49 protein-coding genes (1 of these 49 running past the window's edge) are annotated in these 57,671 nt (G+C 41.6%); 25 read left to right on the top strand and 24 right to left on the bottom strand.

Annotated elements, in window-relative coordinates; all coding sequences use genetic code 11:
• The 3 genes in view from gshB to ruvX are tightly spaced (at most 36 nt apart) and all read left to right on the top strand, a layout consistent with a single transcriptional unit that may run on beyond the window.
• On the top strand, nt 1-390 hold the end of the coding sequence (gshB, locus tag A7968_RS13970; RefSeq protein ID WP_064667191.1) for a glutathione synthase. 564 nt of this gene lie to the left of the window's left edge; 390 of the gene's 954 nt are visible here — the last part of the coding sequence; the start codon falls outside the window, past its left edge; its stop codon occupies nt 388-390.
• Between the two features lie 27 nt (nt 391-417).
• On the top strand, nt 418-975 hold the full coding sequence (locus tag A7968_RS13965) for a YqgE/AlgH family protein (protein WP_064667190.1): 558 nt from the start codon (nt 418-420) through the stop codon (nt 973-975).
• Nucleotides 976-1,011: 36 nt separating this feature from the next.
• Nucleotides 1,012-1,458: a Holliday junction resolvase RuvX gene (ruvX, locus tag A7968_RS13960; RefSeq protein WP_064667189.1), complete on the top strand. Its 447-nt coding sequence runs from the start codon at nt 1,012-1,014 to the stop codon at nt 1,456-1,458.
• A gap of 143 nt (nt 1,459-1,601) precedes the next feature.
• Here ruvX and A7968_RS13955 read toward each other — a convergent pair whose 3' ends face one another.
• Entirely contained in the window at nt 1,602-2,732 is a 1,131-nt protein-coding gene (locus tag A7968_RS13955; RefSeq protein WP_064667188.1) for a PilT/PilU family type 4a pilus ATPase, read from the bottom strand.
• Between the two features lie 9 nt (nt 2,733-2,741).
• A complete protein-coding gene (locus A7968_RS13950) occupies nt 2,742-3,782 on the bottom strand; it encodes a type IV pilus twitching motility protein PilT (protein WP_064667187.1) in 1,041 nt (346 codons plus the stop codon).
• Nucleotides 3,783-3,784: 2 nt separating this feature from the next.
• On the opposite strand from A7968_RS13950, the gene A7968_RS13945 reads away from it, so the two are divergent.
• The 8 genes from A7968_RS13945 (at nt 3,785) to A7968_RS13910 (ending at nt 10,907) form a co-directional block, all read left to right on the top strand.
• Nucleotides 3,785-4,498 (top strand): YggS family pyridoxal phosphate-dependent enzyme, encoded by a 714-nt coding sequence (locus tag A7968_RS13945; RefSeq protein WP_064667186.1) that lies wholly within the window; start codon nt 3,785-3,787, stop codon nt 4,496-4,498.
• Between the two features lie 15 nt (nt 4,499-4,513).
• Nucleotides 4,514-5,335, top strand: coding sequence for a pyrroline-5-carboxylate reductase (gene proC, locus A7968_RS13940; protein ID WP_064667185.1), 822 nt, complete (start codon nt 4,514-4,516; stop codon nt 5,333-5,335).
• Nucleotides 5,336-5,392: 57 nt separating this feature from the next.
• Nucleotides 5,393-5,926 (top strand): YggT family protein, encoded by a 534-nt coding sequence (locus A7968_RS13935; protein WP_064667184.1) that lies wholly within the window; start codon nt 5,393-5,395, stop codon nt 5,924-5,926.
• A gap of 53 nt (nt 5,927-5,979) precedes the next feature.
• Nucleotides 5,980-6,423, top strand: a complete 444-nt coding sequence (locus A7968_RS13930) for a DUF4426 domain-containing protein (RefSeq protein ID WP_064667183.1) — start codon at nt 5,980-5,982, stop codon at nt 6,421-6,423.
• A 3-nt stretch (nt 6,424-6,426) separates the two neighbouring features.
• Nucleotides 6,427-7,026, top strand: coding sequence for an XTP/dITP diphosphatase (locus A7968_RS13925; RefSeq protein WP_064667182.1), 600 nt, complete (start codon nt 6,427-6,429; stop codon nt 7,024-7,026).
• A complete protein-coding gene (gene hemW / locus A7968_RS13920) occupies nt 7,023-8,159 on the top strand; it encodes a radical SAM family heme chaperone HemW (RefSeq protein ID WP_064667181.1) in 1,137 nt (378 codons plus the stop codon). Before A7968_RS13925 ends, hemW begins: the two co-directional genes overlap by 4 nt.
• A 74-nt stretch (nt 8,160-8,233) precedes the next feature.
• Nucleotides 8,234-10,066 carry a DUF885 domain-containing protein gene (locus A7968_RS13915; RefSeq protein WP_064667180.1) on the top strand — a complete coding sequence of 611 codons (1,833 nt, stop codon included), beginning with the start codon at nt 8,234-8,236 and terminating at the stop codon, nt 10,064-10,066.
• A gap of 142 nt (nt 10,067-10,208) precedes the next feature.
• Nucleotides 10,209-10,907: a hypothetical protein gene (locus tag A7968_RS13910; RefSeq protein WP_064667179.1), complete on the top strand. Its 699-nt coding sequence runs from the start codon at nt 10,209-10,211 to the stop codon at nt 10,905-10,907.
• Nucleotides 10,908-10,909: 2 nt separating this feature from the next.
• Here A7968_RS13910 and A7968_RS13905 read toward each other — a convergent pair whose 3' ends face one another.
• Nucleotides 10,910-11,626, bottom strand: coding sequence for an SIMPL domain-containing protein (locus A7968_RS13905; protein WP_064667178.1), 717 nt, complete (start codon nt 11,624-11,626; stop codon nt 10,910-10,912).
• Between the two features lie 143 nt (nt 11,627-11,769).
• Here A7968_RS13905 and A7968_RS13900 point away from each other — a divergent pair, with 143 nt between their 5' ends.
• Both A7968_RS13900 and A7968_RS13895 read left to right on the top strand, forming a co-directional pair.
• Nucleotides 11,770-14,439 (top strand): bifunctional acetate--CoA ligase family protein/GNAT family N-acetyltransferase, encoded by a 2,670-nt coding sequence (locus A7968_RS13900; protein WP_064667177.1) that lies wholly within the window; start codon nt 11,770-11,772, stop codon nt 14,437-14,439.
• An 18-nt stretch (nt 14,440-14,457) separates the two neighbouring features.
• Nucleotides 14,458-15,405 carry an ion transporter gene (locus A7968_RS13895; protein WP_064667176.1) on the top strand — a complete coding sequence of 316 codons (948 nt, stop codon included), beginning with the start codon at nt 14,458-14,460 and terminating at the stop codon, nt 15,403-15,405.
• Between the two features lie 3 nt (nt 15,406-15,408).
• Here the strand turns inward: A7968_RS13895 and A7968_RS13890 are convergent, their stop codons facing one another.
• Genes A7968_RS13890 through A7968_RS13880 form a run of 3 tightly spaced genes read right to left on the bottom strand, consistent with a single transcriptional unit; the run spans nt 15,409 to nt 20,554 of the window.
• A complete protein-coding gene (locus A7968_RS13890; protein WP_064667175.1) occupies nt 15,409-19,917 on the bottom strand; it encodes an EAL domain-containing protein in 4,509 nt (1,502 codons plus the stop codon).
• 29 nt (nt 19,918-19,946) lie between these two features.
• Nucleotides 19,947-20,351 (bottom strand): GNAT family N-acetyltransferase, encoded by a 405-nt coding sequence (locus tag A7968_RS13885; protein ID WP_064667174.1) that lies wholly within the window; start codon nt 20,349-20,351, stop codon nt 19,947-19,949.
• Nucleotides 20,351-20,554 carry a DUF3283 family protein gene (locus A7968_RS13880; protein ID WP_064667173.1) on the bottom strand — a complete coding sequence of 68 codons (204 nt, stop codon included), beginning with the start codon at nt 20,552-20,554 and terminating at the stop codon, nt 20,351-20,353. Before A7968_RS13880 ends, A7968_RS13885 begins: the two co-directional genes overlap by 1 nt.
• A 120-nt stretch (nt 20,555-20,674) precedes the next feature.
• Here A7968_RS13880 and A7968_RS13875 point away from each other — a divergent pair, with 120 nt between their 5' ends.
• The gene (locus A7968_RS13875; protein WP_227008855.1) at nt 20,675-21,370 is read left to right on the top strand and encodes a transporter substrate-binding domain-containing protein; all 696 of its coding nucleotides are present in this window, start codon (nt 20,675-20,677) and stop codon (nt 21,368-21,370) included.
• Here the strand turns inward: A7968_RS13875 and A7968_RS13870 are convergent.
• From A7968_RS13870 to zntR, 4 genes are all read right to left on the bottom strand, one after another.
• Nucleotides 21,367-21,612 carry a DUF1289 domain-containing protein gene (locus A7968_RS13870; protein WP_064667302.1) on the bottom strand — a complete coding sequence of 82 codons (246 nt, stop codon included), beginning with the start codon at nt 21,610-21,612 and terminating at the stop codon, nt 21,367-21,369. The two genes, A7968_RS13875 and A7968_RS13870, sit on opposite strands and share 4 nt — an antisense overlap.
• Before the next feature lie 97 nt (nt 21,613-21,709).
• The gene (locus tag A7968_RS13865; protein ID WP_064667172.1) at nt 21,710-22,843 is read right to left on the bottom strand and encodes a 1-acyl-sn-glycerol-3-phosphate acyltransferase; all 1,134 of its coding nucleotides are present in this window, start codon (nt 22,841-22,843) and stop codon (nt 21,710-21,712) included.
• 160 nt (nt 22,844-23,003) lie between these two features.
• Nucleotides 23,004-24,179: an SO_0444 family Cu/Zn efflux transporter gene (locus tag A7968_RS13860; protein WP_064667171.1), complete on the bottom strand. Its 1,176-nt coding sequence runs from the start codon at nt 24,177-24,179 to the stop codon at nt 23,004-23,006.
• Complete coding sequence (zntR, locus tag A7968_RS13855) at nt 24,163-24,576, bottom strand: Zn(2+)-responsive transcriptional regulator (RefSeq protein WP_064667170.1); 414 nt, start codon at nt 24,574-24,576, stop codon at nt 24,163-24,165. Before zntR ends, A7968_RS13860 begins: the two co-directional genes overlap by 17 nt.
• Before the next feature lie 102 nt (nt 24,577-24,678).
• Between zntR and A7968_RS13850 the strand changes: the two genes are divergently transcribed.
• Both A7968_RS13850 and A7968_RS13845 read left to right on the top strand, forming a co-directional pair.
• Entirely contained in the window at nt 24,679-25,623 is a 945-nt protein-coding gene (locus A7968_RS13850) for a D-2-hydroxyacid dehydrogenase (RefSeq protein WP_064667169.1), read from the top strand.
• Nucleotides 25,624-25,787: 164 nt separating this feature from the next.
• Nucleotides 25,788-26,168 carry a DUF3192 domain-containing protein gene (locus tag A7968_RS13845; protein WP_064667168.1) on the top strand — a complete coding sequence of 127 codons (381 nt, stop codon included), beginning with the start codon at nt 25,788-25,790 and terminating at the stop codon, nt 26,166-26,168.
• 38 nt (nt 26,169-26,206) lie between these two features.
• On the opposite strand, the gene A7968_RS13840 is transcribed toward A7968_RS13845, so the two are convergent.
• The 3 genes from A7968_RS13840 to A7968_RS13830 form a co-directional block, all read right to left on the bottom strand.
• Nucleotides 26,207-27,124 carry a diguanylate cyclase domain-containing protein gene (locus tag A7968_RS13840; protein ID WP_064667167.1) on the bottom strand — a complete coding sequence of 306 codons (918 nt, stop codon included), beginning with the start codon at nt 27,122-27,124 and terminating at the stop codon, nt 26,207-26,209.
• Nucleotides 27,093-30,548, bottom strand: a complete 3,456-nt coding sequence (locus tag A7968_RS13835; RefSeq protein ID WP_064667166.1) for a PAS domain-containing sensor histidine kinase — start codon at nt 30,546-30,548, stop codon at nt 27,093-27,095. Before A7968_RS13835 ends, A7968_RS13840 begins: the two co-directional genes overlap by 32 nt.
• 66 nt (nt 30,549-30,614) lie before the next feature.
• A complete protein-coding gene (locus A7968_RS13830; protein WP_064667165.1) occupies nt 30,615-32,012 on the bottom strand; it encodes a PhoH family protein in 1,398 nt (465 codons plus the stop codon).
• Between the two features lie 298 nt (nt 32,013-32,310).
• Between A7968_RS13830 and rapA the strand changes: the two genes are divergently transcribed.
• Complete coding sequence (gene rapA, locus A7968_RS13825) at nt 32,311-35,205, top strand: RNA polymerase-associated protein RapA (RefSeq protein WP_064667164.1); 2,895 nt, start codon at nt 32,311-32,313, stop codon at nt 35,203-35,205.
• 322 nt (nt 35,206-35,527) lie between these two features.
• Here rapA and A7968_RS13820 read toward each other — a convergent pair whose 3' ends face one another.
• The 7 genes from A7968_RS13820 to ampD all read right to left on the bottom strand — a co-directional run bounded on the left by A7968_RS13820 (nt 35,528) and on the right by ampD (nt 45,782).
• Nucleotides 35,528-36,217 carry a tRNA-uridine aminocarboxypropyltransferase gene (locus tag A7968_RS13820; RefSeq protein ID WP_064667163.1) on the bottom strand — a complete coding sequence of 230 codons (690 nt, stop codon included), beginning with the start codon at nt 36,215-36,217 and terminating at the stop codon, nt 35,528-35,530.
• A gap of 533 nt (nt 36,218-36,750) precedes the next feature.
• Complete coding sequence (gene lpdA, locus A7968_RS13815; protein ID WP_064667162.1) at nt 36,751-38,178, bottom strand: dihydrolipoyl dehydrogenase; 1,428 nt, start codon at nt 38,176-38,178, stop codon at nt 36,751-36,753.
• Nucleotides 38,179-38,332: 154 nt separating this feature from the next.
• Nucleotides 38,333-40,243: a pyruvate dehydrogenase complex dihydrolipoyllysine-residue acetyltransferase gene (gene aceF / locus A7968_RS13810; protein WP_064667161.1), complete on the bottom strand. Its 1,911-nt coding sequence runs from the start codon at nt 40,241-40,243 to the stop codon at nt 38,333-38,335.
• Between the two features lie 11 nt (nt 40,244-40,254).
• Nucleotides 40,255-42,921: a pyruvate dehydrogenase (acetyl-transferring), homodimeric type gene (gene aceE, locus A7968_RS13805; protein ID WP_064667160.1), complete on the bottom strand. Its 2,667-nt coding sequence runs from the start codon at nt 42,919-42,921 to the stop codon at nt 40,255-40,257.
• 108 nt (nt 42,922-43,029) lie between these two features.
• The gene (pdhR, locus tag A7968_RS13800) at nt 43,030-43,779 is read right to left on the bottom strand and encodes a pyruvate dehydrogenase complex transcriptional repressor PdhR (protein ID WP_064667159.1); all 750 of its coding nucleotides are present in this window, start codon (nt 43,777-43,779) and stop codon (nt 43,030-43,032) included.
• A 561-nt stretch (nt 43,780-44,340) separates the two neighbouring features.
• The gene (ampE, locus tag A7968_RS13795) at nt 44,341-45,192 is read right to left on the bottom strand and encodes a beta-lactamase regulator AmpE (protein WP_064667158.1); all 852 of its coding nucleotides are present in this window, start codon (nt 45,190-45,192) and stop codon (nt 44,341-44,343) included.
• A 47-nt stretch (nt 45,193-45,239) separates the two neighbouring features.
• On the bottom strand, nt 45,240-45,782 hold the full coding sequence (gene ampD / locus A7968_RS13790) for a 1,6-anhydro-N-acetylmuramyl-L-alanine amidase AmpD (protein ID WP_064667301.1): 543 nt from the start codon (nt 45,780-45,782) through the stop codon (nt 45,240-45,242).
• A gap of 569 nt (nt 45,783-46,351) precedes the next feature.
• On the opposite strand from ampD, the gene nadC reads away from it, so the two are divergent.
• The 3 genes from nadC to A7968_RS13775 all read left to right on the top strand — a co-directional run bounded on the left by nadC (nt 46,352) and on the right by A7968_RS13775 (nt 48,551).
• The gene (gene nadC / locus A7968_RS13785) at nt 46,352-47,197 is read left to right on the top strand and encodes a carboxylating nicotinate-nucleotide diphosphorylase (RefSeq protein WP_064667157.1); all 846 of its coding nucleotides are present in this window, start codon (nt 46,352-46,354) and stop codon (nt 47,195-47,197) included.
• Between the two features lie 463 nt (nt 47,198-47,660).
• Nucleotides 47,661-48,107: a pilin gene (locus A7968_RS13780; RefSeq protein ID WP_064667156.1), complete on the top strand. Its 447-nt coding sequence runs from the start codon at nt 47,661-47,663 to the stop codon at nt 48,105-48,107.
• 12 nt (nt 48,108-48,119) lie between these two features.
• Nucleotides 48,120-48,551 carry a pilin gene (locus tag A7968_RS13775; protein WP_064667155.1) on the top strand — a complete coding sequence of 144 codons (432 nt, stop codon included), beginning with the start codon at nt 48,120-48,122 and terminating at the stop codon, nt 48,549-48,551.
• Here the strand turns inward: A7968_RS13775 and A7968_RS13770 are convergent.
• Nucleotides 48,532-49,140 (bottom strand): hypothetical protein, encoded by a 609-nt coding sequence (locus A7968_RS13770; RefSeq protein ID WP_064667154.1) that lies wholly within the window; start codon nt 49,138-49,140, stop codon nt 48,532-48,534. The genes A7968_RS13775 and A7968_RS13770 overlap by 20 nt on opposite strands.
• A 152-nt stretch (nt 49,141-49,292) precedes the next feature.
• Here A7968_RS13770 and A7968_RS13765 point away from each other — a divergent pair, with 152 nt between their 5' ends.
• From A7968_RS13765 to yacG, 5 genes are all read left to right on the top strand, one after another.
• Entirely contained in the window at nt 49,293-50,519 is a 1,227-nt protein-coding gene (locus A7968_RS13765) for a type II secretion system F family protein (protein ID WP_064667153.1), read from the top strand.
• Between the two features lie 664 nt (nt 50,520-51,183).
• A complete protein-coding gene (locus A7968_RS13760) occupies nt 51,184-52,083 on the top strand; it encodes a prepilin peptidase (RefSeq protein WP_064667152.1) in 900 nt (299 codons plus the stop codon).
• A gap of 1 nt (nt 52,084) precedes the next feature.
• A complete protein-coding gene (coaE, locus tag A7968_RS13755; protein ID WP_064667151.1) occupies nt 52,085-52,714 on the top strand; it encodes a dephospho-CoA kinase in 630 nt (209 codons plus the stop codon).
• A gap of 132 nt (nt 52,715-52,846) precedes the next feature.
• Nucleotides 52,847-54,526: a type IV-A pilus assembly ATPase PilB gene (gene pilB, locus A7968_RS13750; RefSeq protein ID WP_064667150.1), complete on the top strand. Its 1,680-nt coding sequence runs from the start codon at nt 52,847-52,849 to the stop codon at nt 54,524-54,526.
• A 65-nt stretch (nt 54,527-54,591) separates the two neighbouring features.
• Entirely contained in the window at nt 54,592-54,822 is a 231-nt protein-coding gene (gene yacG / locus A7968_RS13745) for a DNA gyrase inhibitor YacG (protein WP_064667149.1), read from the top strand.
• A gap of 407 nt (nt 54,823-55,229) precedes the next feature.
• On the opposite strand, the gene A7968_RS13740 is transcribed toward yacG, so the two are convergent.
• The 3 genes from A7968_RS13740 to ppnP form a co-directional block, all read right to left on the bottom strand.
• Complete coding sequence (locus A7968_RS13740; RefSeq protein WP_064667148.1) at nt 55,230-56,462, bottom strand: NRAMP family divalent metal transporter; 1,233 nt, start codon at nt 56,460-56,462, stop codon at nt 55,230-55,232.
• 134 nt (nt 56,463-56,596) lie between these two features.
• Nucleotides 56,597-56,953 (bottom strand): ribosome hibernation-promoting factor, HPF/YfiA family, encoded by a 357-nt coding sequence (gene hpf, locus A7968_RS13735; RefSeq protein ID WP_016708282.1) that lies wholly within the window; start codon nt 56,951-56,953, stop codon nt 56,597-56,599.
• A 181-nt stretch (nt 56,954-57,134) separates the two neighbouring features.
• Nucleotides 57,135-57,446, bottom strand: coding sequence for a pyrimidine/purine nucleoside phosphorylase (gene ppnP, locus A7968_RS13730; RefSeq protein WP_016708283.1), 312 nt, complete (start codon nt 57,444-57,446; stop codon nt 57,135-57,137).
• Nucleotides 57,447-57,671 lie beyond the last annotated feature (225 nt).

Here is a 57,671-nt window from a genome sequence, read left to right as displayed (position 1 = left end):
ACCGAGCACGGTAGCCGTTTTGCCATGGCACAGAATTATATCCCTGAAATCAAACAAGGCGATAAGCGCGTATTGGTAGTTGATGGTGAAGTGATCCCATATTGCCTTGCCCGTATCCCACAAAATGGTGAAACGCGCGGCAATTTAGCCGTTGGTGGCCGTGGTGAAGCACGACCAATCAGTGACTCAGACCGAAGAATAGCTGAAGCCGTGGCACCGACATTAAAAGCCAAAGGGCTAATTTTTGTTGGCCTAGATATTATTGGTGATAAGTTAACCGAAATTAACGTTACAGCACCTACGTGCGTGAAAGAAATTGAAGCCGCTTATGATATTTCAATTACAGGGCGCTTATTTGATGCCATTGAAAGAAAACTAAGCCATACTTAAATTTACTAACAATAAAGGGGTATCGTTATGCAATCATTAGAAAATCATTTTTTAATCGCAATGCCATCAATGCAAGACCCTTTTTTTAAACGTGCTGTCGCGTATATTTGTGAGCACAATGAAGACGGGGCTATGGGGCTGGTGATCAATCAGCCTATCAATATTACTGTCGGTGATTTACTCGACAAAATAGAGATTGATAACGACAAATCGACCCAAGCTGCCAGTGTGGCAGTGTTTGCTGGCGGGCCGGTAAAAACAGATCGTGGTTTTGTATTACATTCACCAAAATCCGGTTACAGCGCAAGCCAAGAACTCAGCAGCGAAATAATGATCACTACATCCAAAGATGTGCTGGCAAGTTTAACCACCGCTCAGGCGCCAGAACAGTTTATTATTACACTTGGCTATTCTGGTTGGGAACAAGGCCAACTTGAACAAGAATTACTGGAAAACGCTTGGCTAATTATAAAAGCCGACCCTGATATTATTTTTAACACTCCGATTGAGCAGCGCTGGGAAAAAGCAGTCGCGACACTCGGCTTTGATATTAGCCAATTAAGTTCAGAAGCTGGCCACGCATAAGCGTGGTCAGCCACCTATTTAACGCACAGAGATAACATGACTAAAAAACAACTAAAGCCCAAAGGTGAGCGTACCGTGATGGGCTTTGATTTTGGCACCACCAGCATTGGTGTTGCGATTGGCCAAGAGTTAACAGGTACCGCATCAAGTCTCACTGCGATTAAAGCAAAAGATGGCATCCCAAATTGGGATTTTATTAAAAAGCATGTCGATGAATGGCAACCTGATTTACTGGTGGTTGGATTACCACTCAATATGGATGGCACTAATCAAGAGGTTACTTTTAAAGCTAAAAAGTTTGCTAACCGCTTGCATAACCATTACGGGCTGCCTGTAGAGACTCAGGACGAGCGTTTAACCACAGCTGATGCCAAAGCACGTTTATTTGAACAAGGCGGTTACCGTAGCTTAGGCAAAGGCAATGTTGATAATATGTCGGCCGTGATTATTTTGGAAAGCTTTTTTGAGCAGGCTTACGGGTAATTGGTAAGTTAATGATCAACTGCTCAGTCAGTTCAGGTATAAACCCAGCTTGATAATTAAAAGTTCTATTAAAGCCACCTAAGTGCGAAGCTTGCTGCGCGATGATCATATCGACATCATCGCGTATATAAATGTAAATTGGTTTATTGACCTTTAGGCTCTAATCCGTCAATGGTCACTCCTTGTAAAAAACCAGCGCCTTGTTGTTCGTTGTTTCTCAGCTTAATCATCAAACGTAAATCATTTGGTGAATCAGCATGATGTAATGCATCAGCGTAGTTAATTCGCTGCTGTTTATAAAGCTCAAAGAGCGCCTGATCAAAGGTTTGCATACCCATATCTTTCGCTTTAGCCATGGCTTCTTTAATACCGCCAATATCCCCTTTTTTGATAAGCTCGCCAACAATCGGGGTGTTCAGCAAAATTTCAATTGCCGCGACCCGGCCATTACCATCAGCGGTAGGCACTAATTGCTGGGCAATAATAGCGCGTAGATTTAAAGATAGATCATATTTTAGCTTATCGTGCTTTTCTTTTGGCACTAAATGCATGATACGGTCGATAGCTTGGTTGGCATTATTGGCATGTAACGTAGCTACACATAGATGCCCGGTTTCAGCAAAGCTCAACGCATATTCCATAGTCTCTTGCGAGCGTATTTCACCAATCAAAATAACATCGGGAGCTTGGCGTAATGAGCTTTTAAGCGCTGACTCAAAACTTTCCGTATCTAAACCAACTTCACGCTGAGTAATTATACTTTTACGATGTTCGTGAACAAACTCAATCGGATCTTCAATGGTCAAAATATGGCCACGCTGATTACGATTACGATAGCCTAATAAAGCCGCCAACGAGGTTGATTTACCAGTGCCTGTGCCCCCCACAAATAACACCAACCCCCGCTTTGCCATGATCACATCGGTCAGCGTTGAGGGTAGGCCAAGCTCAGTTACATCTGGAATTTTTGTAACAATACGGCGGATAACCATGCCGGCACAATCTCGTTGCCAAAATGCTGAGATCCTAAAGCGCCCTTCTTCGGTGGCAATAGCAAAGTTGCATTCTTTGGTATTATGAAACTCGGCTTTTTGTTTTTCACTCATCGCAGATTCAACTAGCTCAAGCGACTCTTCATCTGATATTTTTTCGTCGCCTAATGCAATCAGCTCACCATTAATCTTTGCGCTGACCGGTAATTGACTTGAAACAAATAAATCAGAACCCTGCTTTTCAAGCATCAAATGTAAAAAGTAATCTAGAGAATGTGTCATTACTGCTCCTTAACCACCAAAGTTATTTTTATCTTGTGCTTTAGCACGCGCTTCAGCATTGGTAACTACACCGTGGTTTACTAAATTAGTTAAACATTGATCCATGGTTTGCATACCTTGCGATGCGCCAGTTTGAATCGACGAATACATTTGCGCAATTTTATCTTCGCGGATCAGGTTACGAATGGCCGGCACTGCAATCATAATTTCATGGGCTGCGACTCGTCCCCCACCAATTTTTTTCAGCAGGGTTTGTGAAATAACCGCCCGCAATGACTCAGAGAGCATTGAGCGGATCATGCTTTTTTCTTCACCTGGGAATACATCGATAATACGGTCAATGGTTTTTGGCGCTGAAGTTGTATGCAAAGTACCAAACACTAAATGACCGGTTTCAGCTGCGGTCATAGCTAGTCGAATAGTTTCTAAATCACGCAACTCACCCACCAAAATAACATCAGGGTCTTCACGTAAAGCACTGCGCAGTGCATTAGAAAAACTATGTGTATCACGATGCACTTCACGTTGGTTGATAAGTGATAATTTATTGTCGTGTACAAACTCAATGGGATCTTCGATAGTTAAAATATGATGATGTTTATGCTGATTAATATAATCGACCATCGCCGCCAAAGTCGTTGATTTACCTGAGCCGGTTGGGCCTGTTACCAACACCAGGCCACGTGGCGTATCGGAAATAGTTTTAAATATATCTGGCGCACCTAAATCATCGAGAGTCAGCACTTCACTGGGGATAGTACGAAATACAGCGGCTGGACCTCGGTTAGAGTTGAAGGCATTAACACGAAAACGCGCTAAGTTTGGCACTTCAAACGAAAAATCCACTTCCAGATTTTGTTCGTAGTCCTTGCGTTGATTATCGTTCATAATGTCGTAAACTAGGCTGTTCACATCTTTGTTTTCCAGCGCTGGTATATTAATACGTCGCACATCGCCATCAACACGGATCATTGGCGCAACCCCTGATGATAAGTGTAAATCGGATGCTTTGTGCTGCACACTAAAGGCCAATAATTCGGTAATATCCATTTATGACTCCACAACTAACTGATAATTATATGGTTACAATAGCAGAACGGCTTAAATCCGCCTATGCTAGAATTGCCCTCGCGGCAAAAAAACATCATCGTAACGAACGTGATGTCTGCTTGTTGGCAGTATCAAAAACCAAACCTGCTGATTTTATTTTAGCGGCTTATCAACAAGGTCACCGAGAATTTGGTGAATCATACGTGCAAGAAGCTGTTGATAAAATAACCCAACTAGCAAATTATAGCGATATTGTTTGGCATTTCATTGGCCCAATTCAATCAAATAAAACGGCGGCTGTGGCTGAACATTTTGATTGGGTGCAGAGCATCGAACGTGAAAAAATAGCAAAACGTTTAAACGAGCAAAGACCGACAGATAAAGCCCCGTTAAAAGTACTGATCCAAGTGAATATAAGTTTAGAAGCAGCTAAGTCAGGCTGCCACCCGGATCAACTCGATAGCTTGGCTGAATATATTCAGCATTGTCCAAATTTAGAGTTACGTGGGGTGATGGCCATCCCAGCCAAAACTGACGACAACCTGCAACAAATACAATATTTTGAGCAATTACGGGCTTGCTTTGATAGACTTAAAGCCCAATATCCTCAAATAGACACCTTGTCGATGGGGATGAGTGGCGATGTAGAGGCTGCAATTGCTGCAGGCTCAACCATGGTACGCATCGGCACGGATATTTTTGGCCAACGAAGTTAAGGTGATAACTAAGATATGTCAGATAAAACAATTGCATTCATAGGCACAGGTAATATGAGCTACGCCATTATTGGCGGCATGGTAAAAAAAGGATTTGCTGCATCAAATATTATTGCAACAAACCGTAACCAAGAAAAACTCGCTAAGGTAGCAGCAGATTTCGGGGTTAAAACCACCGCAGATAACAACGAAGCACTGCGCGATGCCGATGTTATTGTGTTATCTGTAAAGCCACAAATGATGGGCGATTTATGTCAATCATTTCAAGATTCAGGTATCGACTTTAGCGATAAGCTATTTATCTCTGTTGCAGCGGGCCTGACCGTTAAACGGTTACGTGAAATGCTTGGTCAAGACGTTAAAATGGTCCGTTGTATGCCAAACACGCCATCATTACTAGGGCGTGGTGTATCGGGCTTATTTGGCGCTGGTGAAACGGCGCAAGAGCACGAATTTGTACAGCAAGTATTTGAGTGTACGGGCATTGCTGTGTGGGTTGAGCAAGAATCCCAGATTAACGATGTTATTGCCGTAACGGGCTCATCACCGGCTTACTTTTTCTTATTTATGGAAGCCATAGAAGAAAAAGCCAAAGCATTGGGCTTTAGCGATGAAGACGCACGTCGCTTAGTGCAGCAAACCGCATTAGGTGCAGCTGAAATGGCAGTATCGCAGCCTGAAATTAGTATTTCACAATTGCGTGCTAACGTGACTTCTAAAGGCGGTACTACTCACGCGGCAGTTGAGCATTTAAAAGCACAGGGCCTAACGGGTACTGTAGCCGATGCCATGGATGCCTGTATTGCGCGTGCTGAGCAAATGGAACAAGAACTTTAAAAGCATCTCTAAGCTTTTAGCCCTATTTATGTTTAAGGTTTTTAATTAAGGTACGTTATGAACGCCATGCAATTTTTAATAAGCACATTATTCGATCTATTTTTAATGGTCGTTTTAATGCGCTTTTGGCTACAAGCCGCCAAAGCTGACTTTTACAATCCATTAAGTCAGTTTGTGGTTAAAGCCACTTCATTTGCTGTTAACCCACTGCGTAAAATTATTCCCGGTTTTGGTGGGCTAGACTTAGCCTCATTATTGCTGGCGTTCATTGTCGCTGTTGGAAAAATTACCGCGCTGATCTTTTTAGTCGGCGCGACATGGGAAGTTGGCTTTGTATTATTCAATGCCCTAGTAACGGTAATTAAAGAAGGCTTAAACTTACTATTTTGGGTGTTGGTTATTCGCGCATTATTAAGCTGGGTAAGCCAAGGCAACAACCCAATCGAAGCAGTTTTCCATCAATTAACAGAGCCAATGCTAAGACCTATTCGTAAAGTATTACCTCCGTTGGGCGGCTTAGATTTATCAATTTTAGTGTTAATTATTGCACTGCAATTTGCCCAATTTTTGTTTATGGATTTAATTCGTTAAGCACATTATTCTCACCGAGGCCTATTTTTAGGCCTCTTACTTAAGAGCTTCCGATGAAAAAAATAGTCAGTATTTTATTCTTTGCATTAGCAGGTATTACATTCAGTGCCCACAGTGAACAAATGCAAGGTGCACAATATAAAGAGCTAGGCCCGTGGCAAGTTCACTACATTGCCTTCCCGTCGACCTTTATTCAACCACAAATAGCCAAAGCTTATGATCTTGAGCGCAGTGGTTATAAGGGCATTGTAAATATTTCAATTTTGAAAAATGATACTGATGCAACAGCGCAAACAGCCATCCTAAAAGGGACTGCGAGGAATTTACTCGGTAATAAACAAACCTTAGATTTTAAAGAAGTGATTGAAGGCGAATCAATTTACTATCTTGCGCAAGTTAATTTTACCAACGAAGAAATTCTTCGCTTTGACGTTGAAATACAGCAAGGTAACCAATTTCAAAAGCTGCAATTCCAGCAAAAATTTTACGTAGATTAAACCATGAAAAAAACCTTAGTATTAGCCACCGGTAACCAAGGCAAAGTCAACGAGTTAGCACAAATGCTAAGCCCGCTTGAAATCAACGTTGTGCCGCAAAGCGACTTTAACGTGCCAGAAGTGCCCGAAACAGGTACCACCTTTGTTGAAAATGCCATCATTAAAGCTCGCCATGCGGCAAAAATCACTGGCCTGCCAGCTATAGCCGATGACTCAGGTTTAGAGGTTGATGGATTAAACGGCGCACCGGGTGTTTACTCAGCACGTTATGCAGGCGAGCACGCCAGCGATCAAGATAATATTGATAAGCTATTAGTTGAGCTTGCTGATAATCCTAACCGCAGTGCACGGTTTTGGTGTGTGTTAGTGCTTATGCGCCACGCCGATGACCCTACCCCACTGATTTGCAGTGCTAGCTGGGAAGGGCAAATTACGCAAAGCCAAGATGGTCAAGGTGGCTTTGGTTATGACCCGGTTTTTTATGTACCAGACCTTAACTGTACTAGCGCGCAATTAACTAAACAGCAAAAGAACGCTGTAAGCCATCGCGGAACAGCATTAAAACAGTTACTGTCAGAGCTTAAGCTCAAAGGCGGCCTGTGAATTTACCGCCGCTAAGTTTATATGTGCACGTGCCGTGGTGCGTGCAAAAATGCCCTTACTGTGATTTTAATAGTCATGGTCAAAAAGGCGATATTCCTGAAAAAGAATATGTGCAGCATTTAATTGATGATTTAAAAACTGACTTACACTTAGTGCAAGGACGTAAAATTCACTCCATCTTTATTGGTGGCGGCACGCCTAGCCTGTTAACCGGTGAGGCCTACGTTAATTTATTAACGGCGGTGGATTCATTAATTGGCCTGAGTGAAAACTGCGAGATCACCCTAGAAGCCAACCCGGGCACTGTTGAAACCGGGCGTTTTAAAGAATACGTAGCCGCTGGCATTAATCGCATTTCGATTGGCGTGCAAAGCATGCAAAATGACAAGCTAAAAGCACTGGGCCGTATTCATGGTGCCGATGAAGCGACTTATGCCGCGGAGCAAGCCCATGAAGCTGGTTTAAACAGCTTCAACCTTGATTTAATGCACGGTTTACCAGGGCAATCTGTTGAAGATGCACTCAGTGATTTGAAAAAAGTGATCGCTCTTAATCCCCCGCACATATCTTGGTATCAATTAACGATTGAAGCCAATACGCAATTTGCTTCTAAACCGCCAGTTTTGCCAGCAGATGACACTTTATGGGATATTCAAGAGCAAGGCCAAGCACTATTAGCCGATGCTGGCTATCAGCAATATGAGATATCTGGCTATGCAAAACCAGGCTACCAATGCCAACACAACCTAAATTATTGGCGCTTCGGCGACTATTTAGGTATTGGCTGTGGTGCCCATGCTAAGGTAACGGATGCTAAAACAGGTATCATTACCCGTACTGAAAAAGTGAAACATCCACGTGGATACATGGATTTAGCAAAGCCCTATTTATTTAAACAGTGGCAAGTAGAACAACATGACTTACCGTTTGAATTCTTTATGAATCGCTTACGGTTATTTGAAGCATGCCCAATTAGTGATTTTACGGCGTTAACACAATTACCGCTGCAAAGTCAGGCTGATGCATTACAACAAGCAGTCGCAAAGGGTTTGCTTGAGCAAACGGAGAGTCATTGGCAGGTAAGCCAAAAAGGTCATCGTTTTTTAAATGATCTGCTAGAGTTATTTGTGTAATTACCAAACAGGTAATTACTGATTTTAATAATAATTAATAACCATTAATGGTTTCTAACAACAAAAGGGAAAACATGCGTAAACTTACCTTTATCGCCGCCGCAGTGGGTATTGCACTGTTAGGTGGTTGCCAGCAAACACCTGAGCAATCAAGCACACCCGTTGTACAAACACAGCCTGTGCAAAGTGAAATAGACAAAGCCAATGCATTTTTCGAAGATACCTTTAACCGTGATGTGATGAGCAGCCCGGTTTACCAAACCTATATGGGTATCAAAAAAGATTACGATAAATGGGACGACGGCAGCGAAGCTCGCGTGCAAAAAGATCATCAACAAACCAAAGATGATTTAGTTGCTTTAAATGCGATTAACCGTGACTTGCTAGATGACACCACAAAAGTTAGCTATGACTTAAAAAAACAAGACCTTGAAGAGAGCATCGCAGACTTTAAATGGCGTTACCACAACTATCCGGTAAACCAAATGTTTGGTACTCACTCGATGATCCCAGCATTTTTAATCAATCAACACCAGATTTCTGATGTTGCCGATGCCAAAGCCTATATCTCACGTTTAAATGGCGTAACGACTGTTATTGACCAACTGATCAAAGACTTAGAAGTACGTGCTGATAAAGGCATTATCGCCCCTAAGTTTGTGTTCCCACATGTCATTGATTCAAGCAAGAACATCATTCATGGTGCGCCGTTTGAACAAGGTGAAGACTCAACTTTACTTGCTGACTTTAAACGCAAAGTAACGGCACTTGAAATCGCTCAAGCTGATAAAGACGCGCTAATTACAGACGCAGAAAAAGCCCTAAAAGCTGCTGTTAAGCCATCTTACTCTAAGCTAATTAATTATTTAGCACAGCTTGAAAAACGTGCGGATGATCGCGATGGTGCATGGAAGTTCCCTGACGGCGAAGCGTTTTACAATAATGCGTTAGCGCGTACCACAACCACAGATTTAACCGCGAAAGAAATTCATAGCATTGGTTTAGCTGAGGTTTCACGTATTCATGATGAAATGCGCGAAATCAAAGAAAAAGTCGGCTTTAAAGGCGATTTAAAAGCGTTTATGCAGTTTATGAAAACCGATAAGCAGTTTTACTTACCAAACACTGAAGCTGGTAAGCAACAATACCTCGATGAAGCGACAACACTTATCGACAATATGAAATCACGCTTAGATGAACTATTTATTGTTAAACCTAAAGCTGACATGATTGTAAAACGTGTTGAAGCATTCCGTGAAAAAGCAGCGGGTAAAGCATTTTATCAACAACCTGCACCGGATGGCTCACGCCCAGGCATTTACTACGCCAACCTTTACGATATGGAAGCAATGCCAACTTACCAAATGGAAGCGCTGGCTTACCACGAAGGTATTCCTGGTCACCACATGCAAATTGCTATTTCGCAAGAACTTGAAGGTGTGCCTAAGTTCCGTAAATTTGGTGGCTACACAGCCTACATTGAAGGTTGGGGTTTATACTCTGAATTACTACCAAAAGAAATGGGGCTATATGAAGACCCTTATTCTGACTTTGGTCGCTTATCAATGGAGTTATGGCGCGCATGCCGTTTAGTGGTTGATACTGGTATCCATGAAATGAAATGGACTCGCCAACAAGGTATCGATTACTACGTAAATAATACGCCTAACGCGACGTCTGACGGTGTTAAAATGGTTGAGCGTCACATTGTAATGCCTTCACAAGCAACGGCTTACAAAGTAGGTATGTTGAAGATTTTAGAGCTTCGTGAAGCTGCGAAAGTTAAACTGGGTGACAAGTTTGATATTCGCCAATTCCACGATGTAGTACTTAAAAATGGTGCTGTGCCACTAAACGTACTTGAGAGCTTTGTTGATCAATGGGTTGCAGACAAACTAGCAGCTTAAGCATGATTGCTTGATAACATCTACAAAGGCCGTATCTGCGGCCTTTTTTATTGTCTGAATTATTGTCTGAATTATAGATAAACACTTGACCAGTGAAGGAGTTAGGCTAGGATAGGTTGATAAAACGAAGAAGAGAGCAACAATGGACGCCTGTATTAACCAACTAAACGCACAAATGCAACAGCATCAGTTACCAGCCATTGTTGATTCATTTGTGCGTTTAACTGATGCGCAGCAAACACTGCAATTACTGCATTTGTATGAAAGTGCCCAGCGAATGAGCGTAAAATATGCTTATTTGCAAAACATTGCGAGTAAAATATTATCCCAACATGTGTTGCCCAAAGAGCTAATAGCCAATATTCAGAGCTTAGACAAGCTGAGCTTTTTCACCCCCGGTTTAAAATTTAACAATAACTTTGCCCAGCAAAATACCCAGCAACAAAATGTATTACACAGCCTGTTTAGTAATTGTTCTGGCAGCAATTTACCTTTTAATTATGTTCGCTCATTAATGTTATTTGAAAGCAATGAAAGCTTGTTACAGGCTGTTCAGCAAGTGGATCAAAATGGCCTCACCGCCGTTGCAAGTTATATCGCCAAAAATCCAACCGAGCATAACTTACCTAAGCATGAGTTCTCAGCTCTTTTGGCACTAATGGAAGTTGAATTTAAACAAACTCAGGGCAATATCAACACTGCCTCCTTCTTAAAAGCGTTACTCACATTATGCCAAGCAAGCCCAACTAAATCGCTTAGTGACTATAAAATATTACTCAGTGGTGCGTATTTACGCTGTAAAACAGAGCAAATTGATCGCTACCTTGCACAACATAAATAATATTAGTCAGATAAATAATATTCAACACTGGTTACAACGCGTACTTTTTTAATTTGTGGCGTGTTTGAATCGCGGTCGATAATGCTAAACTGGCCTTGTCTTGCGGTGCGGATTTTACCAAGTTTTGACTGTGAGTCTTTGGCAAACTTAAGAGCAACTTCACGGGCTTTCTCAGTGGCCTCTTGCACCATTGCTGGCTTGATATCATTTAGCCCAGTAAACATGTACTCAACGCGGGTTTCATAGTTATCCTGCACGATAGCAATTCCTTGCTTGGCCAACTGCCCCACCTTTGTTAAAGCATTTTGTACTTTATCGGGTTGCTGTGAATACACAGTGATATTAGCACGGGCAATATATCGAAATTGCTGATTTTCAGCACCGTATTCGCGCGCCTGTTTATCAACAATTGATTGTTTGCTTAAGCTTATTTCTTGCTCATCAAAACCATGCAACTTTAAAAAAGCGACCACCGCAGAGCTTTTTTGCTCAACCCGCTCGACTAATTTTTCTAAATTATTATCAGCGTCGCTAAATTGCACCGGCCAAATAACGGTATCGGCAACAACTTCACGCTCGGCAAGGCCTTTGACTTCAACGGTGCGCTCCATATTTTTTACATCAAGTGCCGCAGATTTTAAAATCCATCCGCAACCTAAAATAGCAACACTTAATACCGCGGCTCCCAGTAACTGGTAATATCCATTTGGCTTATTCATTTAGATTCCTTTGATAATTATCAATGTAAATTGGTTTGATGCTCGAAAAATCAACCTAAACAGGTTACATTGAGCAGTATAGTTTAGCAAAAAGATTCTCTGCATCACTTGCCAAGAAAACACATAACCCGCAAGGAAAAGCCATGAGCGTAAAACGCATTAGTCAGTTTTTTAACCCGACATCGGTTGCCGTGATTGGTGCCTCAAATAATATTTCTCGGGCAGGGTTTGTGGTGATGCGTAACTTATTGCAGGGCGGATTTAACGGCCCAATAATGCCAGTAAGCCCAACGCACAGCGCCGTGCATGGCGTGTTAGCATACCCTTCAATTGCAGCACTGCCGAAAATTCCAGATCTTGCAGTGATCTGCACCAACAAACACACATTGCTGACAATTATTGCCGAATTAGGTGAGTTTGGCTGTAAAAATGCCGTGGTGATCGCAGCGGGACTCAATCATCAGCAAAAAACAGCACTGCAAGAAGCCGCTAAACAAGCCAAAGTGTCATTACTTGGCCCTAATTGTTTGGGTTTATTGATCCCCCATATTGGCCTCAATGCGAGTTTTTCTCACACCGTTGCCAGCGAAGGTAAAATAGCCTTTGTCTCACAGTCAGCGGCTGTTTGCTCCACCATTTTAGATTGGGCTAAAAATAAAGAAATTGGCTTTTCCTATTTTGTTTCTGTGGGGGACTGCTTAGATATTGATTTTGCAGAGCTGCTGGACTTTTTAGGTCGCGATGCGAAAACCAAAGCTATTTTGCTGTATATCGATAATATCGAAAACATTCGTAGTTTTATCTCCGCCGCTCGCGCTGCTGCGTTTAGTAAACCGGTGATCGCCATTAAAACCGGAAAAACGGCCGCAGGGGCACTCGCCGCAGAAATTCACACCGGCGGAAAGCAAAGCTCTGATGCCGTATATGATGCTTTGTTCCAACGCGCTGGTATGTTGCGGGTAAATGATCTCACTGAGCTGTTTGCTGCCACACAAACCTTGGCTATGCATCCTAAGTTATTAAAAGTCGAACAACTGACCATTTTAACCAACGGCGGTGGCCCTGGTGTGATGGCCGTTGATAGTTTATTACAAAGTTCCGGTAAGCTTGCACAATTGAGTGAAGAAACCCGATGTGCGTTAAACAAGGTGATCCCACAATCAGATATGACGTCAAACCCGGTAGATATTTTTGGCGATTCAGCCCCGGCCCGTTATCAGCAAGCACTGGAAATTTTATTACATGCAAAAGAAGTTAAAAACTTACTGATCATCCACACGCCATCGGCATTAGCCCCCAGTGAAGACTATGCGTTGATCATTGCGCAAACGCTCAATAAGCTGCCGAAAATGGCCCGTCCTTATGTGATCACAAACTTTATGGGTGAAGATGCCGCCTACGCCGCGCGTCGCTTATGCAGCAACTACGGCATTCCTACCTACCGCACCCCTGAGGGTGCTGTACGTGCATTTATGCACTTAGTGAGTTATCGCCGTAACCAAAAGCACTTAACACAAACCCCTGAGTCAAACACCGATGATGCAACAATCAATAAACAAGCTGCAAAAGCCATCGTTAATGAATTTTTAGCAGAGCAGCAAAGCTATTTATCCACCCATCAAGCCAGCCAAATATTGGCTCATTATGGGGTTGAATGTATTCAAACCGAGGTGGCCTACACGCCAACAGAAGCTAAAGAGCAAGCCATAGAACTAGGCTTTCCTGTGGCACTGAAACTGATAAGCCCTAGCATTCCATCAAAATCAGAAGTCGGTGGCGTAGTTCTTAACTTAAACGATGCGCAAGAAGTTGAGCAAACCGCCTTTGCAATGCTACTAAGAATAAAAAACACCTACCCAGATGCGATTATTGAAGGCTTTTCACTACAAAAAATGGCGCCGCGTGCAGGCGCAAATGAACTGCGTATCGCAATTAAAACTGAAGCTAACTTTGGCCCGGTTATTTTACTTGGAGAAGCCGGCACCGGTCTTGAATTTGCTCAAGCCGCAGTAGCTCTCCCCCCTTTAAACATGAACTTAGCTAAATATTTAATTGCCGCAGCTCATGATAAGGGCGTGCTTAAAGATCGCGTATTACCAGAAAAAGTAGATAAGTATCGCCTTTGCGCACTGCTTACCCGCATTTCTCAGCTAGTGATTGATCAACCCGATATCACATCTGTAGAGCTAAACCCAATCTTAGCCAGTAACGGCCAATTTTTAGTACTCGATGCCACCATGACCTTAAGTCGATATCAAGTACAATCGCATCGTAAGCGCTTATCAATCCGCCCCTACCCGATTGAGCTGGTACAACAGGTTACTTTAAAAAATAATAGCCAAGCAATACTGCGTCCGATCAAACCCGAAGATGAGCAAGCACACCAAGAATTTGATCAGTCACTTAGTAAAGAAGATCGCTACAAACGCTTCTTTGGTGAACTGCCGCAATTTAACCACGATCAACTGGCGAAAATGACGCAAATTGATTACGACCGAGAGATGGCATTTATTATCACTCAAGACAACGCAACACTTGGTGTATCTCGGGTATTAATGGACCCTGATAAAGTGCATGCCGAATTTGCCATTGTGGTACGCTCAAACAGCCAAGGGCTTGGCTTAGGAGGCTTGTTGATGCGAGCTGCCATTGAATATTGCCAAAGCCAAGGTGTACAATTTATTGAAGGTATCACCCTGCCAGAAAATACTGGCATGATTGAATTAGCCCGCAAACTAGGCTTTAAGATCAGTCGTGACTTTGAAGAAGGCAGTATCAACATGGTGCTTGCTTTAACGCCAATAAATAAATAAATAAATACGGATAAGCATTTGAAAAATTTACGACAACAAACCGCCTTGTTACTTGAAGGTAATGGTGAATATCGCAAAATCGGCCACATTATTGATGTATTTTTAATAACCCTAATAATGATCAATGTAGTTGCGATTGTACTTGAATCTGTCGTTACCCTAGCCCAACAGTACAAGCACGCGTTTTTAATGCTAGAGCTCGGCTCGGTTAGTATTTTTGCTATCGAATATTTATTACGCTTTTGGTCATGCGTTGACCGCGTAGAATATAAAAGCTTAGAATATAGTGACTTTAAACGCCGCTTAAAGTACTTATGTTCCCCATTAGCTGTTATTGATTTACTGGCAATCCTGCCCACGCTATTGATGATGTTTATCACTTTTGATTTACGCTTTTTAAGAGTCTTCAGGCTGCTCAGGATCTTTAAGCTAACTCGCTATTCACGTGCTATGCAACTGCTCTTACAATCATTTCGTGATGAAAGCGGTCCACTGATTGCCGCCTTTTTTATAATGGCTGTGGTACTCATTTTAGCCTCTTGTGGCATTTATTTAATTGAACATGATATTCAACCTGATAAGTTTGGTTCCATTCCTGCGGCAATGTGGTGGGCAATGGCAACATTGACGACTGTAGGTTACGGTGATGTTGTACCAGTAACACCATTAGGGCGTATTTTTGGTGGCGTTATTACACTACTTAGTATGGGAATGGTGGCTATTCCGACGGGTTTATTGGCTTCTAGCTTTTCAGAACAATTACGCAAACGTCGGGTACTTTTTAGTGATGCCGTGCATGAATGCCTACATGGCGGCAAGCTAGATGATGATCAGCTAGAGCATCTAGAGAATTTGCGCTGTAAGCTTGGTCTCAGTAAGCAAGAAGCAAACAAAGCCATTAAATCTCAACTGAGCCAACGCACTAAACACCTTTATTGTCGTCACTGCGGTGAACGCCAAGACTAGCTATTAGTCCTCGTTCAACAACGACTGCCAGTCTTTATTTAATAGTGCGCTTACATCATCCCCTGGGATTGGTTTACTGAATAAATAGCCCTGAAATAAATTACAGCCTAAGTTACGCAAAAAGGCCAGCTGTTGCTTAGTTTCTACGCCTTCTGCGACGCATTCTTTACCTAAGCTTTTCGCCAATGCCAACGTTGACTGAATAATCGCTTCATCATCGCTATCTAAGCCAATATCTTTCACAAAACTACGGTCAATTTTAAGTACATCAATGGGAAAACGCTTTAAATACGTTAAAGAAGCATAACCAGTACCAAAATCATCCATATATAAACGACAACCTAACGTCTTCAATTTCGACATACTGGCCAGCGCTTGTGACGAATCATGCATCAACACAGATTCTGTAATTTCAAACACTACAGAGCTGGCCGACACATCGGCATAAACTAATGCTGAACGGATCTCTTCGACTAAAGATTTATATTCAAAATCTAAAGCAGACAGGTTAATGGATATATATAAGTCGGGCCTTTGTTGCTGCCATTGCTTAAGCTCTATCAGTGCTCTGGATAAGGTTTGCAGCATAATCTTGGTGATCAAACCAACACTCTCAGCCGCAAGTGCAAACTCCTGTGGTTTATAAGTGGTGTTTTCCGGCCAACGTAACAATACTTCAAGTCCATCGGACTGATGAGTTTTTGCATTAACAATCACTTGATAATAATTGCAAAATTCGTAATTTTGATAGGCCTGATTTAATTGCGATTCTAAGTGCAGTGCGCGTTGAACATGCTGATTCATGTCTTGCTTATAAAATTGATAACACCCTTCCAAGCTCTTTTTAGAGTGGTAAAGTGCTATGTCAGCAGCTTTAATTAAGCCTTTTGCATTCATTGCATCATCAGGAGAAATGGCAACACCAATACTTAAACTGATACTTATAGCCTGTTCATTAACAATAATATTGTCATTCATGCTGGCCATTAATTTAACGCACAATAAAACCACTTCTTCTATTTGCTGAATACCTTCAACTAACAGCATAAATTCGTCGCCACTAAAACGGGCAACACTATCTTTGGCTTGTAAACGTGATTTTAACCGCAACGCAACGGCTTTTATGATCTCATCAGCAGCTTCATGCCCTAACGAATCATTAAAATATTTAAAGCGTTTAATATTGATATTGAGAAGTGCTGTTTTTGAGTTTTGCGCTTTTGCTTGTTCTAGTGCATGCTCAACTCGGTCATTAAATAAAGTGCGATTTGGTAACCCCGTTAAGCTGTCGTAATTTGCCAATACAAACAACTCATTTTCAGCCAGCTTTTGTGCGTTAATGTCGGTCAGGATCACAACATAGCTCTCTAAGCGTTGCTCAGTATCAGCCACAGCACTGACCTTGATTAATACATGACGAGGTTCACCACTGGCAAGGTAGACGGTATCTTCTGCAGAAAAATGTTCACCAGCTTGTAGCTCTTTCATAACACGCAGATAATTCACTCTGACACTACGGCTTAAACCTAGATGTAATGAACAGCTAGAGCGATGCTCTACAGGGAAATCAAATGCACTTTGCAGTGCTTTGTTAGTGGCTAGAATTCGTAAGCTTTTATCTAAAATAAACACCCAATCGCGGGTTTGCTCAAAAGCAGCACCAAATAAGCGCGCATGCTCTTCAAACACTAATTCACGGGTCATATTAGTGTAGGTGCCCGCAACTTTATCTGGCGTACTACCTTGCCATGCCACCACTTTGCCAAAGTCTTTGTACCAACGCCAATGCCCTGACTTGTGGCGCAATCGGTAAGTACAGTTAAAATAGCCCTTTTCGGTAGATAAAAACTCTAGCCACTCAATGCGGAAGTTTTGTTTATCTTTCGGGTGAATTTTTGCTAAATAGTCATCCAGATTTACCGATTCAACATCATAGCCTAATTCATTTTTAAGCCGTGGTTGATAGATGATGGGACTTGATGATTGCCAGTCCCACACCCCTGAGCGGCTTCCTTCTAATGCTAATTTTAGCCGCGCTTCACTTTCTTGGCTTTCTTTATGCGCTGCTAATAACAATTGCTGTATTCGATTACGACGCATTATCCAACTGGCAATTAATACGATAAACACGACTGCGTAAAGTGCTATAAACTGCGGCGCTCGCCATAGTGGGTATTTAACTACAATATCCAGTACTGCTGGTTGCGTATAGTCACCTGTCAGTGGATCTTTAGCCCAGATTTTTAATTGATACTCGCCAGGATTAAGTTTTGGAAATAACACGCGATTATTATTACGAGTATACGATTTTTGCCCATCAGAGAGTTGGTACTCATAAATAATACGTTCTTGATAATTAAATGCCATGGCCGAAAAAGCCACTTCTAGCCCTATATCATCATGTTCTAAGATGATTTTTTTGATTGGTTGCTTAAGATCTGTAGATAATTCACGGGACATTAAATCAATGCTAGTGATATTAACGTGGTCAATTAAACCATGCTTGGGATGATTATCATTTGGGTAAAAGTAACTAAACCCCTTCAACGTGCCATACACTATTTGTCCCGTTTTTAAACGGGTAAATGCACCACTATTAAACTCAGTAGAGATCAACCCTTCTGATGTAGTAAATTGTTGAAAGTGTTTATTCTCTGGGTTTAGTCGCCAAATACCTTTATGACTGCTCATCCAGATCATACCAGTATCATCTAGCACCATATCGTACATTAAAGTGCCAAGCTTATTTTTATCTAAGTCAATGGTATAAAGTAATTTGTAGGTCGTTGCATCCAGACCAATCAAACCAAAATTGGATAAGCTGATCCACAGCACATTGTTATTATCTACGATATAGGACATCACGTTAACTGCAACGTTTTCATGTTGTTCTGGCACAGTATAAATTTTTGTTAAAGCAAATGAATTCGGATCGACCAGATAAAGTACCCCTGCATTATAAAACAGCGGTGAATCAGGTTTGCTAGATAGTGGAGGAAAAAAACCATACGCTAAAAACGGCTCAAAGCTTTCAAATTCACCGCCTAAAGGGGTTATTTTTTGGCTATCAATATTATAAACAAATATGCCATGATCGGAATGAACATAAAACAAGTCTCCATTAGGCATCAACATAGAGCCATGTACCCAACCAGCTATTAAATGCTGTTGACTAGGATCCGCTGTTTTGGCAGGAGAAATTTCATGGCTATGTGGATCAAAACTAAACATGCCGCGATTAGTGCGCAGCCACAACTTATTTTTATACGGAGTTATCTCGTAAATATTAAATTCAGTGGTAAATAAATCGGCTTGGTAGTCTTTTAAAAAGACTTCTCCGTGCTTGGTTTTTAAATCAACGGCAGTTAAACCGTTATGGGTCGCTAACCAAAGTTTATTTTCAAACTCAGTTATTCCCCAAATTGAAGGGTGAGACAAGCCATCACCTGAGAGCATAGTGGCATTAACATTTTCAAAGTGGTAATTATCATAAGGCAAATAAAACGCCCCATCACTTTTAGTGGCAGCCCACATTGCACCGTTTTTATCTTTAACTATATCTATAATACTTGGATCGACCAGTGAGTATTTACTTTCTTCTAATCGGTTATTTTTAGTCAATTCGCCTGTAGCTAGATCTAACTTGAACAAGCCTTTATCAGTTCCCAGGTCAAGTACACCATGTTCATTGATTATTTTCCAAACATTTAGATCATCGAATAGCGTTTTATTTTTAAACGGGATATCTGGGCGCTCAAACATACTTGGTAAATCACTAATATCAACTTGATATAAGCCACGTACAGCACCCACTAACAGTTGCTCATTTTCACCTATTGCAAACGACTTTATGTAATTTTGATAAACATGATCAGGCTCTGCGCTTAAGTGTTCTAACTTTCGGTATTGCCCTGTCTCTATATGATAAACATAAGCGCCACTACTCGCAGCGATAAAAATATAGCCTTTATAATGCAATAAATCGCGGATCATACTTCTGCGAGTGCGATCTGGTAATTCAAAAACAGTTTCAATTTGCCCCGTGGCTAAATCAAGACGAGCAAAATCCCAGCCACGGCCAATCCATAATGATTTCTCATCCGTTGCAACCATAGTAAATACAGACTGACTTAAGATTTGTTCTTCACTGACGGGCTTTGATAAAAACTGCTGATAACTATCGGTACTTGGGTCATACCGAAATAGCCCAGCCACTAATGAAGCAATCCAAATATAACCGGCAGGGTCTTGATAAATAACATCAATAATCGCTTCATCTAATTCGCCATTCGGTCCTGCAATATGAACAACTTGATAACCATCGTAACGATTTAAGCCACCTTCAGTCGCCAACCATAAATAACCACTGTTATCTATTAACATGGTACTTACATAGCTTTGTGATAAACCTTCACTGGGCGATAAACGTTTTACCTGCGCAATAGCAACTTGGCTTGCAACAATAGATGCGACTAAACAAAATAAAATACAAGCCTTAAACCATTTACCCATCTAAATTTCCACGTCTTTGTTTTAACAAATTAATACTGCATGGCTACTATATTGCGTTGTTGATAGACAGCAAATAGTGTATCCAAAGCTGATGGTAATGTTAGCACAAAGTTAAACCCGATTGATTTATAAAAATCAGTTAACTCTGCATAAGCAAACGTATAAACATGCGAGTTTTGCTCAGCTAAGGCATACTTTAGTAGTTGTTTTGCAAGCCCTTGACGACGTCTAGTTGGTGCCACCAACACGGTAGATAAAAATAAATAGTCACTGCGATTTTGAATTCTGCATGCCGCGACAATAGCAAAGTCATGATAAGCAACCCAGACTTGATCATGTTTGGTCGCTCGACCACGAGCATTATGTTGACTGTAAAACTTATTAACTAAAGGTGTTTTAATCGCTGCTAAACGCTCAAAACGTAGTGTGTTCATCAGCTTTGCATCGTTGCTAGATATTGCTCAAACTGTTGTTTCAAAAACATTTGTTCTGCCACTGGCCGGCTATGAATAGTATTGTATATTTGCTCACGAGTACTCTTGCCACGCTTAATTTGATAAGCCCAGAACGATGCTTCGTAATCTAATTGTATTTGATATTTTTGTTCACGTGGTAGTAAGCATAAGTTAAACGACATAAATTACCTGTTTTTACTAATCATAATGATGTGAGTATACCATCGGAGTCACGGCTAAACTTGCGCTTTTTGGCTTTTAAACGTAGATTGGTGGCGTTTTTGCCCTACTATGGAAACGCTGTGATTAAATACATTCTTCAATGCATAGTGCTTTGTGCTTTACTGACGCCATTTTGCACTTTAGCAAAAAACCAACATATGCTCTTTAATCGCCCAGCAGATACCCCACAAGCTCGCTATGTTATTGAATTGATGACCTTAGCCTATAACGAGCTTGGTTATGATTTACATATCATTGATTTTAATCACCAAAGTGCGTTATCCGCAGCCAATAATGGTACCCTTGACGGTCAACTAGGGCGTATTTCAACTATTAGCCAGCAGTATACAAATCTGCATCCAGTAAACTTTCCACTGTTTGAGTTTAACCTTGTACTATTAAAAAATTGCCAACAATGTACCTTTGAACAAATTGACAGTATTGCCATACAAGTTGGCTACCCAGCAGCACAAAGTTACTTAAATGAGCATCCATTTATTGGCGATATTATAAACGTCAAAAGTGTAACCGCCCAACTCAATTTACTCACCCAACAAAAAGTGCAAGGGGTGTTATTACTCGATTTTTTATTATCGACTAAGCACCCTCACTTTGATGTTAATCAATTTCAAATGGAAGTGCTTGCACCAATCAAAAGCTTTCACTTTTTGCACTCTCGTCACCGTGCATTAATACCAAAACTTGAAAAACAACTTCATAAACTCAATGAAAACGGCACGATACGTTTACTCAGAGCTAAGTATAACCTTGATTAAAAACCAAAATTATCCTGCTTAGGTGAAACTGGCTGTTCAGTATTTGCTTTGTGTTTTTTTAAGTAACGCTTATAGCGTTGTTGGCATAAACTGATTACCTGCTTTTTTTCAACATTTGAAAATGAATTCCAACCAAAGCGTTCTTCACGACTGCGATAACAGCCTTTACAATAGCCTCGGTTATTGACCTCACAAATACCTTTGCAGGGACTAGGAATCTCAAAAATTTCAATTTGTTGCATAGCCAGCATCAGTCAATAAAGAATGCTTTGAGTATAGCCCGTTTTTTAAGCGAAAAAAAACCGTAGCTTGTACGGTTTTTAAAACTGTGCTGCTTTGTTATTGCTCGTGTTCGCTACTATGAAACTCAGCTTTACGATGAAAAGGCTTTGCATACATCGCTAATACAAGAGGTTTAAGTTCCTCAGGCACGTTTGCCATGCGTTGCTCAAATGCTTTTGCGTCACTTTTATCAATCACGGCTTGCTTACAACCACCAGCAATATAATTGCCAGGATGTAAGAAAAACGAATCAACTATTTGCTGATCAATCGTCTTTGCTAATCGCTCTGGCGAATCACAATCTGCATCAATGGGTTGTCCAAACGCTAAATGTACATGTCCTTTAGCTGCACTGAAGCCCTCAACAATGCTGGCAATATCTTCGCCAGCCGATTTAACATATTTACCGTGATGTTGCTTATGATAAAGCTCTTTCGCTTTTGCTATGGCACAAGGCTCATATTGATAAGAGATGGATACTGGAACAATTTTTAGCTCACGAACATATTCAGAAAATTCTTTCTTTTGCTTACGACCATTTAATTGCAACATTTTCAGTAACGCCGGATCGGTTTGATCAAAACCATCTTTCGCACGACCTTCTTTTTGGGCAATCCAAATTGAATCACCACCAGCAAGTGAATCATAAATATAGGCTGAGAGCTGCGACAGGGCTTTTAGCATCTCTTTCGGCGCTTTAGCTGAACGCTTCACTATAAAACTTTTATTAAGGCGCATTAGCTCAGTAATATATGGGATCTGCAGTAAGTTATCACCAATAGCGATGCGCACAGTTTTCATATTATGGCTAAACAAACCCCAGTTAACTAATGCAGGATCAAGCACGATATCACGATGGTTAGAGATAAATAAATAGGCTTGCTTGGGATCCAGTTGATCTAAACCAGAAAAGGTAACTTCTGAGGTCGTGCGCTTAACCAATAAAGCTAAATATTTCGCGACTTCTTGCTGTACTTGCTCAACAGAGTTAACACCGCCCCATTTTTTTTGTAATTGGTGGCGAACTAAAAAACGCGCTAAAAATGGCACTGAGGATATAAAGCGCGGCAAATTATATTTTGCTAATACATCAATAAATGCGTTATCTGCAATCAAACGAGTAACTGAGGCAGCTACTTCGTCGTCGTTGTAAGGTCTTATATCGGCGTACTTATCCACTAATTCACTCATTACTGCATCTATAAAGTTAAAAAAACGGCACGTAAAATACGTACCGTTTATATTATTGGTTCGATTATAACTCAGGCAAACTAAAATGCGAACTAAGTCACACTATTGCATTTTCATGCAAACTCATATGCGCTCTTAAAAGTACTTATAGAACATTCAATTAAGCAATGCTCTTACCAGTTACCTTTAGCTTTGCTTGCGATGCTATGACAACTAAACGCAGGATAAGTGCCATTAAAATTACACCACAAACAATGCTTAGCCAATGTGGCAGGACTTGATGCTCTTCACCTAGTAGTGGGGTAACGACAAAGCCAAACTCCGTTACTAAATAATCCGTTAAAAAACCAAAAATTAACGCCACACCAATAACCCCTATTAAATAGGCGGCTACAGCACGCTTACCAAGCTCATTTGCCACAACGCCTAATGTAGCGATATTTGTTGCTGGCCCTGCGAGCATAAACACTAACACCGCCCCCGGCGATACTCCGCTCAATAACAAACCTGCAGCAATAGGTGTAGACGCGGTGGCACAAATATACATTGGAATACTAATCAAAATCACCACCAGCATAGCTAAAATTCCACTGCCCCACTGGGTTAAAAATGACTCTGGCACATAGGTTTGGACCAGTGCAGCAAAGAATAAACCAATCATTAACCAGACCATGGTATCTGATAGTAGTTTGTTGCAGCTAAAACTTATCGCTTGTCGCATCTTCTGCCATTGACTTTGTGGTGCCGCGTTTGGTGTATCACAACAACTGGTTTTAACTTCAGGCTCCGCCGATTTAGGCGCACAGCAACTGGTTTTAGCTTCAGGCTCCGCTGGTTTAGCCGCACAACAACTGGTTTTAGCTTCAGGCTCCGCTGGTTTAGCCGCACAACAACTGGTTTTAATGTCAGCTCCCGCAGCGGGTTTTACTTGCTGTTTATCGTCATCACGCCCAACTAGTACACCTGCAACAATAGCACTGCAAATCGCAGCTATGGGACGAATAATCGCCATAAAGGGGCCTAATAACACATACGACACAGACACTGAATCAACACCCGTTTCAGGCGTCGACACTAAAAACGCTGTAGTCGCACTTTTTGAAGCACCTGCACGTCTTAAGCCTATCGCAGCAGGGATAACACCACATGAACACAACGGCATTGGTGCACCAATTAATGCCGCTTTCACTGTGGTCCAAAACCCCTCTTTGCCTAAATGTTTATTTAAAAAATTGGCTGGTAAATACACATTTAATAAGCCAGCAATCAGTAAACCAAGCATTAACCAAGGGGCAGATAATAAAAATAACTGCCAAAAATTATTGAGTAAGTCCATCGATGTCCTCCAAAGTGGTTAATATTGAACAGTTATCAGCGGGCTCTTGTCCGCCACAGCATTTATCAGCAAGTACCGATAGTGATTGATGAAAACGTGTTAGTTCAGCAATACGTTCTGCAACTAGATCACGTTTTTGTATCGTTAAATCTTTTACTTCATGGCACGAATGCTGGTGTTTTTTAAATTTAATTTGCAGCAACTCTTTGATCTCTGCCAAGCTAAAACCAACATTTTTAGCACGCAAAATAAACTTCATTTGCTTCAGTGTAGCCTCCCCATAATCGCGATAACCGGCCTCGGTTCGACTTGATGGCGTTAACAAATTATGTTTTTCATAGTATCTTAGGGTATCTGTTGAGACACCTAACTGATTAGCAAACTCACCTATTTTCATTTGTGTCTCCAATGAGTGTATTATCAACTGATTCCAACTATAAACCTTAGAGTACACACCAAGGTCAAGTATTAAAATTATTTTATTTAATAAGGACAGCGCATGAATATCACCCTTCTCGATACGGCCACATTAGCTGGCACATCACTTGAGCCTTTTCAATCACTTGGCAATTTCACAAGCTATCCGCTAACCAGTCCTGCCCAAGTACTCGCACACAGTACAGGGGCTGACGTGTTGATCACTAATAAAGTGGTACTTAACCGTGAAACACTCGCAGAACTACCTGAGCTAAAGCTTATTTGTGTTGCAGCAACTGGCACTAACAACGTTGATTTAGATGCTGCTAAAGAATTTGGTATTGCCGTGACCAATGTTGCAGGCTATTCAACACCTTCGGTTGTGCAACACACCTTTGCTTTGATCACTAATTTACTCGGTAATACCCACCGCTATATCGCAGATTGCCAACAAGGCTTATGGCAACAAAGTGAGATGTTTTGTCGCCTTGATTATCGTTTTAATGATATTGGCGGTAAAACCTTGGCAATTATCGGTTATGGTGCGCTTGGTAAAGCGGTTGCAGATGTTGCAAAAGCATTTGGTGCAAATGTGATCATCAGTGAGCGTAAAGGCCACAGCCCAAGAGAAGGCCGCACTGAATTTTTTCAAGCGATTAAATGTGCCGATATCATTAGCATTCACTGCCCATTAACGGATGAAAGCCGCGATTTAATTGGCAGCGAAGAGCTGGCAATGATGAAACCCAGCGCCATTTTAATCAACACCGCGCGCGGTGGCATTGTTAACGAAGCACAGTTAGCCGACGCATTAGCAAATCAACAAATCGCAGGAGCTGGGTTCGATGTGTTGACCAAAGAACCAGCGGCAGATAATAATCCATTAGCCATTTACGATGGCGATAACTTAATTTTAACCCCACATATTGCTTGGGCGAGCGAGGAGTCAATCATTCGCTTGGTTAAACAAGTGAGCCTGAATATCAGTGCATTTAGCCAAGGCGAAAGTTTAAACAGATTGGTGTAATAAACTAAATTTTAGCTTTATACACGATACAAGGTGGTGAAATACAATTTACCACCTTGCAAATAAAATACTAAACATATGATTTTTAAAAAATAAAAACATTGGCAGACTCTTTGCTATGAATAAGCAAATTAATAATCACTATTTAGTATCAGGATAAAACAATGAAAAAAGTACTTTTAATTGCCGCCCTTACAGCCCCACTCCTTACTGGTTGTGTAATTGCCGTATCAGACGGTGAAGCAGAAACGCATTGGGCAGGTAATAATTCAAGCTGGGAAAAGCACCATCAATCTAATCGTGAAACTATTGCATCATTAGGGCTAGATACCAGCTATCAAAGTGTTTTAAATCAACTTAAAACCCCTGATTTTACTGAGCTACTAAAAAAAGACGGCGATGTATATCAAGTACTATTTTATGCCACTCAAAGCATTCACTCAGATAGTAAAACAACAAAAGATGAATGTACGCCACTTGTCTTTAAAAACGACAAGCTGATTGGTGTAGGTGACAGTATTTATAACTCATTAAGCGCAATTTAATACATAAAGAAGAGTGAATAAGGATTCACTCTTCTTTGCTACTCACTTGCAGCAATAACGCGGGCAACAATTTTATCCCGTCCAGTATCTTTCGCTTCATATAAACCGAGATCAGCTTCCTCTAGCAGCGTCTGTTCAGCATAAACTTGACCAAACTCAGTGGTGGCAATACCAATACTGATAGTAATATGATCAGCATTGAGGGAGGCTTTATGTGGGATATTTAAAGCATTTACGGCATCTCTGAGTTTATTCGCAAACTCCCACGCATCTTGCTGGTTGATATTAGGTAATACTGCGGCAAACTCTTCACCACCATAACGTGCGACAAAATCAGTACCACGCTCACATGCGCCAACCAATGCATGCGCTACACGCTTAAGACAATCATCTCCAGCACGATGACCATAACAATCGTTATAACGTTTAAAGTGATCTATATCCATTAATAATACCGATAATGGCGTACCTGCACGGCGGCTTCTGCGCCATTCCCGTGATAAATTCTCATCTAGGTAACGACGATTAGGGATCTCTGTTAGCCCGTCAATGGAAGCTAACATTTCGAGCAAATCATTCTTTTGCTTGATCAGTAATTGATTACGTACTCTAGCACGCACAATTGCCGTGCTAAATGGCTTAGCAATATAATCCATAGCCCCTAATTCCAAGCCTTTTGCTTCATCATCATGACTAGTGTTAGCTGAAATAAAAATAACTGGGATAGTTTGCGTAGCGGGAGTTTCTTTTAACCTAACTAATACTTCATAACCATCAATACCTGGCATCACAATATCAAGAATAATTAAATCAACCAGAGTCAATTTAACAAATGTTAGCGCTTTTTCACCGCTTTCAACTAAAAATACTTCGTGATCATTCGCTAATGTTTTTTCTAACACTAATCGATTTAATGGGTCATCATCAACAATCAGTATTTTGGCTTTCTTCAACATTTACTGAGCCTTGTATTTGAATATATCTATTTACTTGTGCTAATTCGAACACCAGCTGAGTCAGGTATGATTGCTCAACGTGTTGCGACTTTCTAAGTCTACTTTCTAATTGCTGAGCGGCAGCACAAAGGCGATTAAATCCTAGGTTTCCTGACACCCCTTTAATACTATGCACTAATCGTTCCAAACCATTTTCCAACGTTGAAACATGTAATTGCTGTAGATGACTATCACACAATTGTGCAAACTTTTCTAACATAACTTGTAATAAAGTATTATCGTCAGAGAATTGAGATAATGCAAAAGTACGATCAAAAAACGGACTTTTCGTAATTTCCAGCTCATTGATTGCAGTTAATAAAGTCGCTGCAACGACAGGTTTGGTGAGATGTTTGTTCATTCCCGCAGCAAATGAACGCTGCTCATCGGCCAGCTCACTATGTGCAGTAAGCGCAAAAATAGGTAACTGTTGATGTGTATACTGTTGTCGCAATAAAGCCGTCGCTTGCAAGCCATCGACTTCTGGCATCTGAATATCCATTAATATCAGATCTGGTTTTACTTGCTCTACTAACGCAATGCCTGCCATCGCCGAGTTTGCAGTCATAACATTAATATTTGCTTGGCTTAAAATATTGCTAATAATATCTAAATTAAGTTGATTATCGTCAACCACTAACACCAGTGCACCAGCAACCTCAATGCTAGGCATTTCCATTGCAATATCAAGTTTATCACCGCCCTTGAACGGTGTTGCCTGCTGTTCAATAGTGAAGGTGATTGTGAAGAAGAACTCACTGCCTTGGCCTTTCTCACTCACCACGTTAATTTCTGATCCCATTAACGCCACTTCATGTTTTACTATAGCAAGTCCTAAACCGACACCTTGGTGGGTACGCGTGAGCGATTCATCACCTTGGGTAAATGCATCAAATAATCGACTCTGGTCGGTTTTATCAATCCCTACCCCCGTATCTTTCACCGTAAAACACAGTGTTTGCTGGGCATGAGTAATATCAAGGGCTGTTATTTTAAGTGTAATAGTACCTTGCTCGGTAAATTTCACCGCGTTGGTTAGTAAATTACCGAGTACTTGTTGCAAGCGAATATAATCACCGACAAGGTGAGGGGCTATTAACGGGTCCACTTCAATATTAAACGCAAGCCCTTTATGCTGACAAAGCCCGATCAATAGACTCTCACAGCTATCTAGCAGCGCGACTAGCTCAAAATTAACCAGATTAAGTTGCGCTTGATTGTTCTCACTTCGTGCAAAATCAAGCATCCGATTGAGCATGGTTAATAAGCTTTGCGCAGCCGTTTTTGCCTGCAAAGCATGTTGTTGCTGTTGCGTTGTTAAACCTTGTTGGATAACCATATCAATCAAGCCCGTCACTCCATTAAGCGGGGTACGGATTTCATGGCTTAAATTTGCAATAAAACGGCTTTTTGCCTCGGTTGCCCGCTCTGCATCTTGCTTAGCCTGAGTGAGTGCACTGATATCTTGAATATGAATAACATAATAATAAGGTGCTTGCTGCTCATCCCATACTAAAGAAACACTCAGCTGCCACCAAAGATTAAACTCCTCTTGCCCTAAGGTCAGGTGATACACCTTCTTTTTCTCAGTCAGTAATAAGGCTAATATCGAGGCTATTTCTTGCCATTGTTGTTGTGAAAATAACTTTTCTAATAATAAGTTAGGCGCTGCTTTATCGATATCAAAAATCTTGCGCGCAGTCCTGTTAAGCTGTAGCACAGTATGCTCAAGTGACAATAAGATCACCCCATTGGCAGCATATTCAATGGCACTGCGAAATTTAGACTCAGAAGCTGTTAATGCCAACAAGGCATGCTGTTGCGCAGTGATGTCGCGACCAATTCCCATCGAGCCTAATAACTGATTTTGCTCGTTATAAAATGGCGCTATGGTTAATTGAAATGTTTGTAGTTGGGTTTCAAGGCGTTGCTCAGCTTTCGTTTTGGTTGTTAATACCTGTTGCTCCAACTCACTAAGCTTGCCACTATCATCACTAATATCACATAACTGCTGGCCCACTAGCTGCCCTTGCTCAACCCCAATATATTGCTCATAAGCGCGGTTACAACCTAAAAATGACCCATCAATGTTTTTAAAGTAAATTAAATCAGGCACACTATTGAGCATGCTATTAAGTAAGGCTAAATGTCGCTCTTTAGCTTCATAACTGCGTGCCAACTCTCGGGTTTTAATTTTAACTTGGTCATCGAGTTCGCTGTTAGCTTGTTGTAAAGAATCAACAAGCTGCTGATTTTTATTAAGCACCCACTTGATCCGGCTAAACCATGGCTGCCAGTTAACTGGTATTTGATAATTGCCGCGAGCTTTATAATGTGCCTCATTTTGTTCAAGGTACGCCATTAAGTAAGTCATAGGTTTGACAAAAATACGTTTGTTCAACCACAGTATGGTAGCGAACATCATCATTAAAAATACACTTAAAAAAACCAGTTCTATGACGACATCGGTCACTATCGGTGCTGCTAACTTGTTGTGAGACTCAAAGTACGCAGCATAAATGGGGAGTTGTTTTTGCGCCTGAATGAGAGTGATATTATCAACCCCTTGAGCACGTTCATCAGCAAGACTTGCCGAGGGCCAATGCTGCACTAAAGGCACAGCCGTTTTAATCTCATTTAGCGAACTAGCAATAACCTTTTGCTGATCGTTTAAAAAGATATATTCACCACTGCTGGGGGATATTTTTTGTAGCCAATTGGAAACGGCGGCCAAGTCATAAATCAAAATAATGTAATCTTCACTACCCTGCTCACGCGCTTGACCTATTGAAAAGTAATTTTTACCCGCTATTTCGATAATCGCACTCGATGCTAACGAGTTTCCAACAAGCATAGGCCGAAGGTGACCATCAAGCACTTGAGTTAACATTATGCTATCGCCATCGAAACGGCGCTTGATATATACGAAACCTTGCTCATTAACGTACGCAACCGCAGCTAAAGATTGAATTAACGATAATGCGGTATTAAAAGCCGGTCCAAGGGCGATAACTTGCTGCCATTGCGCGATTGCATTTGGACTGTTTGAAAATTTACCCTGACCGACAATTTCACCACCACCGCCGGGAATTTCCCGGTAGTAATAATCATCTTGCTGATTAATCCCCTCAAGCCACTGTTGCTCAAATTGATAAGAAAGGGGTTGTTCATATTGCGCAAACAAGGTGCGGATCAAGCCATCAGCCCCCTTCATAGCATGCTCAACTTGCGCTGCTAAATTGGCAAAATCGGCTTCACGTTTATCAACAGCACGCTCCAACTTAATTTTGTATAAATGTAGGCACAATAGAAAAGCCACTAGCAATGGCACAATAAGTGCCACTGCTAGTGAGCGGTAGTAATGTTTTAAAGGTAGAAAGTTCAATCTACAGTCCGTTGCTCGGCGCTAAACTTGTGAACAAGGTTAGCGAGCCAAGCGAGACTGCGCAAGCTATAAATTTTCCTCCGCAAACGAAGCTAATCGACTTCTTACTACGCCATTTAAATTCACCGTGGCACTGCCTTCGAAATCTTTAAAGCGCTCCACAATATAGGTTAATCCAGATGTCACTGGGGTTAAATAGTTACTGTCTATTTGCGCAAGGTTACCCGAGCAAATCAACTTTGTGCCTTCGCCACAACGGGTAATAATGGTTTTTAGCTGCGAGGCGGTTAAGTTTTGGCTTTCATCTAAAATCACCACCGCATTTTGAATGCTGCGACCACGCATAAAGTTCACCGATTTAAACTGTATGTTGGCCTTTTCCATAATATAGTTACGGCTTGAAATAGGATTTTCGTCGCCTTTGTGTAATACCTCTAAGGTATCGGTGATCGCCGCTAACCACGGCGCCATTTTTTCCTCTTCGGTACCTGGTAAAAAACCAATTGATTCAGCTATTTCAGGGGTGTTTCGGGTGACGATTACCTTATCGTAAATGCCTTTTTCAACCACCATTTCTAGGGCGCAGGCAAGCGCGAGTAATGTTTTACCACAGCCTGCGGGGCCAGTTAAAATAACTAATTCAATGCCGGTATCAAGTAACGCATCCATTGCCATGCCTTGGTAGATATTTTTTGGTTTTACTCCCCATGCAGATTGATGCATAAGCCGTTCAACGCCGATATCTTTGAGCATAATATGTTGCTCATCATACGACTTTACTCTTGCCGCAAAGTGGCCGCTGTCGTCCAGTAAATATTCGTTACTAAATACATCGGGGATCAAGCTCTTTGCCACTTTATGAAACGTATCACGGCCATGTTGCTCGGTCTCGCATTCCCCTACATGTTGCCAAAAGTCACCCTCTATTTTTTTATAGCCGCTACTAAGTAACGCAATATCATCGATTAATTGATCAGTACGATAATCTTCAACAAACTTAAGTCCTGCGCCTTTTGCTTTTAAACGCATGTTGATGTCTTTAGTTACTAGCACGACCTTGCAGTGCGGGTGTTGCTTTTGTAAATGTACGGCGCAGTTAATAATACGGTGGTCGTTTTCATTACCCGGTAAACCAGAAATTGAATCAGCGAATAAATGATCGTTAACAATGATTAAAGTGCCTGCGGATGACGCTTTAGCCTTTTTATTACTAGGTAATGCTACCCCTTGCAGCATTTGTTCAGGGCTAGCGTCTTTGAGTACTTCATCCAAACCACGAATAGCCACACGGGCATCGCGACTCACATCGTGTTTTCGGTCTTTAATATGATCCAGTTCCTCTAAAACTGTCATAGGGATCACTACGTCGTGTTCTTGGAAAGATAAATAAGCGAGGGGCTCGTGGAGTAATACATTGGTATCTAGCACATACATTTTACTATCAAGGTTCGAAGCTTTTTCCATAGCACTTTCCTTACGTTTTATGATTTTTATGCTATACCAAACTAATTAAATAAAACGGGTGAAAGTTGTCACCCTGAAAAATTTAATTATTAAGGTATATTCTAAGTTTAGCTTAGATGTCATAAAAGTCTGTTTTATGACAAACCTTTTTTTGTTTTGAATTAATCCCCTGAAGCCTGCGCTTAAATAGGAATAATTCACAGTTGCTAAATTAATTAAAAGTGAGCTAGTTCGCACCTTGCAGTGGTGTTAGCTAACAGGTAACATAGCCGCCTTTTTCTTCATAGACGAGACATACATGAATTTTTCCTTAGGTCAGCGTTGGATCAGTGATACAGAGTCAGATTTAGGATTAGGCACAGTGGTTGCCCTTGAAGGCCGTCAGGTCAGCATTTTATTTCCCGCCAGTGGCGAAAACCGTGTTTATTCAATGCTAGAAGCACCGGTTACTCGTGTGGCATTTAATCCAGGCGATGTGATCAAAAGCGTTGAAGAATGGGAACTTACAGTCGAGTCAATTGAAACGATAGGCGAACTTCTTTGTTATCATGGCACCCGTGTTGATAACGGCGAACAAGCACAATTAAAAGAAACCTTTTTAGATCACTTTATTAAATTTAATAAACCACAAGACCGCTTATTTGCCGGCCAAGTAGATCGTTTTGACCGCTACACCTTACGCTATCAAACATGGCAACATCAGTTTGAGCGTGAGCAATCGCCAATTAAAGGCTTGATTGGTCAGCGCGCAAGTTTAATTCCGCATCAGCTTTATATTGCGCAAGAAGTGGGTAAACGTTTTGCGCCACGCGTATTACTTTCTGATGAAGTAGGCCTTGGTAAAACCATTGAAGCGGGGATGATTTTACATCAACAAATTATCAGTGGCCGTGCCAGTCGTGTACTGATTGTGGTGCCTGAAAATCTTCAGCACCAATGGTTGGTAGAAATGCTGCGCCGCTTTAATTTACACTTCTCAATTTTTGATGAAGAGCGCTGCGATGAAGCTTTTGCTGATTCACCTAATGTGTTCGACACCGAACAATTAGTGCTTACCAGCCTTGAGTTTTTGACCAAGAAAAAACGCTGGTTTGAGCAAGCCACCATGGCTGATTGGGACTTACTGATTGTTGATGAAGCGCATCATTTAAGTATCAATAACGGCAAACCAAGCACTGAGTATCAACGAATGGCTGAACTGAGCCAAGATATTCCAGGCCTAATATTACTTACTGCAACGCCTGATCAACTTGGTCACCGTAGTCACTTTGCACGCCTACAATTACTCGACCCTGATCGCTTTTACGATTACGACGCCTTTGTGGCAGAAGAAAGTAATTATAAGCATGTGGCAGAGGCGGCCAATCAATTACTGCAACAGCAAGCACTGGATGACAGCGCCAAAGCCACGCTGATTGAGCTATTAAAAGAAACCGATATCACCACAGTGCTTGAACAAGCACAAAATGGCGATACTGCGGCCCGTAAAGAAATCTTAGCCATGTTATTAGATCGCCATGGCACAGGTCGTATTTTATTTAGAAATAGCCGTAGCGGCATTGATGGCTACCCTAGCCGCAAATTACATGCTTACCCTATGGCAATGCCAAAGCAATATAAAACAGCCATTTCAGTGTTAGGTAATATGAGCGGCATTCAAAATGCAGAGCTGAGCGCGCAACGTGCCCTATTCCCTGAAAAGATTTTCCAAGAATTTGAAGGCGAAAGCGCCAGTTGGGGACAATTTGATCCGCGTGTTGATTGGTTGATCGACACCCTAAAAACTCTAAAACGCGAAAAAGTGCTGCTGATCTGTGCCAAAGCAGAAACCGCAATCAGCCTTGAGCAAATCTTACGTGAGCGTGAAGCAATTAAAGCGTCTGTTTTCCACGAAGGGATGACGATTATTGAACGTGACCGTGCAGCTGCGTTTTTTGCTGACGAGTACGACAACGCACAAATATTACTGTGTTCTGAAATTGGCTCTGAGGGTCGTAACTTCCAGTTTGCGCATCACTTAGTGTTATTTGATTTACCATTGAACCCTGATTTACTTGAACAACGTATTGGCCGCCTTGACCGTATTGGCCAAACTCAAGATATCAATATTCATGTGCCGTACTTTGAAAACAACGCCCAAGAAGTGTTACTACGTTGGTATAACGAAGGCTTAGACGCCTTTGAAACCACCTCTAGTACCGGCCAATTATTATATAAAGAGTTCAAAGATGAGCTGCTTGAGTTTATTGCTGCGCATAACTGTGATGAAGACGAGTTAGAGCCATTACTAGAGCAAGTTGCCAAACAAAATGCCGTACTGCGTAAGCAAATGGAAAGTGGGCGTGACCGATTACTTGAATTACACTCATCGGGCCAAGGCGCAGCTGACTCGCTGGTTGTCGATATTGAAAAATTAGACAACCAGTTTGAACTGCCAAGCTATATGATCAACGTGTTTGATACCTTCGGTGTTAGCCAAGAAGATAAAGGTGAAAATACCATTATCTTAAAACCGACTGAGCATATGTTAAACCCATCATTCCCAAGCTTAAAAGACGACGGTATGACAGTTACGTTTGACCGTGATACAGCGCTTGCCCAAGAAGATGTTCATTTTATTAGCTGGGATCACCCTATGGTGCAAGGCACTTTAGACATGATTTGCGATGATGATTTTGGAACCGCCTCGGTCGCACTGCTTAAAAACAAAAAGTTACCGCCGGGTACCTTCTTTGTTGAGCTAATTTACGTAGCGGCAGCCATGGCACCAAAAGCATTGCAAGTAGGCCGCTTTTTACCACCGACGCCAATTCGTATTTTATTAGATAAAGCCAGCAACAACTTAGCTGATAACGTCGGATTTGATGGCTTTAACCAGCAGCTTTCAGCGGTAGGCCGTCAAACAGCAAGTAAACTAGCAGGCGCATTACAAAGTGCGATTCATCCAATGCTTAAAACAGCCCAAGATATGGCACAAACTAAGCTAGAGGTGATTAGAGCCGCAGCACTTGAGCAAATGCAACAATCACTCAGTGAAGAGCAAGCACGTTTAGCTGCGCTGAAACAGATCAACCCTAATATCCGTGAAGAAGAGCTAACCTTCTACGACAAGCAACGCACCGAGCTGACAAGTTATATCGGCAAAGCACAGTTGCAGTTAGATGCAATTCGCTTAATTGTGGTATCGCATTGATTTGGGAGCTGAGCTTTAAGTTATAAGCGGTAAGTTTTAAGTTTAAAAAAGCGCGGTGTATTAACTTACAGCGCGCTTTTTTATTGCCGTGCAGGATATGAGTTTGTAGCAAGTTTACCTCGCGACAATGAGATTACTTTCGCGGTGACAAGCCACTCGCCTACAAGTAATGTAAGCACCGTGCTCCTGTAGGTCGTCATTTATGGCGACAAACCTATTTTTCCATATAATGGCAGGAGGCGCTTCGCGCTACACAGAGAAGAAAAAACGCAGCGTCTCTTAACCTCTTTGTGAATAAATATAATTACGCGGCAAAACCGAGTTACTCGGGTCTGCCTTTATTGCGCTTGCCTAATAAATACGCATCGCGAAATTTCATAAAATGCTGCTCAAGCTTTGTTGCGGCATCAGTCTCCCCTGCCAGCGCTAACACCATAATTGCCACTTCAGCGGTGCCAAGTTGATGGGCATGCGGTGCAACGCGCAAGCGATAATCTGAGAGTTTTTCAGCGGTGATCGACAGCACTGGCAAACTATCAAGATAAGGACTTTTGCGGATCATTTTTTTCGCTTCACGCCATGTGCCATCTAAAAAGATAAACAAGGGGCGTTTATTTGGCTGGGTTTGCACTTCGGTTATTACACGCGTGGCATCTTCAACATCCGTGGCAGGAAAAATCACCATAGGCTGATATTGTGGGTCGCTCAATAACGCTAATAGCTTTGCATCAGGCTCGGTTCTGTCCCAGCGGAAAGCATGGTTATCAGGGACTATTTCTGCAATCAAGCGCCCTGTATTAGAAGGTTTAAAGCTTTCATTATGGTACATCAACATACAAACCGCGGCATCGCACTCAGCCTGCTCTACGCCGTCACAAATACAATAATGTTTTGCAATTAAGCATTGCTCACAGCGATCCATTTTGCCACCTCGGGCATTAAACTCACGACGAGATTCGCTAATTTGCTGAGCACGCAAAGTAAGTACTGAATTAGAAGATCGTTTATTCACGTGGTTTATTACCTAAAATAGTACCTAAATTTGTTCGGCGGATATTATAACACATTTGCGCAGGGTAAACCCACGCCTACGTATTGGTAGCAGCGAGTTTACCTCGCGATAAAGCCCATTATTTACCACTGAGGGCACAAAGGCGCTTCGCGCTACACAGAGAAACCAAAGTAAAAAATCACTTATTTCTTCTCTGTGTTCTCGGTGGTGAATTAATCACTGAAATAACTTTAATCTATTTGCGCAGGGTAAACCCACGCCTACGTATTGGTAGCAGCGAGTTTACCTCGCGATAAAGCCCATTATTTACCACTGAGGGCACAAAGGCGCTGCGCGCTACACAGAGAAACCAAATTAAAAAATCACTTATTTCTTCTCTGTGTTCTCGGTGGTGAATTAATCACTAAACGAACTTTAATCTAATTGCGCGGGGTAAACCCGCGCCTACAAGGTATTACATATTACACACCCGCGCCTACAAAACAAAAAACCCAAGCCTAGGCTTGGGTTTTTAAACAATTAACTAAAAGAACTTACTTCTTCTTTTTAACTGCTTTTTTGTTTGGTAAATCAGTGATCGAACCTTCAAAGATTTCAGCTGCAAGGCCGATTGATTCGTTCAATGTTGGGTGAGCGTGAATAGTAAGCGCTAAGTCTTCGCCATCTGCGCCCATTTCAACCGCTAGACCGATTTCACCCAGCATTTCGCCTGCGTTGATACCAACCATAGCGCCACCGATAACACGGCCACTTTCTTTATCAAAGATAAGTTTAGTTTGACCTTCAGTACGAGCAGATGCAATTGCACGACCTGATGCAGCCCACGGGAATACCGCAGTTTCGATGCTTAAGCCTTGCTCTTTTGCTTCTTTCTCAGTTACACCAACCCAAGCGATTTCTGGATCAGTATACGCGATTGAAGGAATGCATTTAGGGTCAAAGAAGTGTTTTTGACCTGAGATAACTTCAGCAGCAACGTGTGCTTCATGAACCGCTTTGTGTGCAAGCATAGGTTGACCAACAATGTCACCAATCGCGAAGATGTGATCAACATTTGTTTTAAGTTGCTTATCAACATTGATAAAGCCACGCTCATCAACGTTAACACCTGCTTTGTCTGCATCAAGTAGTTTACCGTTTGGTGTACGACCAACAGCAACAAGTACTTTGTCATAACGTACTGGTTCAGCCGGTGCATTTTTACCTTCAAACGTTACATATAGGCCGTCGTCTTTTGCTTCAACGCCTGTCACTTTAGTAGAAAGCATTACATTGAACTTTTTGCTCACGTATTTTTGATAAATCTTGATAACGTCTTTATCAGCCGCTGGTACTAGTTGGTCAGCAAATTCAACTACGTCGATTGCAGAACCAAGCGCACGGTACACAGTACCCATCTCAAGACCGATAATACCACCACCTAATACAAGTAGTTTTTCTGGTACGTCTTTAAGCTCAAGCGCGCCAGTTGAGTCAATTACACGGTCATCTTCTGGGATGAAAGGTAAGTTAACTGGTTGCGAACCTGCTGCGATAATTGCATTATCAAAGGTAATTGTTGTTTTGCCGTCTGCGCCTTCAACATCAAGGGTGTTGCTGCCAGTGAATTTACCGTAACCGTAAACCACTTTAACTTTACGCATTTTAGCCATGCCGTCTAGGCCGCCAGTTAACTGACCAATTACAGACTCTTTCCAATCACGGATTTTGTCTAAGTCAATTTGTGGTGCGCCAAAAGTAACACCATGAGATGACATTTCAGCAGCGTCATCAATTACTTTAGCTACGTGTAAAAGTGCTTTTGAAGGGATACAACCCACATTAAGACATACACCGCCTAATGTGTCGCGAGATTCTACTAGTGTAACTTCTAAGCCCAAGTCAGCAGCACGGAAAGCCGCAGAATAACCACCAGGACCACCGCCTAGTATAACAACTTGAGTTTTTAATTCGTTGCTCATGCTTTTACCTTAATTGTTTGAACGGGACACTGCCCTAAAGTTTAACTGCCATGTTTCTGCAAGGCAGAAAGGGCATTTGTGCAAAGATTGTATCATTGCAAATGGTAAAAATCCCAGCAAAAAACAACTGGCTGGGATTTGATTCTATTTATTTTTACATGACCAGCTGGCGTATGTCGCTCATGTAACTTGCAAGCGTTACAGTAAAGCGTGCCGCTAGTGCACCGTCAATCACCCTATGGTCGTATGACATAGAAAGTGGCACCATTAATTTAGGCTCAAATTCTTTACCATTCCATTTCGGCTTCATTTCAGATTTAGATACACCTAAAATTGCCACTTCTGGCGCATTTACGATTGGGGTAAATGCCGTACCACCGATACCACCTAAGCTTGAGATAGTAAAACAGCCACCTTGCATATCTGACGATGTTAGTTTGCCGTCACGCGCTTTAACCGATACTTCCATCAGTTCACGTGATAATTCAATGATGCCTTTCTTATCTACATCCTTAAACACTGGTACAACTAAACCGTTTGGCGTATCAACTGCAACACCGATATTGATGTACTTTTTAAGGATTAAGCTTTCACCATCTTCAGATAACGACGAGTTAAATGTTGGGAACTCAGCTAATGCTTTTGCAGCTGCTTTCATTACAAATACCAGTGGCGTAATTTTAACACCTAGCTTTTTCTTCTCGCTAAGGGCATTTTGCTCTTTACGGAACTCTTCAAGCGTGGTGATATCAGCTTCATCAAACTGGGTAACATGTGGGATTTGCACCCAGTTACGGTGTAAGTTTTTACCTGATAGCTTTTGAATGCGAGATAGTTTCTTCTCTTCGATTTCACCAAATTTAGCAAAATCAACTTTTGGCCATGGAATTAATCCAAGCTCACCGCCGCCAGCATTGCCGTTACCAGCAGATAACTGACCAGACTCAACTTGCTTAACTAAGTTCTTCACATAGTTTTGCACGTCTTCTTTAACAACACGGTTTTTACGCCCTGAACCTTTAACGTTCGCAAGGTTAATACCAAACTCACGGGCTAAACGACGTACAACTGGCGATGCATGAGCATACGCACTGTTGTTTTCGAAGCTTTCATTACTTGCTTTTTCAGGTGCTGCTTGTGAAGTAGGAGCAGACTCTGTTTTTTCTGCTTTAGCTTCTGGTGCAGGCGCTGATTTTTCAGCTGATGCAGCAGGTGCACTACCTTCAACTTCAAATACAAAGATAAGTGAACCGGTCGATACTTTATCGCCCGCGGCTACTTTAATCTCTTTTACTGTGCCTGCAAACGGCGCTGGTACTTCCATTGCCGCTTTGTCGCCTTCAACGTTTAAGATTGATTGGTCTTCTGCAACCTTATCGCCTACTGCAACCATGACTTCAGTGACTTCAACTTCATCACCGCCGATATCTGGTACGTTTACTTCTTTACTGCTCGGCGCAGCACTTTGTGCAGGCGCAGATTCAGCAGCTGGAGCGGTCTCAGCTTTAGCTGGCGCAGACTCACCACCGGCAACTTCAAAAACAAACACTAACGAGCCTGTTTTTACTTTATCGCCAGTGGCAACTTTAATTTCTTTAACAGTCCCTGCAAACGGTGCTGGTACTTCCATTGCCGCTTTGTCGCCTTCAACGTTTAAGATAGATTGCTCTTCTTCAACAGTATCGCCAACAGCAACCATCACTTCGGTCACTTCAACTTCATCATCGCCGATATCCGGTACAGTAACTTCTTTAGTTGATGAACCTGAAGAGGCAGCGGGTGCTGCGTCTTCAGATTTAGCCGCAGCTTCCGGTGCTTTTTCTTCGCCAGCGCTTTCACCTTCGAATAAGAATACTAAAGAGCCCGTAGTAACCGTGTCACCCACGTTTACTTTGATTTCTTTAACAGTACCTGCTTGCGCAGCTGGTACTTCCATTGATGCTTTGTCGCCTTCAACGGTTAGTAGCGATTGGTCAACTTCAACTTTGTCACCAACGCTTACTAAGATCTCGGTTACTTCAACTTCATCGCCACCGATATCTGGTACATTAATTTCAATACTCATTGCAAAACCTCTTATGCGTACAGTGGGTTAACTTTGGTCGTGTCGATGTTGAACTTCTTAAGAGCTTCAACAACCACTGACTTTTCAACCTCACCACGTTTAGCAAGTTCAGATAACGTAGCAACCACTACATAGCCTGCGTTAACTTCAAAGTGACGGCGTAAGTTCTCACGGCTATCAGAGCGACCGTAACCGTCTGTGCCCAACACTTTATAGTTGCTAGTTGGAATGAATGAACGCGCTTGTTCAGCGTAGTTTTTCATGTAATCCGTTGCAGCAACTGTCACTGAGTCATTTAATACACTAGTGATGTAAGCCGTTTTTTGCTCGCCTTCAGGGTTAAGCATGTTGAAACGTTCAACGTCTTGACCATCACGGGTAAGCTCATTGAATGAGGTTACTGAGTAAACATCTGACGCAATGCCGTAATCATCACTTAAGATAGCAGCTGCTTTACGTACTTCAGTCATGATAGTACCTGAGCTTAATAACTGTACGTTGGCTTTTTTGCCTGCGTAGCTTTCAAGCTTGTAGATACCTTTACGAATACCTTCTTCAGCACCTTCTGGCATTGCAGGTTGCGCGTAGTTTTCGTTCATTAACGTCAGGTAGTAGTAAATGTTTTCTTGGTCTTCACCGTACATACGACGAATACCGTCTTGCATGATAACCGCCACTTCATACGCATAGGTTGGATCGTAAGAAATACAGTTAGGTACTGTGTTGGCAAGAATATGGCTGTGACCATCTTCATGCTGTAGACCTTCACCATTTAGCGTTGTACGACCCGCCGTTGCACCTAATAAGAAACCACGTGCTTGTTGGTCACCCGCCATCCATGCCATGTCACCAACACGTTGGAAACCGAACATTGAATAGTAGATGTAGAATGGGATCATTGGTAAATCGTTAGTGCTGTATGATGTTGCCGCAGCAACCCATGAAGACATTGCACCTAACTCATTGATACCTTCTTGCAGTACTTGGCCTGATGTTGCTTCTTTGTAGTAAGAAACGATATCGCGGTCTTGTGGTGTGTAGTTTTGGCCATGTGGGTTATAAATACCGATTTGACGGAATAAACCTTCCATACCAAAAGTACGTGCTTCATCAGCAATAATTGGTACGATGTTTTTACCAATGCCTTTATCTTTTAATAAGATATTAAGTGCACGAACAAAGCCCATAGTGGTAGAGATATCACGCTTTTGCTCTTCAAGTAGTGGCTTGAATGCTTCTACTTCTGGTAACTGTAACTTTTCAGAGAACTTAGCAATACGGGTTGGCGTGTAACCTTTCAGGTCATCACGACGAGCGTGTAAATACTTATACTCTGGTGAACCTTCTTCAAGGGTCAAGTATGGTAGCTCTTTGATTTCTTCATCAGAGACTAAGTCTTGTAAACCTAAACGTGAACGTAAATGAGCCACATGAGTCATGTCCATTTTTTTCACTTGGTGCGCGATGTTTTTACCTTCAGCCGCTTCACCCATGCCGTAACCTTTTACAGTTTTAGCTAGAATAACAGTTGGGCGATCTTTAGTTTCTTCCGCTTTTTTAAATGCAGCGTATAGTTTTGATGGCTCATGACCACCACGCTTCAGCGCGAAGATTTCGTCATCGGTCATATCAGCCACAAGTGCTGCTGTCTCAGGGTAACGACCAAAGAAATGCTCACGTACGTACGCGCCATCTTTCGCTTTATAAGTTTGATAGTCACCATCGATGGTTTCGTTCATCAATTGTAATAGCTTACCTGTGGTATCTTTAGCAAGTAAGATATCCCAGCCGCTACCCCAAACTACTTTAATTACGTTCCAGCCTGCACCTTTAAATAGACCTTCAAGTTCTTGAATGATCTTACCGTTACCCATTACTGGGCCATCTAGGCGTTGTAGGTTACAGTTGATTAGGTAGCAAAGGTTGTCTAGCTTTTCACGTGCAGCAAACGAGATAGCACCGCGTGATTCTGGCTCATCCATTTCACCATCACCAAGGAACGCATATACGCGCTGGTTTTTGGTGTCTTTTAAGCCACGGCCATCTAAGTATTTTAAGAAACGCGCTTGGTAAATAGACGCGATAGGACCAAGGCCCATAGATACGGTAGGGAACTGCCAGAACTCAGGCATTAACTTAGGATGCGGGTATGAAGGTAAACCATTACCATCAACTTCTTGACGGAAATTATCTAACTGGGCAGCAGATAAACGACCTTCAACAAATGCACGCGCATAAATACCAGGAGAAATATGGCCTTGATAATAAACTAAGTCACCGCCGTCTACGTCGTTTGGTGCTTTAAAGAAGTGGTTAAAACACACTTCATAAAATGCAGCAGACGACTGGTAAGACGCCATATGGCCGCCTAAGTCGAGATCTTTTTTCGATGCACGCAATACAATCATGATTGCGTTCCAACGAATAATAGAACGAATGCGGCGCTCAAGGTTTACATCCCCAGGGTATGCAGGTTCTTGATCTACCGGGATCGTATTAACGTAGTTAGTATTGATACCGGTTGGCATATCAACACCGTCTAAACGGGCTTGCTCTAATACTTGCTCAAGTAAAAACTGAGCACGTTCAACACCTTCTTCACGCACAACTGATTCAAGAGCTTGTAACCACTCTTGTGTTTCTAGCGCGTCTACGTCAATTTTATTGACTTCAGACATATGGAGGTTTCCTTATGTTTAAAATACGAATGTTCTTAATTAGTACTGTGGTAATCGTTGTTGCCATCTGCAGTACTTGCTTAAATTATTGATTTTTTACTGTGTTTGCTAATTTTGTTTGGTGCGTCTTAAACTACGTTCAATTCGCGAATGCTCTTTGCCGGCTTCCAATAATGCTTCTTCAATGAAAGCTAAGTGAGCATTACTGGCAAGTCGCGCTTGCTCGGGATTCCCTTCAATCACTGCATCCATTAATAAACGGCGATGCTCAGCTAAGCGCGAACTGATGTGCGGCTTTTCTAACAATACCGTTAAATTCTGTAAAACATTTTGTTCAAGCAATGCCTGCATACCGCGCACTAAATGCAGTAGCACTACATTATGTGACGCTTCTGCAACACTAAAGTGAAACGCATTAATTGCTTTGGCTTTTTGCTGTAAATTATCATGTGCTACGGCAATACAATCAAAGCTTTGCTTCACTTTATCAAAGTCCGTACTAGTGCCGCGCAGCGCGGCATAATAAGCGGCAATGCCCTCTAATGCATGACGAAACTCTAATAAATCAAATTGCGATTCAGGATGCTTACTGATCAAATCAAAAAGCGGATCAGTGAGTCCTTCTTCAAGCTGATTTTTTACAAACGTTCCGCCACCTTGACGACGCGTTACTAAGCCTTTTGCCTCTAGCTTTTGAATCGCTTCGCGCAGTGAAGGACGAGACACTTCAAATTGCTTGGCTAATTCACGCTCTGGCGGCAGTTTCTCTCCGGGAGCTAATGAGCCCTCAAGAATCATATTCTCAAGTTGCTGTAAAATAACATCCGATAGTTTTGCTGCTTTAATCTTTAAAGACATTAATCAACGTCCGCATTGTAGTGGGAATATAGCCTGAATAATTCAAACTTGTGCCCATTGCCTAAACCAAAAGGTAAATTGGTCATACCAAATTTGAGCCATACGTTATCAAAAAGCAAGTTTGCTGTCAATTTACCGAGGCCAGCAGTCGATAATCCAGCCTAACGCATTTAGCACAAAGATTAAACAGTATGAGATAAAGCCAGAGTTTGGGAAGGGTTTAAACAGAAAAAACAAATGGTCTGACCAGATAGTGGAGAGATGAAGTTTTAGGTTTTAGGTTTTAGGTTTTAGGTTTTAGGTTTTAGGTTTTAGGTTTTAGGTTTTAGGTTTTAGGTTTTAGGTTTTAGGTTTTAGGTTTTAGGTTTTAGGTTTTAGGTTTTAGGTTTTAGGTTTTAGGTTTTAGGTTTTAGGTTTTAGGTTCTAGGGCACCTAGTCTCTTCCCTAGCACCTAATCTCTTCCCTAGCACCTAATCTCTTCCCTAGCACCTAATCTCTTCCCTAGCACCTAATCTCTTCCCTAGCCCCTAGTCACTTCCCTAAAACCTAGCAGCTGTTTATTTACGCTAACCCACCAAATAAAGTGAGCAAGGCAATCAGCACCAAGTAAAACAACACATTGCGTTTTACGAGCTTCATCATACAGGTTGCTTCATACGCGCAGCCAAAGTGCTGTTGTTCAATTTGCTCTGCAGCAAGCGCAGTATTGGTTACTACCTTACGATTACTTACTGAAAAATCGAGCACATACTGCAACCAACAACTGGTGCCTTTATTAAAGTTACCAATTACTAAGTAACCAAAACTTGCGATCCTGGCCGGTAGCCAATCAAGCCAAAATAATAATGTATGAATTAGTTTAAAGCGATTCGCATAGGCAACTTTATGGTCGTCACGCACTAAATCAGCAAAAGTACGTACCAAGGCATATAACACTGCACCAGGCACACCTAAAACAACAAACCAAAAAATAACCGCGCAATAAAAACGAAAGTTTACCCAAGCCAAGGTTTGGCCAAAAGTTTCACCATCTTTTTCATCTTCGGTTTTCTTTTGTCCCATTTGCCATGCATACAAGGTAGCAGCTTGCTGGTCATCACGAGTTAACGCATTTAGATACGACTTATATAATGCACGTTGTTTAGCACAACCAAAGCAAACTAGCAGCACTGCAACATTAATAGCTAACTGCCACAACACAAAATCAGATAAGGTAAAAATAACGGCAATCAGTAATACAGGCAAAAATAACCAAATCATAAACCCAGCGGGTGAATTAAATAAACCTTGTTCGCTTAATTGTTTTTTCGAGCGCGTTAAATAGCCTTGTGCGTAATAACTTATTTGCCAATAATCAGAACGAGCACCTAAACGTTCTAAAATTAGAGCAATTATTATAGAAATTAAGATCATATTTTTTCATTCCAAATTGGCGCTAGTTAAAGCTGATTAAAATATAGTTATAGTGCAGCAAAATAATGGTTCCAATCAAAGCTGTCGCCTGGGTCAGTTTTTCGCCCAGGCGCAATGTGACAATGCCCTACAATACGCGAGCGAGTGATTGCTGGGTATTTATTTATCAACGCCTTAGTTAAAGATTGTAATGCATTATATTGATTTTGGGTATACGCCGTTGTGTCTGTGCCTTCCAGCTCAATACCAATACTAAAGTCATTACATTGGTTGCGCCCCAAAAATTCAGAGCGCCCAGCATGCCAAGCACGTTTACTAAAAGGCACGTATTGCACTATTTCACCGCTGCGTTTAATAAAGCAATGCGCCGACACTCTCAGCCCCGCTAAATCGGCAAAACTCGGGTGTGCTTGGCAATCAATACGTCCCATAAACAAGTCATCAACAAACGGCGTGGCAAACTGCCCTGCAGGTAAAGAAATATTGTGAATGACTAATAAAGAAATATCGTCATCATTCGGACGCTCATCAAAATGCGTACATGGTCGTTGTATCGCCGTATCAACGACGCCAAAAGAGTTTATTTTCATAATGAGTCTGTAAACAAATACATAGTCAGATGCTAATAGATTTCCAAGCAGAATAACAGCAAAGCAATAAAACGCAGCAACGGGCTGACCCGCGCCTCTCTTATTTTTAATTTTACCCCAAGACAATGACGATTTTACTACCAAAATTTGGTCGTTGTAGGTCATGCTTTAGCGCGTCAATATCAAAATAATTAAAGAACTTTTATTTAATTACGCGGGGTAAACCCGCGCCTACGCCAGCCGGTAGCAGCGAGTTTACCTAGCGACTGTTTATACATTTACATGATAAACCTATTTTACCACCGAGGGCAGGAGGCGCTGCGCGCTACACCGAGAAGGCAAAAGTAAAATTAATCACTTAAAACATTTTGCACAAAGAGAAGTGAATGAGCGTAAATGAGAAAAAACGCCACGAGCTTCGAACAACGATTTTCGAATACACCTAGTCACTTCCTAAAACCTAGAACCTCACTCTCTAGAACCTAATCAAACTTATAGCTTCAGCCTTCTCTTTCACTTTCAAACCATGTAAAATTTGTGCAATTTCCTAATTATAATGAGCTTTTATAATGTCTATCCCACACAGCCTATTAAGCCAACTTGTTAAACTTGCCCTTGATGAAGATTTAAACTATCAAACGGCCGAGCAAGGCGATATCACCGCACAATTAATTCCCGCGGCGCAACAAGCCAACGCTAAAGTGATCACCCGTGAAGACTGCGTATTTTGTGGTAAAGACATTATCTTAGAAGTATTCAAACAAGTTGATCCGAGTGTAGCAGTTAATGTATTAGTAAATGATGGCGATACCGTTAGAGCAAACGATACCCTATTTACAGCAACAGGCTCCGCTCGCGCTATTTTAACCGCAGAGCGAACGGCACTTAACTTTGTACAAACTTTGTCAGGTACAGCAACCACCACTTCAAAGTATGTAAAAGAGCTCAGCGGCACCACCACGCAACTACTCGATACCCGTAAAACCATACCGGGGCTTAGAGCACTGCAAAAATACGCAGTAAAATGTGGCGGTGGCGCTAATCATCGTATCGGTTTATTTGATGCGTTTTTAATAAAAGAAAACCACATCGCTGCCTGTGGCGGTATTGATAAAGCGGTAGCGCAAGCAAAACTTAATCATCCAAACAAACCAATTGAAGTCGAAGTTGAATCACTTCATGAGCTAGATCAAGCCATTACAGCCGGTGCTGATATTATAATGCTGGATAACTTTAGTGTTAAGCAAATTCAGCAAGCGGTAGAGCTTACCAATAAGCGCGCTAAGCTTGAAGTGTCAGGCAATATGACCTTAGAAACACTACGCACTTACTCACAAGCGGGGGTTGATTTTATCTCCAGCGGCGCGCTTACAAAAAATTTACAATCAATTGATTTGTCTATGCGTTTTGAGTAATTATTCTTTTGTATTAGAATTTTATATTTACCTAATCCGTTGACAATTTGAGCAAAAAAGCATTAAATACGCCGAAAGGCTTATTCTGTAACAAACTGTTAATTTTAGTACCTCTGATACTAAAAAATAGTGTTAACATAAGTCTCTAGGATGAATTAAACAACCTTTAACCAATCCTAAAGAACTATTTTTTACTGTTGCTTTGCTGAAGATCGTTTTTTAAATAAACGTGCTCAGCGAAATTAACAACAATAAAAAACAACTATCGAGTATAGTTATTTTTTAAATTCGATGAAATGCAGCTAACATCGCTTTCAATAAGCCGTTTTAGTGCTAAAGTAGTTCTAACAGAGTAATTTTAAAAAAACCGTAAGATAAGGCAGTTACAGTAGCTACCGTGATAATCCACGTTACGAACATAACTTTTTTAACTTACAAAAACACTATCCTTTAGGAGAGGAACATGGAAAAAATGACACAACAAAGTCAAAAGGGTTTTACCCTAATTGAATTAATGATTGTTATTGCAATCATCGGTATCCTTGCAGCTATCGCATTGCCGCAGTACCAAACTTACACTAAAAAAGCACGTTTCTCAGAGGTTGTACTTGCTGCATCTTCAGCTAAAGGCCTTGTAGATGTATGTTATCAAACTCGTGGTGAAGGTAGTTTAGCTAACTGTGATACTGCTGAGAAAATTGGTTTAGATGTAAATGGCGCAGCTGCAGGAAAACAAGTGAAAAGTGTTGGAATTACTGCAACTACAGCAGTTGTGACTGCAACAGGTGAATCAACAGTAGATGATTCAACTTATATTTTAACACCAACACCTGCTGTTAGTGGAGCTGTATCTTTGGGCACATTAACTTGGGCACAAACTGGCACATGCATTGCTGATGGGCTTTGCTAATAAATTAAAATAATGAGAAAAGCACTCGGCTTCTCATTAATAGAGCTAATGATTACCATCGCCATTATGGGGATTCTGGTATCATTAGCTCTTCCTGCCTATAACAATCACTATAAACGCGCTAAATTTACTGAAGTCGTACTTGCCACTAATGCCCTGCAACGCGCTGTTGAAGTATGTTTTTACACTAAAGAGACACTCAATAATTGTGACTCTTTCAGTAAGATTGGTGCCAGTAAATCAGATTACCTCGCTCCTAGCTTTATTGCTAACATTGAGATATCAAACACAGCAGGTAGTTATACAATAACCTCTACCGCTAGCAGTGAAGCTTCTATATCAAATACTGGGGATACATATATAATGGTTGCAAATATAAATGCAAATCAGCTCCAATGGGAGCTATCTTCCGCAAGTACATGCATTAGCGAAGGGACTTGTTAAACGTAAGTACACTATCTATTTTTGTAACATTAACAATGCCATTTTTGGTAATAACACCACATATAGTTTTACACTCAGTTGCAAAATTTGTTAATTCAAAAAACTCATTCATTTCTATTGGGGGAATCGATTGCTCTATTAGCTTGTCGTACAATGGGCGATTTTTAGTACCAACAGCTGGTTCATTAAAGAGATAAAAGCCCTCGGGTATATATTCACCTCTAGCATCCCCTTTTGGTATTGCAAAATAAGATGTTTGCCATTTTATAATATAAGCTAAGCGCTGACTGTCTATTTGCTTAACTCCATAAGCCAAAGAAGTAACTTGCAAGAAGATGATAAGTATAAGATTGGTAATATTTTCTTTTCTTGTTTTTACTGGCGATAACAACCAAAAGCTAAGCACTGGCCCGAGAATTAAATCAATTGATAAAATAATTCCAGCGAGCCCAACTAAATCTGTTAAGTAATGTCTACCAGCATAGAACCACTGAGAATAAATATAAAAACCAGCAACAGATAATACAAGTAACCCGAGTAGAAAATGTAAACCAGACCATTTTAGTTTTCTTAAATAAATTACATTCATTTACGCATTACACTCCAACTGAAAGTGAAACAAATTGAATTCGGTCTATTTAATCAGCTTAAGTTTATCTAATCAATTGTTTAAGCAGTTAAAGCTGGCTACTATAGAGTATAATAATTTTTTATTTCCTAAACGTAATTCGGAATAAAGCAATGGCTAAAGACACAGATAAAAAAGGACAGGACACCTTTGAATGGGTAGGTGTAAGCGCCCGTGGCAAACGTCTAGAAGGTGAAATGAATGGGATGAGTATTGCTTTAGTTAAAGCCCAGTTACGTAAACAAGGTATCACCCCCTCAAAAGTTAAACGCAAAGCCAAACCTTTGTTTGGTACACGTATGCAAAAAATCACTGCCAAAGATATTGCTTTAGTGACTAGGCAAATAGCCACTATGTTAATGGCGGGCGTGCCACTTATTCAATCGATAGAAATGATTGGCACCGGTGCCACTAATAAAAGTGTTGGCAAGCTGATGGAGACCATTGGCGATGAAGTAAAAGCTGGTGGTACTTTATCAAACGCACTACGTAAACACCCTCGCTATTTTGATGATTTGTATTGTGATTTAGTCGCCTCTGGCGAGCAATCTGGTGCACTGGATAAAATATTTGACCGCGTAGCCCTGTATAAAGAAAAATCAGAAGCACTGAAATCTAAAATTAAAAAAGCCATGTTTTACCCTATTGCGGTATTAGTAGTGGCGTTAATTGTTACCTCTATTTTACTTATATTCGTGGTACCACAGTTCCAAGATATTTTTGCTGGCTTTGGTGCTGAACTTCCCACATTTACCTTATTTGTTATAGCTATCTCTGAGTTTATGCAGGAGTATTGGTGGATCATACTCTTTGCACTTATCGGCTTTGGCTATGCCTATAAGGAAGCACTGCTAAAAAGTAAAAAGCTGCGCGACGCCAACGACCGTGCAATTTTAAGGCTTCCTGTAATAGGCATGATTTTAAATAAAGCAGCGGTGGCGCGTTATGCCCGTACGCTTTCGACCACTTTTGCCGCTGGTGTGCCATTAGTTGATGCGCTAGATTCTGCAGCTGGCGCCTCTGGTAACGCGGTTTACCGTTATGCTATTTTAGATATTAAAGCCGAGGTAAGCTCAGGTAACCAAATGAACTGGGCGATGCGCAACTCGAAGATATTCCCCGATATGGTGATCCAAATGGTGGCCATTGGTGAAGAATCAGGCTCGCTCGATGGTATGCTGGCAAAAGTTGCAACTATTTATGAGCAAGAAGTTGATGATGCGGTTGATGGTTTATCAAGCCTGTTAGAGCCGCTAATTATGGCGGTACTCGGCGTACTGGTTGGTGGCTTGATCATTGCTATGTACTTACCTATTTTCCAACTTGGGTCGGTTATATAAAAGCTGTAAGCTGTAAGCTGTAAGCTGTAAGCTGTAAGCTGTAAGCTGTAAGCTGTAAGCTGTAAGCTGTAAGCTGTAAGCTGTAAGCTGTAAGCTGTAAGCTGTAAGCTGTAAGCAAAAATGTTCCTAATTTATATAAAGCAATGCAACATCTTTTTATTTAAGTGATTTATTCATAAAGAGGTTAAGAGAAGCAATAAAAGGCCCTAGGTTCTAGGGAAGTGACTCGGTGCTAGGTGTATTTTATTTTGTGGGAACAGGCTTTAGCCGTGATAGTGTTTGAGGTTATGTGTTAAAACCAATCGGCGCTAAAGCGCTCTCCTACAAAGGTGAAAGATACTGTAGCCCGTGGCGTTTCTTCTCATTTGCTCTCATTCACTTCTCTTTGTGCAAAATGGTTTTAAGTGACTGATTCAAAAAGAGGATAAGAGGCGCTTAGCTTTAGAGAAGTAATTGTAAAAATAGCGGTTAGGTTCTGGTTGTAGGAAGTGGCTAGGTGTATTGATAACCCGTAGCACGAGGCTTTCTCTTCTCTGTGTAGCGCGCAGCGCCTCCTGCCCTCGGTGGTAAAATAGGTTTGTCGGTGTAAATGTATAAACAGTCGCGAGGTAAACTTGCTGCTACCGGCATAGACTCGGGTTTTTAGTAGTTTTTAGGTCATACAATGCAAAATTTCTTTCTCGATATCATCATTGTAATGCAAAGCCAACTGTGGTTTTATTTACTCACCGTAGGCCTAGTAAGCCTTTGTATTGGCAGCTTTTTGAATGTAGTGATTTATCGGTTGCCACTTATGATGCAGCGCGAATGGCAAACTGAATGCCGCGTTTTGCTCGCTGATGATTTAAAACCTACTAAACCAGCTGATACGGAAGCTGAATTCAACCTACTCAAGCCAAATTCGACCTGTCCCAAATGCAAAACGGCAATTAAGCCATGGCAAAACATTCCTGTTATTAGCTGGTTATTGTTAAAAGGTCGCTGCGCTAGTTGCAGTAACCCTATTTCAGTACGTTACCCAATTGTTGAAATGCTTACTGCGGTTTTAAGCTTAATAGTGGCCTACACCTTTGGCGTGACTGAGCAGGCACTACTGTATATTTTAATTACTTGGGTATTAGTCGCGCTGACCTTTATTGATATTGACCACATGCTGCTACCCGATCAACTTACTCTACCACTCGTTTGGCTAGCACTGATTGCCGCAGTAATGAGTATTACAATATCGCCTACAGATGCGATTATTGGTGCAGCGTGTGGTTACTTAAGTTTATGGAGCGTATTTTGGCTATTTAAACTCATCACCGGCAAAGAAGGCATGGGTTATGGTGATTTTAAATTATTAGCTGTATTCGGTGCCTTACTGGGTTGGCAATCTCTACTCACTATTGTTTTATTATCGAGTGTGGTGGGCGCCATTATCGGCATTACACTACTAACTATTCAGGGTAAGGATAAAGCCACGCCTATTCCGTTTGGCCCCTATTTAGCCATTGCCGGTTGGGTTACCTTATTATGGGGCACACAAATCCAAGCATTCTATTTTAATTTGCTAGGTTATTAATATGAACACTTCCACTGCTCAACCGATAAAGAACTGGGTGCTGGGCTTAACTGGCGGTATTGGCTGTGGTAAAAGTGCCGTAAGCGCTATGTTTGAACAGCTTGGCATTACTGTTGTAGATGCTGATATTATCGCTCGCCAAGTTGTTGCGCCAAATAGCAATGGACTAGCAGCCATTAGCGAACATTTTGGTAATGAGATATTAAACCCCGATGGCAGTTTAAATCGCGCTAAGTTACGAGAGGTTATTTTTGCCGATACAGCACAAAAAACTTGGCTTAATAATTTACTGCACCCACTTATTCGTGAAAAAACGCTTAATGATTTAAGTACAGCTAACAGCGCTTACGTTGTACTTGTTGCACCGCTATTATTTGAAAATGGCCTTGAACAGTATTGCGATCGCACGTTAATAATTGATGTGCCTGTAGAAATACAGATTTCACGCACTATCGCACGAGATAACATTGATCGCCAGCAAGCACTGAGTATTATTGCCGCGCAAATGTCGCGCGAGGATAAACTCCACCGCGCTGACGATGTGGTTGATAATAATCAACCGTTGGCTTTAGTCGCCATTGTGATACAACAATTGCATACGCAGTATTTAACACTGGCTGCGAAAAAATAAACTAAATACCTAGATAAACAAAAACTTTTCAGCTTTTTGTTGGCAAATTACCTTAAATCGACAAGACTAATGTTATACCATTCTTTTTTCTGATAAATTGCAGGCTATAAAAGGATCTAACCAAGGTGCGCAATGAATATTAATTCACCATTACTTAGAAAGTTTATTACGCTTGGTCGTATTGACGCTGAAACTGTTAAATTAAAGCAGCGCGAATATGCTTCAACAGCAGAGCTGATCGCAAAATGCAGCGGTATTGATGGTCATGAACTTGCCGAGCAATGCATCGATTTATTCCGAGTGCCTTATTTTGACCTGCGTGATTTTGATGTAGAGCTGATCCCTAAAGAGTTAATTAAAGAAAAGCTGATCAAAGAACATCACATTCTGCCACTCGTTAAAAAAGGTCGTAAGCTTTATATTGCCGCCTCTGATCCAACTGATTACGGCGCCTTTGAGAATTTTGAATTCAGCACTGGGCTTTCTTGTGAAGTGGTGGTGGTTGATTATCGTCAACTCGAAGCCAAAATAGAGCAATTGCTTGATGCCTCAGGCAGCTTGCACTTAAGCGATGAAGAATTTAAAGAGTTTAGTGATCTAGATACCGAAGGCCCACGCGAGCAGCAAAACAACGGTGAAGATGAAAAAGACGATGCGCCAATTATTGTCTACATCAATAAAATTTTGATGGATGCGATAAAAAAAGGTGCCTCGGATTTACACTTTGAACCCTATGAACATAAATACCGGGTACGTTTTCGTATTGATGGTATTTTGCATGAAATGGCCAGCCCGCCAAACAGCTTAGCTACGCGTTTATCGGCACGTATAAAAGTTATGGCACGTTTAGATATCGCTGAAAAACGTAAACCACAAGATGGCCGTATCAAGTTAAAAATCACCGAACGGAAAAGCATTGATTTCCGGGTAAGTACCCTGCCGACCTTATGGGGCGAAAAAATAGTAATGCGTATCCTTGATTCATCAAGTGCGATGTTAGGCATTGATGTACTTGGTTATGAGCCTGAGCAAAAAAAGCTTTATATGGATGCGCTGCAACAACCACAAGGTATGATTTTAGTTACTGGCCCTACTGGCTCGGGTAAAACGGTTTCGCTTTACACGGGTTTGAATATTCTTAACCAGCCGGAGCGTAATATCAGTACCGCAGAAGATCCGGTTGAAATAAACCTCGAAGGGATCAATCAAGTACAAATTAACCCACGCGCCGAGATGACCTTTGCTAACGCATTAAAAGCCTTCTTACGTCAAGATCCTGATGTGGTGATGGTGGGTGAGATCCGAGACCTTGAAACCGCGGAAATCTCAATAAAAGCGGCACAAACCGGTCACTTGGTTATGTCTACCTTGCATACCAACTCAGCACCAGAAACCCTAACGCGTTTACTTAATATGGGCGTGCCTGCGTATAACGTGGCCAGCTCAATTAGCTTGATCATCGCACAACGTTTAGCCCGTCGTTTATGCCCAAAATGTAAAACACCTGAAACCTTGCCAAGTGAAGAGTTACAGCGCCAAGGCTTTAGCCCAGAACAAATAGCAGAACTGACTTTATTTGCTCCGAAAGGTTGCGACAGCTGTACCGATGGCTATAAAGGCCGGGTAGGTATCTATGAAGTGATGAAAATTACCCCTGAAATAGCGCAAATCATTATGCGCGGTGGTAACTCACTGGAGATAGCTGAAGTGTCATTAAAAGCTGGTTTTAATAATTTACGTTTATCAGGCCTTCGTAAAGCCGCCGCCGGTATGACCTCGCTTGCAGAAATAAACCGCGTTACTAGTTTTTAAACTCCAACCTAGCACCTCGGTGCTAGGATCTGTATTATAGCAAAAAAGATTTATGAGAAGATGTTATGCCAACAGTTGTAAGCTGCCCAACGTGTAAAGCCCAAGTAGAATGGTCAGAAAAAAGTCCGCACCGCCCTTTTTGCTCGAAACGCTGTCAGTTAATTGATTTAGGCGAATGGTCGTTTGAAAACAATAAAATCTCCGCACCAATTACCTCTGCCGATGATTTAAGCCAAGATATGATTGAAGATATTGAAGCTATGCTTGCTAAAAACGACGATGATTTTTTCAAGTAGAACAAGCTTTATTCGTACAAAGGATTGATTCACAAATAGGTTATGAGGCGCTGCGCTTTAGAGAAGTAATTATAAAAGTAGCGGCTAGGTTCTAGAAACTGACTAAGTGCTAGGTGTATTTATCCCACAGCTCGAAGCCCGTGGCGTTTTTTCTTCTCATTTACTCTCATTCACTTCTCTTTGTGCAAAATGGTTTTAGTGATTAATTCACCACCGAGTTCACAGAGAAGAAATAAGTGATTTTTTACTTTGGTTTCTCTGTGTAGCGCGCAGCGCCTTTGTGCCCTCGGTGGTAAAATAGGTTTATCATGTAAATGTATAAACAGTCGCGAGGTAAACTCGCTGCTACCGGCGTAGACGCGGGTTTACCCCGCGCACATTGCAGCTAAGCATCTTACCTTTGTAAGTTAACCAAGCTGCCAAACTAAAAACATCAACGCAAAGCCCACTAAATAAATCAGTCCTAACCAACTTAAACTGCGTATCACTGTAGAATGTTGGATACTTGGCTCTGAACGAACCAAGCTAAAATTCAGCCACGCAAAAATCGGCGTGGTTAAAAACGCTAAAGTCATCGCAAAGGTAAGCATCGGGCCAAGGGCTGATTTAAAAAACAAGATCACCGCCATACCGGCAAGTGACTGTAAAATTAGCCAAATATTTAGGCTGTGCTTGCTTTGCTTACAACCAAGCAGTTTATGAGATTCGTTAAGTGTTCGTGCGTAGCCATCCAGCACTGTAAGGGTAGTACCAAACATACATAAAAATGCAATTACCGACACCAGCGGTCGTGCCCACTCGCCGATAGTCAGGGCGTACATATCAATCAGCTGCTTAGCAAACGCCACACCACCAAGCTCTATTTTAGTACTTTGCCCATATTGCACTAATACACCAAGAGAGAAAAACACTAACGCTAATATTGCGGTTAGCCAGTAACCCAAATTAAAATCAAATAACCCCTGCGCTCTCGTTACCGTTTGTTGGCTTTGCTTTTCTTTTAGCCACAATGAGCTTAAAGCTGAAATTTCAATCGGGGCAGGCATCCATCCCATTAACGCAACCATAAACCCAAGCATGGCTAGTTCATAAGGAGATGGGCCAATATAATCAACAGGCGCCATTGGGCCGTTACTAAACGCAATCGCAAGGGCAATAACTGTGGCAAGAGTTAATAACGCCATAATCGCTTTGGCAACGTTATCCAGCGCTTTAAAATGCCCGAGCAATAAAATCACTAAGCACACAGCTAATATCAACCAACATAATAAGGTCACTGAAATAGTGATAGGTAGTGCATAGTGCAGCAGACTTGCTGTCAGCAATAAAACCCCCGCGGTATTCACCACCGCGGCAATAATATTTAAGCCGATAAAGCTGTAAAAAAACCACGGTCCTTTACTTTGATACCCTTCAACAAGACTTTTTTTAGTGGCGAGCGTGTATTCGATGCCAAAGCGGAAAAACGGATACTTAAGTACGTTTACCACTACGATGAGCCAAAATAGTTGCCAGCCAAAAATAGCGCCAGCTTGCGTTGATGCGACTAAATGTGAACCGCCAATGGCAGCGGTGGCCATTAAAATACCAGGGCCCAATGCGTTTAAACGGGTTTGCCAAGTTGATACTGCTGATTGCATCTGTGTACTTACTACATTGTTTTTATTAATAAGTAAGTTACAGCGTTTTAGTGTGGATTGAAAGTGAGAAAATTAGTGGAAGATGAAACGGTTTGCTAGATCCTAGTTACCTAGAACCTAGCGCCTTTTATTTCTTAACGTAAATCCATTTCTTGAATAATTTCGTGAGCAATTTCAGGTGTTGTACTCACTGGTTTCTGGTGTAAATTGGCTTTAATTTGGCCTTTGCGATGCTTTAATGCCGCATCGAGTTTTTTAGCCGCGTTTGCAATTGCAGGGTAAAGAACTTCGTTCTCACCTTTAACTGATAAGCGCGCGCCTTCGTATATGGTGCTAATTTCTGCTTGGAGCTTATGATGCTCTTTTGAAAGAATGATATCGAGTGCGATCAGAGATGGAAAATGGCTCGCAATTTTTGAAAATTTTTCGTTGATGTGCTCTCTAATAGAGTCAGTAACGTCAACATGGTGACCAGAAAGATTAATTTTCATAGGGTATCCTTTTTTATGTTACCTCATAACTAGTATTGGGGGCTATTTAGATTAACACAAGGCAGAAAAGCATAAATATGGAATTTATTTGTTACTCACTATGATTTAGATCATCCTCAGAGTATTAAATATGCAAAAGCCCGCGCATGGCAGGCTTTCAGCGTGTCACTTAATTTGTATATTAAGTATACGAACAGCAATAATCTGCAAAGTCAGCAACTTTAACTTGGAAAGTAACGTTAGCATCAACGTTAAATGACTCCCCTGCTGACATTGTCTGCCATTCACTTTCACCAGGCAGTAATACTTGCCACTGACCGCCATTAAGCTCCATCAACTCTTTTTTGCTAGTAGCAAATTCAAACTCACCCGGCTGCATAAAGCCTAATGTTTTGGTGCTGCCATCTGCAAAAATTACCGTTCGGCTTGATACTTTACCGTCAAAGTACACGTTTGCTGTTTTAACCACACTTACATTATCAAACTGAGACATCCTCACTCCTGTTTATTTAAGTTTATAATTTTAATTAATGACACAGTGCCTGATACACCAAAGGCATGCAAGTGTAGTTATGTGAAAAATACTCATGAGCTTCGGGCTTCGGGCTTCGGGCTTCGGGCTTCGGGCTTCGGGCTTCGGGCTTCGGGCTTCGGGCTTCGGGCTTCGGGCTTCGGGCTTCGGGCTTCGGGCTTCGGGCTTCGGGCTTCGGGCTTCGGG

Origin of the sequence: Pseudoalteromonas prydzensis (genome assembly GCF_001661495.1) — a bacterium.
GTDB classification, from domain to species: domain Bacteria; phylum Pseudomonadota; class Gammaproteobacteria; order Enterobacterales; family Alteromonadaceae; genus Pseudoalteromonas; species Pseudoalteromonas prydzensis.
Note: the sequence above shows the minus strand (reverse complement) of the source record. Positions and strands in the feature narration are given on the sequence as shown.

Coding starts and splice junctions, on each gene's coding strand:
- A7968_RS13965 (WP_064667190.1), top strand. CDS start 418: ATGCAATCATTAGAAAATCATTTTTTAATCGCAATGCCATCAATGCAA.
- ruvX (WP_064667189.1), top strand. CDS start 1,012: ATGACTAAAAAACAACTAAAGCCCAAAGGTGAGCGTACCGTGATGGGC.
- A7968_RS13955 (WP_064667188.1), bottom strand. CDS start 2,732: ATGACACATTCTCTAGATTACTTTTTACATTTGATGCTTGAAAAGCAG.
- A7968_RS13950 (WP_064667187.1), bottom strand. CDS start 3,782: ATGGATATTACCGAATTATTGGCCTTTAGTGTGCAGCACAAAGCATCC.
- A7968_RS13945 (WP_064667186.1), top strand. CDS start 3,785: ATGACTCCACAACTAACTGATAATTATATGGTTACAATAGCAGAACGG.
- proC (WP_064667185.1), top strand. CDS start 4,514: ATGTCAGATAAAACAATTGCATTCATAGGCACAGGTAATATGAGCTAC.
- A7968_RS13935 (WP_064667184.1), top strand. CDS start 5,393: ATGAACGCCATGCAATTTTTAATAAGCACATTATTCGATCTATTTTTA.
- A7968_RS13930 (WP_064667183.1), top strand. CDS start 5,980: ATGAAAAAAATAGTCAGTATTTTATTCTTTGCATTAGCAGGTATTACA.
- A7968_RS13925 (WP_064667182.1), top strand. CDS start 6,427: ATGAAAAAAACCTTAGTATTAGCCACCGGTAACCAAGGCAAAGTCAAC.
- A7968_RS13915 (WP_064667180.1), top strand. CDS start 8,234: ATGCGTAAACTTACCTTTATCGCCGCCGCAGTGGGTATTGCACTGTTA.
- A7968_RS13910 (WP_064667179.1), top strand. CDS start 10,209: ATGGACGCCTGTATTAACCAACTAAACGCACAAATGCAACAGCATCAG.
- A7968_RS13905 (WP_064667178.1), bottom strand. CDS start 11,626: ATGAATAAGCCAAATGGATATTACCAGTTACTGGGAGCCGCGGTATTA.
- A7968_RS13900 (WP_064667177.1), top strand. CDS start 11,770: ATGAGCGTAAAACGCATTAGTCAGTTTTTTAACCCGACATCGGTTGCC.
- A7968_RS13890 (WP_064667175.1), bottom strand. CDS start 19,917: ATGGGTAAATGGTTTAAGGCTTGTATTTTATTTTGTTTAGTCGCATCT.
- A7968_RS13885 (WP_064667174.1), bottom strand. CDS start 20,351: ATGAACACACTACGTTTTGAGCGTTTAGCAGCGATTAAAACACCTTTA.
- A7968_RS13880 (WP_064667173.1), bottom strand. CDS start 20,554: ATGTCGTTTAACTTATGCTTACTACCACGTGAACAAAAATATCAAATA.
- A7968_RS13870 (WP_064667302.1), bottom strand. CDS start 21,612: ATGCAACAAATTGAAATTTTTGAGATTCCTAGTCCCTGCAAAGGTATT.
- A7968_RS13865 (WP_064667172.1), bottom strand. CDS start 22,843: ATGAGTGAATTAGTGGATAAGTACGCCGATATAAGACCTTACAACGAC.
- A7968_RS13860 (WP_064667171.1), bottom strand. CDS start 24,179: ATGGACTTACTCAATAATTTTTGGCAGTTATTTTTATTATCTGCCCCT.
- zntR (WP_064667170.1), bottom strand. CDS start 24,576: ATGAAAATAGGTGAGTTTGCTAATCAGTTAGGTGTCTCAACAGATACC.
- A7968_RS13850 (WP_064667169.1), top strand. CDS start 24,679: ATGAATATCACCCTTCTCGATACGGCCACATTAGCTGGCACATCACTT.
- A7968_RS13845 (WP_064667168.1), top strand. CDS start 25,788: ATGAAAAAAGTACTTTTAATTGCCGCCCTTACAGCCCCACTCCTTACT.
- A7968_RS13840 (WP_064667167.1), bottom strand. CDS start 27,124: ATGTTGAAGAAAGCCAAAATACTGATTGTTGATGATGACCCATTAAAT.
- A7968_RS13830 (WP_064667165.1), bottom strand. CDS start 32,012: ATGGAAAAAGCTTCGAACCTTGATAGTAAAATGTATGTGCTAGATACC.
- rapA (WP_064667164.1), top strand. CDS start 32,311: ATGAATTTTTCCTTAGGTCAGCGTTGGATCAGTGATACAGAGTCAGAT.
- lpdA (WP_064667162.1), bottom strand. CDS start 38,178: ATGAGCAACGAATTAAAAACTCAAGTTGTTATACTAGGCGGTGGTCCT.
- aceF (WP_064667161.1), bottom strand. CDS start 40,243: ATGAGTATTGAAATTAATGTACCAGATATCGGTGGCGATGAAGTTGAA.
- aceE (WP_064667160.1), bottom strand. CDS start 42,921: ATGTCTGAAGTCAATAAAATTGACGTAGACGCGCTAGAAACACAAGAG.
- pdhR (WP_064667159.1), bottom strand. CDS start 43,779: ATGTCTTTAAAGATTAAAGCAGCAAAACTATCGGATGTTATTTTACAG.
- ampE (WP_064667158.1), bottom strand. CDS start 45,192: ATGATCTTAATTTCTATAATAATTGCTCTAATTTTAGAACGTTTAGGT.
- ampD (WP_064667301.1), bottom strand. CDS start 45,782: ATGAAAATAAACTCTTTTGGCGTCGTTGATACGGCGATACAACGACCA.
- nadC (WP_064667157.1), top strand. CDS start 46,352: ATGTCTATCCCACACAGCCTATTAAGCCAACTTGTTAAACTTGCCCTT.
- A7968_RS13780 (WP_064667156.1), top strand. CDS start 47,661: ATGGAAAAAATGACACAACAAAGTCAAAAGGGTTTTACCCTAATTGAA.
- A7968_RS13775 (WP_064667155.1), top strand. CDS start 48,120: ATGAGAAAAGCACTCGGCTTCTCATTAATAGAGCTAATGATTACCATC.
- A7968_RS13770 (WP_064667154.1), bottom strand. CDS start 49,140: ATGAATGTAATTTATTTAAGAAAACTAAAATGGTCTGGTTTACATTTT.
- A7968_RS13765 (WP_064667153.1), top strand. CDS start 49,293: ATGGCTAAAGACACAGATAAAAAAGGACAGGACACCTTTGAATGGGTA.
- A7968_RS13760 (WP_064667152.1), top strand. CDS start 51,184: ATGCAAAATTTCTTTCTCGATATCATCATTGTAATGCAAAGCCAACTG.
- coaE (WP_064667151.1), top strand. CDS start 52,085: ATGAACACTTCCACTGCTCAACCGATAAAGAACTGGGTGCTGGGCTTA.
- pilB (WP_064667150.1), top strand. CDS start 52,847: ATGAATATTAATTCACCATTACTTAGAAAGTTTATTACGCTTGGTCGT.
- yacG (WP_064667149.1), top strand. CDS start 54,592: ATGCCAACAGTTGTAAGCTGCCCAACGTGTAAAGCCCAAGTAGAATGG.
- A7968_RS13740 (WP_064667148.1), bottom strand. CDS start 56,462: ATGCAATCAGCAGTATCAACTTGGCAAACCCGTTTAAACGCATTGGGC.
- hpf (WP_016708282.1), bottom strand. CDS start 56,953: ATGAAAATTAATCTTTCTGGTCACCATGTTGACGTTACTGACTCTATT.
- ppnP (WP_016708283.1), bottom strand. CDS start 57,446: ATGTCTCAGTTTGATAATGTAAGTGTGGTTAAAACAGCAAACGTGTAC.